This is a genomic window from Methanobacteriaceae archaeon (assembly GCA_030656015.1).
In the GTDB taxonomy this organism is placed as follows: Archaea; Methanobacteriota; Methanobacteria; order Methanobacteriales; family Methanobacteriaceae; genus UBA349.
On the sequence record JAUSNX010000009.1, the window covers coordinates 115,344 to 160,108 of the forward strand.

General features: G+C 33.3%; 42 protein-coding genes and 1 pseudogene (1 of these 43 only partly in view). 17 read left to right on the plus strand and 26 right to left on the minus strand.

The features are described from left to right. Both Q7I96_07170 and Q7I96_07175 read right to left on the minus strand, forming a co-directional pair. Positions 1-489, minus strand: partial view of a HEAT repeat domain-containing protein gene (locus Q7I96_07170; GenBank protein MDO9627387.1) — the 5' portion only. 372 nt of this gene lie to the left of the window's left edge; the window shows 489 of its 861 coding nt (coding positions 1-489); the start codon lies at positions 487-489; the stop codon falls past the left edge of the window. 126 nt (positions 490-615) lie between these two features. Beyond that, on the minus strand, positions 616-978 hold the full coding sequence (locus Q7I96_07175) for a metalloregulator ArsR/SmtB family transcription factor (GenBank protein MDO9627388.1): 363 nt from the start codon (positions 976-978) through the stop codon (positions 616-618). 358 nt (positions 979-1,336) lie between these two features. Here Q7I96_07175 and Q7I96_07180 point away from each other — a divergent pair, with 358 nt between their 5' ends. The 3 genes from Q7I96_07180 to Q7I96_07190 all read left to right on the plus strand — a co-directional run bounded on the left by Q7I96_07180 (position 1,337) and on the right by Q7I96_07190 (position 3,787). After that, a complete protein-coding gene (locus Q7I96_07180) occupies positions 1,337-1,852 on the plus strand; it encodes an arsenate reductase ArsC (protein ID MDO9627389.1) in 516 nt (171 codons plus the stop codon). Positions 1,853-1,905: 53 nt separating this feature from the next. Beyond that, complete coding sequence (locus Q7I96_07185) at positions 1,906-2,565, plus strand: DUF166 family protein (GenBank protein ID MDO9627390.1); 660 nt, start codon at positions 1,906-1,908, stop codon at positions 2,563-2,565. A gap of 118 nt (positions 2,566-2,683) precedes the next feature. Beyond that, complete coding sequence (locus tag Q7I96_07190) at positions 2,684-3,787, plus strand: DUF362 domain-containing protein (protein MDO9627391.1); 1,104 nt, start codon at positions 2,684-2,686, stop codon at positions 3,785-3,787. A 369-nt stretch (positions 3,788-4,156) separates the two neighbouring features. Here the strand turns inward: Q7I96_07190 and Q7I96_07195 are convergent, their stop codons facing one another. The 10 genes from Q7I96_07195 to Q7I96_07240 all read right to left on the minus strand — a co-directional run bounded on the left by Q7I96_07195 (position 4,157) and on the right by Q7I96_07240 (position 17,558). Next, positions 4,157-5,842: an MEDS domain-containing protein gene (locus tag Q7I96_07195; GenBank protein MDO9627392.1), complete on the minus strand. Its 1,686-nt coding sequence runs from the start codon at positions 5,840-5,842 to the stop codon at positions 4,157-4,159. A gap of 22 nt (positions 5,843-5,864) precedes the next feature. Then, complete coding sequence (locus Q7I96_07200; protein MDO9627393.1) at positions 5,865-8,087, minus strand: PAS domain S-box protein; 2,223 nt, start codon at positions 8,085-8,087, stop codon at positions 5,865-5,867. 60 nt (positions 8,088-8,147) lie between these two features. Continuing rightward, positions 8,148-10,841, minus strand: a complete 2,694-nt coding sequence (locus Q7I96_07205) for a PAS domain S-box protein (protein ID MDO9627394.1) — start codon at positions 10,839-10,841, stop codon at positions 8,148-8,150. A 267-nt stretch (positions 10,842-11,108) separates the two neighbouring features. Continuing rightward, positions 11,109-12,650: an MFS transporter gene (locus tag Q7I96_07210; GenBank protein ID MDO9627395.1), complete on the minus strand. Its 1,542-nt coding sequence runs from the start codon at positions 12,648-12,650 to the stop codon at positions 11,109-11,111. A 147-nt stretch (positions 12,651-12,797) separates the two neighbouring features. After that, entirely contained in the window at positions 12,798-14,402 is a 1,605-nt protein-coding gene (locus tag Q7I96_07215) for a metallophosphoesterase (GenBank protein MDO9627396.1), read from the minus strand. Between the two features lie 281 nt (positions 14,403-14,683). Then, on the minus strand, positions 14,684-15,085 hold the full coding sequence (locus tag Q7I96_07220) for a hypothetical protein (GenBank protein MDO9627397.1): 402 nt from the start codon (positions 15,083-15,085) through the stop codon (positions 14,684-14,686). Between the two features lie 86 nt (positions 15,086-15,171). Next, the gene (locus tag Q7I96_07225) at positions 15,172-15,537 is read right to left on the minus strand and encodes a hypothetical protein (GenBank protein ID MDO9627398.1); all 366 of its coding nucleotides are present in this window, start codon (positions 15,535-15,537) and stop codon (positions 15,172-15,174) included. A gap of 29 nt (positions 15,538-15,566) precedes the next feature. After that, entirely contained in the window at positions 15,567-15,845 is a 279-nt protein-coding gene (locus tag Q7I96_07230) for a winged helix-turn-helix domain-containing protein (protein MDO9627399.1), read from the minus strand. A 124-nt stretch (positions 15,846-15,969) separates the two neighbouring features. After that, a complete protein-coding gene (locus Q7I96_07235; protein ID MDO9627400.1) occupies positions 15,970-16,539 on the minus strand; it encodes a flavin reductase family protein in 570 nt (189 codons plus the stop codon). 47 nt (positions 16,540-16,586) lie between these two features. Then, complete coding sequence (locus tag Q7I96_07240) at positions 16,587-17,558, minus strand: NAD(P)-dependent alcohol dehydrogenase (protein MDO9627401.1); 972 nt, start codon at positions 17,556-17,558, stop codon at positions 16,587-16,589. Positions 17,559-17,810: 252 nt separating this feature from the next. Here Q7I96_07240 and Q7I96_07245 point away from each other — a divergent pair, with 252 nt between their 5' ends. Next, positions 17,811-18,074 (plus strand): hypothetical protein, encoded by a 264-nt coding sequence (locus Q7I96_07245; protein MDO9627402.1) that lies wholly within the window; start codon positions 17,811-17,813, stop codon positions 18,072-18,074. Positions 18,075-18,407: 333 nt separating this feature from the next. On the opposite strand, the gene Q7I96_07250 is transcribed toward Q7I96_07245, so the two are convergent. Beyond that, positions 18,408-18,965: a CPBP family intramembrane metalloprotease gene (locus tag Q7I96_07250; GenBank protein MDO9627403.1), complete on the minus strand. Its 558-nt coding sequence runs from the start codon at positions 18,963-18,965 to the stop codon at positions 18,408-18,410. Further along, a complete protein-coding gene (locus tag Q7I96_07255; GenBank protein MDO9627404.1) occupies positions 18,925-19,098 on the minus strand; it encodes a hypothetical protein in 174 nt (57 codons plus the stop codon). The genes Q7I96_07250 and Q7I96_07255 overlap by 41 nt, the downstream gene beginning before the upstream one ends. Before the next feature lie 30 nt (positions 19,099-19,128). On the opposite strand from Q7I96_07255, the gene Q7I96_07260 reads away from it, so the two are divergent. Further along, positions 19,129-19,290: a hypothetical protein gene (locus Q7I96_07260; GenBank protein MDO9627405.1), complete on the plus strand. Its 162-nt coding sequence runs from the start codon at positions 19,129-19,131 to the stop codon at positions 19,288-19,290. A gap of 245 nt (positions 19,291-19,535) precedes the next feature. On the opposite strand, the gene Q7I96_07265 is transcribed toward Q7I96_07260, so the two are convergent. From Q7I96_07265 to Q7I96_07300, 8 genes are all read right to left on the minus strand, one after another. Beyond that, positions 19,536-19,661 (minus strand): hypothetical protein, encoded by a 126-nt coding sequence (locus tag Q7I96_07265; protein ID MDO9627406.1) that lies wholly within the window; start codon positions 19,659-19,661, stop codon positions 19,536-19,538. A 135-nt stretch (positions 19,662-19,796) separates the two neighbouring features. Then, a complete protein-coding gene (locus Q7I96_07270) occupies positions 19,797-20,246 on the minus strand; it encodes a hypothetical protein (GenBank protein MDO9627407.1) in 450 nt (149 codons plus the stop codon). A gap of 32 nt (positions 20,247-20,278) precedes the next feature. Beyond that, positions 20,279-20,602, minus strand: coding sequence for a DUF4064 domain-containing protein (locus tag Q7I96_07275; protein MDO9627408.1), 324 nt, complete (start codon positions 20,600-20,602; stop codon positions 20,279-20,281). 312 nt (positions 20,603-20,914) lie between these two features. Then, complete coding sequence (locus Q7I96_07280) at positions 20,915-22,357, minus strand: bifunctional metallophosphatase/5'-nucleotidase (GenBank protein MDO9627409.1); 1,443 nt, start codon at positions 22,355-22,357, stop codon at positions 20,915-20,917. A 203-nt stretch (positions 22,358-22,560) separates the two neighbouring features. After that, positions 22,561-23,136, minus strand: coding sequence for a hypothetical protein (locus Q7I96_07285; protein ID MDO9627410.1), 576 nt, complete (start codon positions 23,134-23,136; stop codon positions 22,561-22,563). 21 nt (positions 23,137-23,157) lie between these two features. After that, the gene (locus tag Q7I96_07290) at positions 23,158-26,382 is read right to left on the minus strand and encodes a TaqI-like C-terminal specificity domain-containing protein (protein ID MDO9627411.1); all 3,225 of its coding nucleotides are present in this window, start codon (positions 26,380-26,382) and stop codon (positions 23,158-23,160) included. A gap of 237 nt (positions 26,383-26,619) precedes the next feature. Further along, on the minus strand, positions 26,620-27,102 hold the full coding sequence (locus Q7I96_07295; GenBank protein ID MDO9627412.1) for an acetylxylan esterase: 483 nt from the start codon (positions 27,100-27,102) through the stop codon (positions 26,620-26,622). 39 nt (positions 27,103-27,141) lie between these two features. Next, positions 27,142-27,303 (minus strand): hypothetical protein, encoded by a 162-nt coding sequence (locus Q7I96_07300; GenBank protein MDO9627413.1) that lies wholly within the window; start codon positions 27,301-27,303, stop codon positions 27,142-27,144. Between the two features lie 823 nt (positions 27,304-28,126). On the opposite strand from Q7I96_07300, the gene Q7I96_07305 reads away from it, so the two are divergent. The 3 genes from Q7I96_07305 (at position 28,127) to Q7I96_07315 (ending at position 32,350) form a co-directional block, all read left to right on the plus strand. Next, a complete protein-coding gene (locus tag Q7I96_07305; GenBank protein MDO9627414.1) occupies positions 28,127-29,491 on the plus strand; it encodes an RNase J family beta-CASP ribonuclease in 1,365 nt (454 codons plus the stop codon). A 290-nt stretch (positions 29,492-29,781) separates the two neighbouring features. Continuing rightward, complete coding sequence (locus tag Q7I96_07310; protein ID MDO9627415.1) at positions 29,782-31,314, plus strand: SulP family inorganic anion transporter; 1,533 nt, start codon at positions 29,782-29,784, stop codon at positions 31,312-31,314. Positions 31,315-31,390: 76 nt separating this feature from the next. Next, complete coding sequence (locus Q7I96_07315; protein MDO9627416.1) at positions 31,391-32,350, plus strand: calcium/sodium antiporter; 960 nt, start codon at positions 31,391-31,393, stop codon at positions 32,348-32,350. Positions 32,351-32,581: 231 nt separating this feature from the next. On the opposite strand, the pseudogene nrdD reads toward Q7I96_07315, so the two are convergent. After that, positions 32,582-32,866, minus strand: a pseudogene (gene nrdD, locus Q7I96_07320) (anaerobic ribonucleoside-triphosphate reductase). Between the two features lie 421 nt (positions 32,867-33,287). Further along, positions 33,288-33,482: a hypothetical protein gene (locus Q7I96_07325; protein ID MDO9627417.1), complete on the minus strand. Its 195-nt coding sequence runs from the start codon at positions 33,480-33,482 to the stop codon at positions 33,288-33,290. A gap of 263 nt (positions 33,483-33,745) precedes the next feature. On the opposite strand from Q7I96_07325, the gene Q7I96_07330 reads away from it, so the two are divergent. After that, positions 33,746-34,201 carry a hypothetical protein gene (locus Q7I96_07330; GenBank protein ID MDO9627418.1) on the plus strand — a complete coding sequence of 152 codons (456 nt, stop codon included), beginning with the start codon at positions 33,746-33,748 and terminating at the stop codon, positions 34,199-34,201. Between the two features lie 108 nt (positions 34,202-34,309). On the opposite strand, the gene cdhB is transcribed toward Q7I96_07330, so the two are convergent. After that, a complete protein-coding gene (cdhB, locus tag Q7I96_07335) occupies positions 34,310-34,819 on the minus strand; it encodes a CO dehydrogenase/acetyl-CoA synthase complex subunit epsilon (protein MDO9627419.1) in 510 nt (169 codons plus the stop codon). Between the two features lie 101 nt (positions 34,820-34,920). Here cdhB and Q7I96_07340 point away from each other — a divergent pair, with 101 nt between their 5' ends. Next, entirely contained in the window at positions 34,921-37,374 is a 2,454-nt protein-coding gene (locus Q7I96_07340) for an acetyl-CoA decarbonylase/synthase complex subunit alpha (protein ID MDO9627420.1), read from the plus strand. A 155-nt stretch (positions 37,375-37,529) separates the two neighbouring features. Further along, positions 37,530-37,919 carry a 4Fe-4S binding protein gene (locus tag Q7I96_07345; protein ID MDO9627421.1) on the plus strand — a complete coding sequence of 130 codons (390 nt, stop codon included), beginning with the start codon at positions 37,530-37,532 and terminating at the stop codon, positions 37,917-37,919. 64 nt (positions 37,920-37,983) lie between these two features. Here the strand turns inward: Q7I96_07345 and Q7I96_07350 are convergent, their stop codons facing one another. Then, positions 37,984-38,133 carry a hypothetical protein gene (locus Q7I96_07350; GenBank protein ID MDO9627422.1) on the minus strand — a complete coding sequence of 50 codons (150 nt, stop codon included), beginning with the start codon at positions 38,131-38,133 and terminating at the stop codon, positions 37,984-37,986. A 212-nt stretch (positions 38,134-38,345) separates the two neighbouring features. Here Q7I96_07350 and Q7I96_07355 point away from each other — a divergent pair, with 212 nt between their 5' ends. The 6 genes from Q7I96_07355 (at position 38,346) to Q7I96_07380 (ending at position 44,146) form a co-directional block, all read left to right on the plus strand. Next, complete coding sequence (locus Q7I96_07355; GenBank protein MDO9627423.1) at positions 38,346-39,383, plus strand: phosphoribosylaminoimidazolesuccinocarboxamide synthase; 1,038 nt, start codon at positions 38,346-38,348, stop codon at positions 39,381-39,383. Continuing rightward, positions 39,373-39,804 carry a hypothetical protein gene (locus Q7I96_07360; protein ID MDO9627424.1) on the plus strand — a complete coding sequence of 144 codons (432 nt, stop codon included), beginning with the start codon at positions 39,373-39,375 and terminating at the stop codon, positions 39,802-39,804. Before Q7I96_07355 ends, Q7I96_07360 begins: the two co-directional genes overlap by 11 nt. Further along, entirely contained in the window at positions 39,764-41,227 is a 1,464-nt protein-coding gene (gene ppcA / locus Q7I96_07365; protein MDO9627425.1) for a phosphoenolpyruvate carboxylase, read from the plus strand. The genes Q7I96_07360 and ppcA overlap by 41 nt, the downstream gene beginning before the upstream one ends. A 213-nt stretch (positions 41,228-41,440) precedes the next feature. After that, complete coding sequence (locus Q7I96_07370; GenBank protein ID MDO9627426.1) at positions 41,441-42,253, plus strand: DUF368 domain-containing protein; 813 nt, start codon at positions 41,441-41,443, stop codon at positions 42,251-42,253. Positions 42,254-42,437: 184 nt separating this feature from the next. Beyond that, positions 42,438-43,739, plus strand: a complete 1,302-nt coding sequence (locus tag Q7I96_07375) for a hemolysin family protein (GenBank protein ID MDO9627427.1) — start codon at positions 42,438-42,440, stop codon at positions 43,737-43,739. Positions 43,740-43,906: 167 nt separating this feature from the next. Further along, positions 43,907-44,146 carry a 2TM domain-containing protein gene (locus Q7I96_07380; protein ID MDO9627428.1) on the plus strand — a complete coding sequence of 80 codons (240 nt, stop codon included), beginning with the start codon at positions 43,907-43,909 and terminating at the stop codon, positions 44,144-44,146. Positions 44,147-44,765 lie beyond the last annotated feature (619 nt).

Consider the following 44,765-nt stretch of genomic DNA (forward strand, 5'->3'; position numbering starts at 1 on the left):
TAAATCTTTAATAAAAACTGCATTTCCATGGCCTTTAACACCCCTAAAAAGTGTAAAAATCCCTTTTTCGTAAACAAGTTCTATGATAGCATTGGCCCCTAAATTTGCAGCTTCTTCTTTTAATTTATTATTGATATCTTCATTTGCAGCACTTTCTGAATGAATAGAATCATCAGAACTGGCCGTGATTTTTTTGATTCTGGTGTAAGAATTTTTTATATCAAATGGATATAATTTTATATCTTCTGGCCTAGTTTTAGGATAAGCATTATTCATTCTGAGGTATTTAATGGCTGTTTCTCGAACAATGGAGTTATCATCATCCATAGCTCCTTTAACTTGTTCAATGGCCGAGCTATCTCCAATATTTATCAATGATACAATGGCCTTGTATCGGTGCTGCCATTTATCAGCATTTAATAATTCAATAAGACCATTAATGTCGTTATTTTCTTCTAGTTCCTGAAATTTATCTTTGAATATAGCCATGAAATCACTTAAGAAGATATTATATTATGATTAAATAGTTTTCATATGATAATAAGTTTTCTAATTAATTGTGATAATTAAGTGAATCAAAACAAAATAGATATCAAAATTAAGTAATTAACTAATTTAACCAAGAATTAAATTCTGTTTCAAACATCGAACGATATTTACAGCCTTTTCATTTAAGGTATAATATTTATCCTTGGAACTATAGTAAGAATCCACCATACCATGTTTTTTTAGAATTCCAAGATTATAGGAAATTAAATTTTGTTTTTCATTCAATAAAATTACAAATTCACAAACACAGTAATCCCGTTTAGATAACAAAAGAACCATTTTTAATCGAGAAGGATTGCTTAGTATTTTAAGTAAAGAAGCTGTTTCATCAATATTTGGATTTTTAAGAGAATTGGAGTCTTCTTGGAGTTCATTCTCCCAATTCATTTTCATTTCAGGATCAGTAGGACAACAGCGATTAATTTTCATGGAAAAGCCTCTAAATATACTATAATTAATGATTTTAATTATCAAATTTCTATTATTTACTATTTCCCCCAAATAAATGGTTATATTACTATTCCATGTTGATTAAATAGTTCCCATAGTAAATAATATTAGAATTCGAATTGTTTTGAAATGTGACTTTCTATTTAATATATCTCAAAAAAGGAATTTGATAATATCTTTAAGGTAAAGATCAAATTATGGCCAGTGCATTATCTCTATTCTCAATTTCCACTGGCCATTTATTAAATATTGTTAATTCCTTGAAATAAATTTTATTGTAAATTAAAGCTCTAATTGTGTTTATTAAGCAATTTATCTAATTTTAAGAGTGATTATTATGGTAATTGAATCTGAAAAAGAAAGAATTTTATTCATGTGCATCCACAACGCGGCTCGTTCCCAAATGGCCGAAGGATTTTTCCAGCATTTCTACGGAGAAGAATTTGATGTTTTTAGTGCAGGAAGTGACCCGCGAGAAATGGAATCTCTGGCCATAGATGTAATGGCTGAAATTGAAATTGACATTTCTCAACAATTATCAAATAGTTTAAAAGACTATGAAGGCCAGGAATTCGACTATGTGGTCACCATTTGTGGAAATCCATATAATGCCTGCCCCTTCTTTATTGGCGGTAAAAAATATTTCAAACAGCCCTTCGATGATTTATCTTCGATTGAAGGTAATAAAGAAGAAAGAGTGGAATTTTACAGAAATATGCGGGATGAATTAGGAGATTGGGTTCAGGAATTATATAATTATCAAATTAATAAAACTGAAGATGGTAATTGTAAAAAGTCAGGCTGTTGTGATCTAAATCAAATAAATAAAAGCAATGATAATCCTTTTTGCTAGCATTGAACTAATAAAATTAGGTTAAAAAACATCATCATATTGGAGGAGTAATTATGTTAAAAGTGGTAATTGTAACTGACGGACCATATGGCGACCGGGCCTATGAAACTATACAAATGGAATTTGATGCTGAGTTTATAGAACTGGAAAAGCCATCATCTACGTTTATGGATGAGTTAGAAATTCCTGAAAACCTGATGGTGAAAATTAAAGAAGCAAATATCTTAATAACCTATACCACCCACCCAGATGTTACCTTAGATCTGATTCATATGATCAATAAAGACGTTGATTGGATTATTGTTGCTGCCTGGAATGGTGAAGGCTTTAAAAACCAGCTAGAAAGATATGGAAATGTCACCTGCCCATATATAATGTGTGAGCTGGAAGAAAATGGTAATCCTGCCTTTGATGAATTTGTATCTAAAATTGGAAAGCCTAAAATTGAATTAGTATTGGATGGAAGCAAGCTGAAAGGTGTGGATGTTTTAAGAACTTCCCCTTGTGGATCCACCGCCTTTGTGGCCGATTATATAAATGAAAAATATATGGGTCAAGTTCCAGATCCTGAAAACCTTCCCACAGAAGCCGGTCTGAAATTACAGCATTATCCTTGTAGAGCAGCAAAAATGAGATTATTTTCAGATGAAGAATGCAAAAAGCAGTTGGCCTCTGGACATCATAGTGATGCCTTTGAAGAAGCTTTGAAATAGGCATTAAATATGGTTTATTAAAGATTTTTTTATTTTAGACTATTTAAAAAAATAAATAGTAAAAATAACAGATAATAATCCATGTTCTCAGGTGCAATTAAAACTAAGAGATGTTAAAATGATGGATAACACTGTTTTCGTTGAGGGATTATCAGATTCTAATGCTAATTCTATCAGTAAATCCATTAAAAATGTTTTTTTAAAATCAACAAATAACTTAGAATGGCTAACCCCCAGAGATATTGTTCTCTTAAAGCCGGCCCTGAATTCTCCAGATCCTTATCCTTCTACCACCCATCCCCTTTCAATTAAGGTAATCTCAGAAATCCTCACTGAAAATGGGGCAAAAGTTTTTATTGGGGATCAATCCGGGCTGAAAAATGTGCTTCATCACCATTCAGGAGTTATTCATGGTAGCACCCGTGATAATTATCTTAAATCTGGAATGGGTACTATTGATGATGAATTTATAAGTTTTGAATCTGAAGGCTGGGAAGAGGGTTTTATTCATTATCATTCAAATCATACTCCATCATGGCCCCATGGATTTCATGTAACCAAGTGGATTAAAAAAGTTGATCATATCATTAATTTACCTCGATTAAGCTCCCATAGCCAGGCCGGGGCCACCCTCGGTTTTAAAAATATGGTGGGGATTTTAAGGGATGATAGTCGGATGGATTTCCATGCTAATGGCCCTTTCAATAATTTTATCAAAAATGAGGCCCATGGCAGCAGTTTAAAATCTATTGATGATAAATCAGATACTTTTATAGAAAAAATCGTAGAAATAAGCGATTCTATTAAAGAAAAACTTCGACTTACTCTTTTTGTGGCCACCCAGGCTCAGGCCACCTTCGGGCCTAACAGAAATGCTCTTGAAATTGGGAAATTAGAATTTGGGAAAGCACATATTGTCAATTTGGAACCAGGCATGGTATTTGCCAGTACCGATTCCGTATCAGTAGAATCATTTGCACTGGCCTTGTTAAAGGATATCAGAAAATCAATTCCGTTTTTATATAGATTATATCCTCGATTAATATTATTTTCCAATGAAAACGTCAATAATATTGATAAGATACCCATCAGAGATTTAAAATTTATTCAGCATGCTCAAGATATTGGTTTGGGCCAAATTTTAGATACTATTGTTTATAATAATGTTCCAGATAGTTTACAGATTCGTTTAAAAGAATATCTGGATGAAAATCACAAATAAAAAAAACTATTTTTTTAAATAAAATTTTATATTATGATCCATATTTTCCAAATTTAAAAATAATATTTAGTAAGTAAAAAGACCAGCAATATACTTAAAAAAAATAATGGTGCTCCTATTTTGCAGAATTTCTGCATAAATTTCACCCCGATTCTAAAAAATTTAATTATAATATGTAATATTCCAGATCATACTACTTATTTTTATAGTTTAAAATGATTTTAGCCTTTAAATAGAAGCTGAAATTTTCAATACTACAACATAACCTTGTTTATTATAATAATAAGGATTTTAAAAATATTATGAAATTCAACAAGGTAATTTTATTATTATTCCAAAAATGCTTCATTTTAAAAAGAAAAAAAGAATTTATTTTATACCTAAATCTTTAAAAGTAATCTTAAATTCAGTACCCCCAATTCTATTAAGTTCAATTTCACCATCTATTTGGTCTGTTAAACTCGTTACCATTTGCATGCCCAGCGAATTAGTATTATGGAAATTTAAATCTTTTGGAAATCCGATTCCATTATCTTTGACAGAGAATTCATAGTGATCATCCAGGGGATGGAAATCAATATTAATTTCTCCCATTTTACCATCTGGAAAAGCGTGTTTTAAGCTGTTAGTAATTAGTTCATTTACAATCAAACCTAAAGGTATCGCCGTGTTTATATCCAGAAAAATATCATCAACATTAATTTTCAGTTCTATGTGGCCCAGATCACCGGCATAGGTGTGAAATAGCTCTTTTGATAAAGATCCTATATAATCACCAAAATCTATCCTTTTAAGATCAGTAGACTGATATAATCGCTCATGTATAAGGGCCATGGAACGTGCACGGTTCTGACTTTCCTTAAAGATATCCTTGGATACTTTATCCTTTATTTGTCTGGACTGAAGGTTTAAAAGACTGGATATAATCATTAAATTATTTTTAACCCGATGATGAATCTCCTTAAGTAGCATTTCCTTTTCTTTAAGTGAATTGTTAATCTTTTTTTCAGCTATTATACGCGTTGTTATATCATTTAATGTCCCAACCATTCGGGTTGCTGACCCATCTAAGTCTTTTTCAACTGCTTTGCCACGGGTAGATACCCATAGCCATTTCCCAGATTTAGTTTTCATCCGGAGGTCTATTTCAAATCCTTCACATGATTTAACGCTTTTTTGTAACTTTTTTTCAGCTGAATCTTTATCATCCAGGTGAACAAGCAATTGCCAGGATTCATAGTTGGCCGGAAATTCCCCAGGATCATATCCTAACATTTTGTAATAATTAGGGCTAAAAAATGCATCTCCTGATGATACATCCCAGTCCCAGAGTCCATCATTAACAGCTTCAAGGGTTAATGAATAACGTTCTTCACTTTTCCTGAGAGTATTCTCCATTTTTCGACGTAGTTTCAGATTCTCAATCCAGTGTTCTAATGTTTTTTTATTGGCTTTTCCTGCCAGAAATTCTTCTGTGGGGACGTAATAAAAGTTTTCATAGATTTCTGTTCCAATAACAGCTATGGGGTGGGTGGTTAATATGTCCAGGAGGATTTCAGGGTCAAATACCCTGCAGTCATACTGACAAATGGCTAGAGCTTTGTTAGTAGGGAAAAATTTATTCAGTTTGGTTTCATATTCTATGAGGCGTTCTGATCCAGGTAATCCTCGCAGTGCCCAGGACATCTCACCAGTAACACGAAGAGCAACATAACCATCTTCCAGAGCTTTATCTGTCTCTTCAGTGAGCATTTTGATCATACCATCCGGATCAAAAACTCCACCCTTCATATAAGACTCACTTACCGTGAGCATGCTTAATTGTCCACTTTTAAGGTAGGGATCCACCTCAAAACCATCATCACGTAGATAGTTGAGAACCGTCTCTGAGGTGCGTGCGTCAACTATGTAAAATACTTTCTCATTATTCTCCAAGCCAGATCTTAGATAGGGAGTTATTATAGCTTTATGTTCTTCATCAGTCTGGTAAAGAACACATAGATGATCTCCAGGATTTAATTCTTCAATATTATATAATTTATAACCTCTCTCCATCCAAAACACCCATTACATGACTTTATAATCTCTCCTCATACTGTAATTCTTTAAACTTAATTTTAAATTCGGTTCCGTGACTTCGGTCTACCTCGATTGTGCCTTCGAGCTGTTCAACTAAGGTATTTACTAATTGTAATCCTAATTTTCTCGGATTTTTAAGTTCCATATCTTCAGGTAGCCCCACACCATTATCCTTGATTATTACTTCAATTTCTTCACCGTTATGATGTAAAGATATGAATATTTCACCTTCAGAATCAGGAAATGCATGTTTCAGGCTGTTACTTACCAGTTCATTTAAAATAAGACCCAGTGGAATGGCAGTTTCCATATTAAATTTAACATCAACAATATCCGTTACCAATTTTATATTAGAATTTCTGGCATATGTAGAGAAAAGTTGAGAACTTAAGTTCTTTATGTAATCTTCAAATTTGATACTGGAAAGATCTTCTGATTGATATAAATTATCATGTATAAGTGAAATTGATTTAACCCTGTCTTGAACTATAGTGAAAAGGGCAATATCTCTTTTATCAAAGACCTGAGAAGATTCCAAACTTAGAAGACTGGAAATAATCTGCATGTTATTTTTAACACGGTGATGAATTTCCCTTAATAACATCTCTTTTTCGCCTATAACTCTCAGCAAATGGGTTTCAGCTTCTTTACGTTCTGTGATGTCACGGACTACTCCTAACATTCTGATTGGAACATCTTTCTCGTCACGATAAACATTACCGTATACTTCGATCCACCGTATTTGTTTATCTGGCCTGATGATTCTACATTGAAAATATAATTTATTAGTTTCATAAGCATTTTCAAATTTCTGTTGGACATATTTTCGATCCGCGGTTAGAATATGTTCAAAGAAAATTTTGGAACCCCATTCTGGTAAAAGTGAATCATATCCAAATATTTGATCATGTTCAAGTGTCCGGATACTAGTGTCATTTACCAGATCTAAATCCCAAGCACCCATATCAGACGATTCTAAAGCAAGTTTCAGTCTTTTAACATTATCATCAACAATTTGGTCCATTCTTTTACGTTCTTTGATTTCTGCTTTAAGGAGGACATTAACATTAGTAATCTCAATTGTTAGTTTGGCAAGGGCTTTTTCAGCCTGTTTACGTTCAGTAATGTCAAGAAGAGATGCTACGCTCTTTTTGGTGCCAGGTATTATATCAACATTTAAATGGATGTTTTTAACATTGGCCTGCCGGTCGATGAACCTGAAATCATAAATTATTGGCGCAGCCGCAGGATCAGTTCTGCGAAGACTATGGTATTTCTTCATTTTTTTAAGATAGTTTTTCTCCACGAAATCTGCCCAACCCATCTTACCCTCTAATTCTTCTCTTGAATAACCACTGAGCTTTTCAAATTCTGCATTGGCCAGAGATATTGTTGTATCCTCCTCAACAATAATAGTCGCAGTCCCTGTATGCTCAAAAATTGCCCTATAATGTGCTTCTGACTCTTTTAGAGCTTCTTCAGCTTTTTTACGTTCATTGATGTCTCTGCCTACTGCAATTATGGTACTAACATTTCCTTTATCATCCCGAACAGCTTTGTCCGACCAGGCTATCCAGAGCCAGCCATCTCGGGTCATGGCTCGCTGCTCGACGTAACAAGTATAAGGTGGGTTGTATAAGCATTTCATTGATTTAACAGTGGATTCTCGGTCATCTTGGTGAACCGAGGGTATAAATTTTTTGCCAATTAATTCTTCTTCTGTTTTGCCGAACATTTCACAGTAGCTGGGGCTGACAAAAAGGAATCTTCCTTCGGTATCTAACTCGACCACCATATCTTTCTGACCTTCAACCAGAAGACGGTACTTCTCTTCACTTTCCCTTAATTCCATTTCCATCTGGTTTTTATAAATAGCAAGTTCTATGGCATATTTAAGTTCATTAGCATCATAAGGTTTAATTATATATCCATGGGGCCCGGTTAGTTTGGCTCTTTCAATTGTAGGTTCTTCAGAATGAGCAGTTAAATATATGACTGGGATATTTAAGTTTTTAATCTTAGAAGCCGCTTCAATACCATCAGTATCCCCTTTAAGAACGATATCCATCAAAATAAGATCGGGCATAATCTCTAAAGCTTTCTCTACAGCTTCTTTGCCACCGGAAGCGACATATGGAATCTCATAACCGAAGGATTCCAAGGTTTGCTTAATATTCATGGCTTCTATACTCTCATCCTCAACTATAAGAACTTTGACCATTTTTGTCCCCACCTATAATAATTTAGAATCTCTTCCCATTCTAAAATATCTTATACTCTTTTATAATCTCTCTTCATACTGTAATTCTTTAAATTTGATTTTGAATTCAGATCCATGATTTCGATTAAATTCAATTTTTGCTTCAAGTTGTTTAATTAAGCTGTTTACTAATTCAAATCCTAGTTTTGTTGGTTTTTTAATTCCCATACCTTCGGGTAATCCCACACCATTATCTTTAATTATCAATTCAATTTCTTCACCCTTAGAATGCAAAGATATGAATATTTCACCTTCCGAATCAGGAAATGCGTATTTCAGACTGTTGATTACTAGTTCATTTATGATAAGACCAAGCGGTATGGCTGTTTCCATGTTGAGTGAAGTATCAACAATATCAGTTACAAATTTGATGTTAGAATCGGATGCATATATGGTAAAAAGTTGAGAGGCCAAGCTAGTTAAATATTCTTTAAATTTAATACTTGAAAGATCGTTTGATTGGTAAAGAATCCCATGAATAAGACCCATAGATGTAATCCTATCCTGAGCTTTCATAAAAAGTGAATTATCTCTTTTATCAAAAACCTGAGAAGATTCCAGACTCAAGAGGCTGGAAATAATCTGCATATTGTTATAAACCCTATGATGTATTTCCCTTAATAGCATCTCTTTTTCTTTTATAGCTTTTAATAATTGCTTTTCAGCTTCTTTACGTTCTTTAATTTCATCTTTTAGTAAAATATTAGCATTAGTCAGTTCATTTGTTCGTTTTTCAACTGTTATCTCAAGATTATCCATATGTTCCTGAAGTTGTTCTTCCACTTTTTTGAGTTGGGTGATGTCTCTTGCCGCTGCAAAAACCCCTATAACCTGATCTTTTTCATCTTTATATATTGAAGCATTATACAAAACCGGAGTTATATCACCATTTTTATGCTTAATTTCAAGAGGATAATCTTTAACAGAACCTTTTAGGAACACTTCTTCGTATACCTTTTTTGCTTTATCAGAATCAGTAAAATATACTGAAAAATCAGTGCTGATAATCTGGTCCCTAGAATAACCCGTAACTAATTCAACAGATTTATTAAGATCAGTTATCTTCCCATCAGGACCAATAATAAATAAAGGATCAATATTAACCTCAAGCAAACTCCTAGTATAAAGCTGGATAAATTTCAATGCTTCTTCTGCATTTTTACGATCAGTAATGTCTCTTTGAATTGTTGAAATTCCAATCAGGTTTCCATAGGCATCCAAAAGTGGAGATTCAGAGATGGATAGATTTATTTCAGTACCATCCTTCCTTATTCGAGTAGTATCATGGTGGAAAACCCTAATTCCCTCTTTAATCTTCTCAGTAATCTGCTTTCTTTCTTCTTTCAGGTGATTAGGTGCAAGCATGGAACTGTTTTTTCCAACAACTTCTTCAGATGAATAGCCATATATGGCTTCCGCACCCCTGTTCCATGAAGTTATCATTCCTTCTAGAGTTTTACTGATAATGGCATCATCTGATGATCCTATAATATTTGCCAGTCTTTGGATTTGTATTTCTGCATTTTTACGTTCAGTGATATCTCTTGCTGCTGCGAAAACTCCTATAATTTGATCTTTTTCATCTTTATATATTGAAGCATTATACAAAACCGGAGTTATATCACCATTTTTATGCCGAATTTCCAGAGGATAATCTTTTACAAACCCTTCAAGAAACACTTCTTTATAAATAGTCCTTGCTTTATCGGGATTGGTGAAATAATCAGAAAAATCCCGTCCAATAATCTGGTCCCGCGCATAACCCGTTACTAACTCAACAGCTTTATTAAGATCAGTAATCTTTCCATCAGGACCAATAATGAATAAAGGATCAATATTAACCTCAAGCAAACTCCTATTATAAAGACTCACCCTTAATTCTTCTTCAGATTCTAATTTTTCGGCAGATCTCTCTTTGACATTTAATTCTGCATTATATTTTGCATTGACCAGAGATTTTTCTGTTTTTTTTAGTTCGGTGATGTCTTCTGATATACCCAGGAGATATTGGGGGTTTCCTTCTTTATTAAAAATAGGGATTTTTTTAGTGTGTAATACTCTTTGACCAAAATTTTTGGTTTCAATAATTTCTTCGGGAATATCTAATAATTTCTTGTTTTGAAGAACTTCCCTATCTTTTTGTGTGAAAAAATCCGCTTCTTCTTTTGGAAAAAAGTCATAGTCCGTTTTACCCACTAATTCTTCTCTGGAATGCCCCAGCAATTCTTCCCCTGCCTTGTTAACCATTTCAAATTGAAGTTTGTCCGCACTTTTTATAAAAATCATGTTGGGAATATTTTCCATGATATTTCCCAGAAATTCATTATTAATGCATTCATTCAATTCATTTTTCATCTGTTTTTTGTAAATGGCAAGCTCTATGGCATATTTAAGTTCAAGAGGAGTGTAGGGTTTAAAAATAAATTCATGTGGTTCTGTGAGTTTGATTTTTTCAATTTTAATTTCTTTAGAATGAGCAGTTAAAAATATTACAGGTATATCCAACTTTTTAATCTTAGAAACAGTTTCAATACTACCTATATCGCCTTTAACAATATCTATCAAAATAAGATCTGTTTTAATCTCTAAAACTTTCTCCACAGCTTCTTTGTTACTGGAAGCGACATACGGGACTTCATAACCAAAAGATTCTAGTGTACGCTTAAGACCTCTGGATTCTATGCTCTTATCCTCAACTATAAGAACTTTGACCATTTTTGCCTCCAACTATAAAAAAATAAAAACACGTTCTATAATAATAATAATATGTCCTATTTATTATATTAAAATTGTGAATGCCAGCCCAATTTCATTAAAAAAAATTAATAATGATTTTGCATTTCATCCAGATTTCAAAAATCCCATTATATAAATTATTTAGATTAAATGAGAGAACTGGTTAAAAAAATAAAATTTTAAAACTATGGATCCTGATTAGTTATAATCGGTCTAAATATATGCTTTATTAATAAATACGGATTGTCACTGTAGTTTCAATGGTTTTATAAAGAGTGAAATAATGAAGCTTATTAAAAATATGATAGATACAAAAACAAATGCAGTTTTCATTGCACTACGGACAGTTTTGTTAATAATTGTATACAATAAAGAGTTTTTATTCCCTTGTAAGACTTCATAGGTTGTTGTATTCTTTTTTTCTTGATATATGTCCAATTTTTGATTGATTTCACTTTTAGTAAATTGGCCGGGATAAACCTGATCATAAGCTGAATATAATCCATTTATGGTTCCTAGTATGAGTATAATCCCTATAACTGCAGTTCCCATGGCTGACCCAAGATTTGAACTTGTGGACATAATACCGGTGGCATCAGCTTGCTTATCTGAGCTTGCAGAAGATAATATTACATTAGCTGTTAATGGCAGTGCTAAACCCAAGCCCATCCCCAGAAATAATGTTCCCGGGATAATATTATAAACATGAGTATCTAAGTCGAACTGAGAACTGAGATAATAACTGGATAATAAGGCTATTAAAAATCCTATGGAAATGAGATGGTGGGGTGCAATTCGATTTGATATTTTGGAGGAGGCTAAAGAAAAGATCAAAACCCCAATAGTTAGTGGTAAAATAGCAAGGCCCGTTGTAAATGCATCGGCTCCAGTCTCCTGCTGGAAAAAAACAGGTAATATGAAAACCGCTCCTGCAAGGGCCAGATTTAGTACCAATCTGCAAAGTGTACCTAGGGCAAAGTTTCTATTTCTAAACAATCTGATATCCGTAAGAGGCATTTCATCCCTATTTATAACTCTTTTTTCTCGGAAATAGAATAATATTAATAGTAATATTCCTATTCCCATTATAAATGCAGGTACTTCCAAGTTTTCAATAGAATTTATACTCAAAATTCCAATGACAAATATTAGAATTCCTAATGAAGATAACAGCACTCCCCATTTGTCTAAATCTGAAAATTTCATTGATGGCGGGAAGTATTTCAATTTTCGGGACAATAAAAGAATAATTATTATAATGATCAGCTCAAGTCCAAAACCCCATCTCCAGCTGAAGAAAGTAGTTAAAAATCCTCCTACAAGTGGGCCAAAACCCGCACCGGCAGTAGCTAATGATGTCCTTATTCCCAGTGCAAATTCACGATTCTTTCCACTATAGATGCCCACTATGATGGAAGCAGTAGCCGGTGTCATCAGAGCTGCTCCCATTCCTTCTAAGATGGACCACCCAATTAATAACATGGTGGAGTTAACACTCAAAGCAGCAATGGCTGTTCCAAATCCAAAAATAACCGCCCCAATTACGTATGTTTCTCTTCTGCCCACCAAATCCTGCATCTTACCTCCGAGAAGCATTAAAGAAGCCATGGTCAGAGCATAAACACTGATAATTATCTGTATGGTAGGTATAGTGGTGTTCAAATCTACCACCAGATTGCCAATAGCTACATTCATAAATGTAGAATCAAGTGCAATAATAAATGAAGATAATGAAACAATTAAAATAGCAGTCCAACCTGTTTCAGAAGGATTAGATTTATTGTCCAATACAATTTCTCCAGATATTAATTCTTAATGATACAATAAGTAAATTTTTTTAAAATAAAGGATAGAATATTGATTAAATCTATATACTAAACTTACTAAACTGTAATTTTCGTTTATTTAAAATACATTCCCCTAAAATAAAAAAAATTATTTAATGTTAGTGAGTGCTTGTGACTCTAATTTTTTAATATCCCCACTTGGAGAATATTGATACAAATTTGCATAAGTTGGGGCGGAATCTTTGTTTTTAGGGGGTGCAACGACCACAAATGTCATAGTACATTTATTTTTATCAATCCAGGTACCTGAATTTATATAGACTTGTTTTTCTCCTTTTTCATTGAAAGAAGTTATGGCTCGTGCCTCATGAGAATGACCAAATATAACAATTCTTTTATCAGAATCCGGATTTTTGAAGAATTGGACGCCTGATTGATCATCAAGATGACTGGCAAAAGCTCCCTTCAGAACTGCTTCATCTGTAGGAATTTTAACCGGAACTAAATTGTTACTTTGTCTTTCATCCCAGCCTTCAATAATCCCGTTATATAATTTAACGTCAATAGGACCATCTTCTGAGTTTTGGTAGGGTAAAAGATCAGCTATAGCATAACAGTCACTGAATCCATCGATACCCGTATTTATGGCCTTTTTATCAAGTCCTTCTTCTACCGGGAAATCAGAGATAAGGCCTTTCCAAACATTCCAATAAAGGAAATATAGAAATTGGGTTTCTCCCAGATCATTTTTTTGAACTGGTGGAAAATTAATATCTAATTTAGGGCGGCCCTGAACAACTGAACTGGTGGCCATTCTGGTAAAGAAGTATCCTGGAGGTAGTATGGTGTCAGTTTGGGTTAAAGTCTGGTTGGAATAATCCGGGGCACAGTAAAAATTGTATCGATGCCCGTGTTCAATGACCAGTTCTGGGAAATCAGAAGGAGTATATACTCCCAAACCCCTCACGTCGCGAGTTTCAGATATTCCGGGCATTATGCTTTGAATATCCTCAGAATCTATTAATAAATCATGATTTCCAGGCACATAAGTAACTTTTACTTGGCCGTCTTTTATTATATGGTTAAATGCATCAAAAACTGGTTTATTGTTAGAAGCTACGGCTTTGGTAAAGTCTAACTGGGTTTTTCCATTGAATGTATCTAAATGCATGGGGATGAACCATTCATCAATCAAATCACCGGCTACCACCAGTTCTTTTACATTAGGGGATGTTCTAATATGTTCTAAAAAGTTTATCAGAGCATCACGGTTACTGGTAAGTTCAGCATAAGCATCATTGGCCCCTAAATGGAGATCACTGATACATATTATCAATGTCCTTTGATTATCTAAATCAGAAATACCTTCTGAATTCAGATTAAATGAATAATCCACCGCAAAATAAGTAGCAAATTCTTCTCTTATCGGTGCTCCACTTACCGATTTTACTTGTTCTGTAATAGAAAGTTTATATTCATCACCTTCTGAAATGGCCTCTAATTTATTGATATAGATAAGAGATGGTGAATTCTCATCCAAATCTATTACATCACCCATATCTTCTTCTTTCCCATCAGATTTAACTTTATAAAGTTTTATTCCATCTTTAACAGTATCCATATCTAAATCTTCACTGAATATTAATTCTATGCATTCTGTAGAATCAATAACCGATGGATCTTCCACTTTATCACTGAAAGGAATGTTCGTTTTAACATTTAAAAATGATTTAACAGTTTTTTTAGAATCCAAAGAATAAACCCCATTTTTTTATAATAGTTAATGTGGTAGAGCTTAGATAATTAATTTTCTAAAATATTTGCTCCTTAAAAAATCTCTTCTATCCAAAGCTAATAGGAACTTAAATTAAAACATAAGTTTAGCCTTGGAATAAATATCTGAAAACATTTTTTTTAATAATTAAAAATTAAGGTATAATAAATTGTTAGTAATTAAAATTAAGGCTTGATAAAAAAAATCAGAAATATGTTAAAAAAAAGAAATAAGGGAATAAACCCTTATTTAAATATTATTTAGTTGTTAGGACAGTTTTTATAGTTATTATTAAGTTTAGAACCAGTTTTAACGTTTTTTAGACCGTACTGGTACTTTTTCGAGGTAGTTGATTTAGCTGCCACAACTTTAGCTGTGTTTTTCTGTCCATGCTGATACTTGTGCTGACCTAAATTAGCTACAGATTTACCGCTTTTCTGTCCATTCTGGTACTTGTGTTGCTCATCACAGTCACAAGAACCCGTTTTTGTACAGTTTGCTTTGGTACAGTTTTTTAACTTTTCTTGAGCAGTAGTCTGGTTATTCAGTGCAGTCTGATTTTGAACCGTTTGTTGGGTGGTATTGTTAATTTGATCCGCCGCGAAAATCGGTACTAAACTGACCGTCATAACCAGTGCACATATTAAGGCTACTTTCTTCACTTTTTCACCTCCTTTTAGGGGTGAATTAAAGTATCGCAGCATTATATATAGGATTTTTCCAAGTTTTCACCCAGATCTTTACCAGTTTATTCCCGGGTTACATATATCAATATACATAGGGCAAAAAATTCGATGATATTTAAGAAGAATATTGGCGTACCCATACCTGGCCCTCTAAATCCCTGATAGGATAATAAAAATCCGGTAAAGAGCACATTTTGCAAAAGCAGGAGTGATGCAAATAACAAAAGCCCGAAAGTGAATTTAGATTTGAATTCCCGGTAACTTTTTACATACATATATAGTAAAATCAGCAGCAGGCAGATGTTACCAATACCAATTATAATGTCTATGGTGATAATTTGAGAGTTTGCAATACTCATTCCCGATCCAAGTCCTTGCCCGGTTCCTTGTCCAGTTCCTCCATGATATCCCTGTCCTTCCACCAGCATTCAATCACCTCTAAATTAATATAAATCAATTATTTTTTCATTTTACTCAAAATATCCAGAAAAATGGAGTAATTTTCCTCCATTCGATTTGATAAAAAGAACATGGCACCATATTTTTCATCACCCGAATTAACAATATCATGGTCTTCTAGGACTTTAATATGGTGTTTAATAGTTTTATAGTCAAGATTAAGTTCTATAGAAAGCTGGTTTACATTGTAAGGCCTATCATGAATAGCTTTAATAATTCTAGCCCTGTTAGAACCACCCCTACTCCCAGCAATCAAATACCATAAAACTCTCTTCATAACAACCACTAATATATTAATGAATAAGTTATTCTATAATGAATTATGCACTAGTCTAATTTTTATATATGATTTTTTTCTATTTAAATTTCTACTTCCGAAAAGAGTTTCCAAATAATTTTAATTACTTAATTAAATTTCTACCTTCTGAAAAAGCTTTTCCCAGACGCTTCCCAATCCCATAATAATCTCTAGATGACGGATCATACAAAAATGGCCTAATTTGTTCTATATCTGGGTTTCCATCTTTCATTAGATTTTCATCAACTTTTACATCAATTATTTCACCGGTAAAATGAGTATGTAATCCTAATTCAGTTATATTAACTAATTTACACTCTAAAACAAATGGAAATTCTTCAATATAATGGGCATCAACTTTTTCACTTTTTACCGGTGTTAAACCGGTGACCTCAAATTTATCTTCATTTCTTCCAGAAGCAATTCCAAAATAATCAGCTTCTTTAATATGATTTTCCGAGGGAATATTTACGGTAAAAGCTTTTTTATTCATAATATTTCTGTGAGTATAAGTTGCTTCTCTTAGAGAAATTGAAACACACGGTGGACTAGAACAGGATATTCCGCCCCAGGCTGCATTCATAGCATTTGGTTTTCCATCTTTATTATAAGTTCCAATTATGAATACGGGAGTTGGATATACAATTGTTTTTGCACCAATAGATTTTTTCATATTATCACCAACGATCTTGACTTCATTTACTTCATTTTCTATTTCTATTATGTCATTGTTATGACTACATTCCCCTTCTTGTGTCCTTTTTCAACATATTTGTGAGCTTCAGCAATCTGTTCTAAAGGATAGCATCTATCTATGACTGTTTTTATCTTTCCATTTTCTATTAGCTCTTTGAGGAATATTAAATCTTCAGTCTTGGGACTTGCTGCCCCTATTATAACTTTCTTACTGCTTCTTGCAGAATTCAATGGACCTCGAACCATTTGCAGCAGACCAGGATTAGCTAAAATATAGAGTCCATCTTGCTTCAGCGATCTTAAACTATTTGAAAACGAACTCTGGCCAACCACATCAAAAATAACATCATAGATCTGGCCGTTTTTGGTAAAATCCTCTTTAGTGTAGTCAATGACATGATCTGCACCAATGGAACGTACCATGTCCAGATTACTGATACTACACGCCCCCGTAACTTCGGCCCCCAAGTATTTGGCAATCTGTACTGCAAAAGTACCAATACTACCAGAAGCTCCATTAATCAGAACCTTTTGACCACTCTGGATATTTCCTTTTCTAATAAAATGCAGTGCATCAAGGCCCCCAAAAGGAACGGCAGCTGCTTCTTCATAGGTCATATTAGGTGGTTTCGTTGTTAGCACATCATCCTCAGATAGACATATGTACTCCGCATGAGCACCAAAACCAAAACCAGTACGTCCAAAAACTTGGTCACCTTTCCTAAATCGCTTTACATCTTTACCTAAGGATTCAATTTCTCCAGCTAGCTCTTGACCTAGTATTTTGTTTCTTGGCCCTCTGATACCAAACCCTATTCTCGCAGGAAGCCACAACCAGCCAGGCATTTTGAAACTTCGAATTTCACAGTCTCCAGCAGTTACTGATGTCGCATGTATCCTTATCAGTAATTCGTTGTCTTTAGGGGTAGGTTTTTCTACTTCTTCCAGCTGAAGAACATCCGGTGATCCGTATTTTGTGCATACAACTGCTTTCATTTGTCTCTTTCCCTTTTTGATTGAAAAATTATCAATAATTTTAATCTCATCTTCATTACAACTATTTTACTGTCTAATTTAATTAAATGTTTTCAAATAATTTGTTTGATATTAAAATTAATAGAAATTAATTGATAATAAATAATATAAAAAACTAATTAATAATTAAGATGAAAATAAAGAGTATCTTGGAGGTTAGTTTATATCATAGTAATGTCAAGATTTTTTGCTAAATCCATTTGGGAGGTTTAAATGTTAAGTAAAGTGCCACCACCTAAAATAAAAGACGGCCCAAATTATGACTTAATTGGTATTATACTGATTCTAGTGCTAATAGTAGGGATAGCTGGTGGATATGTTTTATTTTCTCAACCACAAACTCCGGTTATTACAACTAATACTAGCAACAATACCACTGCAAACAATACAACCTCAACTGTTGAAAATCAACCAATAGTTAAAAAAAAGGAAACTAATCCAAATAAGTCAAATAATAAGCCCAAATCCACTAAATGATCCATTTATTGGTTCAATAGGATAATTTAAATAATTTATTGGTATTCCATCTTCTCTATTCATTTCTCTTTGATTTATAACTAGTAGCTTTTTATAAATACTTAAAATCTTAATTAAACTACTAATCGTTTTATCGTGGTGGTATTGTTTCAATCAAGAACCTAAACCAAAACCAAAACCAAAACCTCCCTATATTTTTTTTTGTATTGCACCTGAACAAAATCAACTGCTTGAATACTAGCAAAAGATGAGTGTTATTAACCTTCTAAAAAAAGCAAAAACTTAAAAAAAGAGATAGTTCCCCTTGGGGGAGAGGACTTTAAATTTTCTTCTTTATACTCCTTCTGCCGGTAGCTGGGGCAGTTTATTTCTATAATGCCAGAATATGAGAGCAAGAATCACATACATGAGTGCCACAAACCATCCAAACTCACCCAGCATCATCTCTCCAGCATCGGTGGTCTTTGTGAGTACCGGATAGAACTGCTGGATGAAGTAGTTCCAGAATCCATGGAAAAGCACTGCCACCCAGACACTTCCAGATATGATACGGAGCCAGGCTAGGATTAAACCAGCACCCATTACCGAGGGAATAAAAACGGCCAGGGAGAATATGAGCGATCCTGTCCCATGATAAGAACCAAAGAGGATCAGGGGGAAATGCCAGATAGTCCATATGGCAGCGGATAAAAGGGCAAGTGAAGTGAATGTCTGGAATCTGGCCAGTTCTGGTACCAAAAATCCACGCCAACCAAACTCTTCACCAGCAGCAAAAAAACAGTTCAAACCAATTGCCAGCAATAAAGAAGGTATGAAACTAATTGTAAGGATATTTGCAGCCCCATAGGGGTTAAAAGGCGCTACGCCTGAGATCCATGCTAAACCAAACATGAGGAGCCCGGCAACAATCGGGAGCAGGATACCAACAAGCAGCCAGATCGGTTTTCCCATACCAACTCCAAACCCCTTCAAATTCCGCTGGTAGTATAAACGTGTAATAACAGCAGCAAGGGCAGGACACCACATAGAACCAACAGTATAGAGAAGTATAATAGTGGCATTATCCGCAACTAAAGGCGTCTTAGATATAAGGTACCAGAAGATGGAGGATAAAGCAAAGGTCAACACTATAAATGTGATTACTGTCTTTTTTGGATCAGTGGCTGGACTTGATAGTTTATCTTCGTTAATTTTCCCTTTTCCAGTTAAAAGATAGTTCATCCATCCTTTTTTAATGCTTTTCTGTTTTAATTTCATTTCACCTTCTAATTCCACTTTTTTCCAACCCCTTAAAAATTTTTATATAAACTATTTTTTTGTATTTCAATTAAGAAATATATAATATTCCTCCCTAACTGATTTTAGACTTTAATATTTATTACCTGCAAAGAATGAATTAATTTATATCCTTAATAGAACTTATATTCCCCTCTTAACTGAAAAACCGATTGGCTGTTTATTCTACTTTATCCTCTTTTTGGGGCCATCCGGGACATTAACTGCAAAAATACCATTATAATTTATTTTAACAATCATATTTTCTTTTTTGAAGGTAACATCCATGATTATGATTTCCCTTTTTTTCAAAAAGTTATTCTCACCTTTCATCAGCCGGGGAAAAAGTTAAGAGCTAAAAAAAATAGTTTAAATTGAATTTTAATAAAAAATTTATGAGACAACCTCAAAATAAAAAAAATAATAATTTAGCCATTAGTAACTAAATTAAACTTCAATCGTCTTTTTATATATGGCACCAGACACGTCACTGCCAGAGAATACACTATCAAAGAATAAAACATCTACTTTGGCCGGTTTTTCATCACCACTGAGCATTCCATTTCCAGTTACTTTTAGGGTTTGACCAGCAGTAACATCATTAATATTCCATGCTAACGAATTTTTATCAATTACTGCACCACTAGCATCGTACCAGATTAAAACCATTTCTAAATAGCCGTAGTCTTTATCCGGAGTGATAGTAGCCTTAACTTTGTACATACCATATCCTTCAGATACAACTTTCAAATTGGTTACATTCAAAGATGAATCACTAGAAGCAGATGATGAATCAGATGTTCCATTACTGGAGCTACCACTATCAGTACATCCACTAATGGCCACAATTCCCATTATTAAAAGCACAACTGCACCTATAACTAATTTATTTTTCATTTTTAACCTCCAATATCAAATCATTATAAAAATTATTTTCTTAAAAGGGCCAGTAATCCAGCTATACCTAAAAATATGGTTCCCATTACTCCAAAGAGGGAAATACTGACCAGTAACCAGACGGCACTCACAAATAAGATGATTCCACCCATCTTGGAATTCCGGGTAACATATATGGAACCTACAATTCCCACAATAGAGGCCAAAATTGCACTTATTCCTAATAATACCACATCACTTGAGGCCAGGCTGCCAAATAGGACAGCAAAGACCCCACCCAGTAGGCCGAATATTCCCCCGATAATTCCCAGCACCAGTTCCATTGTTCTTGATGTTTCTTTTACATTATCTGTCAAACTATCACTCCGTAAATATTAAACATGTACATAAAGACATAGTTTATAGATTATTATATTTACTATTTAACTGTTAGTATAAAATTAAAATAAAAAGGTTTAAGTATAAACAATTAATTACTAAAATGAGAATAAATATGTTTAGCATTAGTTAGTTAGAAATAAATTAAAAAATAAAAAAATTGAATGACTTCTATTTGAATTTCGTTATTTGATTAAAATTAAGAAATTAATTGAATTATGGGATTAAACTGAATTTAATAAAGAAAAAAAATATTTTAAATAATATATATCCGTATGAATATCTCCTTTTTAAATTGTTATTACTGTACCTTGAAGCTCAGATTTTAAGGGTTGATTTCGAGATAGGTAATTTAACAACGCTTCTACTGCATGAACATCCAGTTGATCTCTTTTTTTACCATAATTCGAAGGAACACCCTGACTGGTAACATAAGCTGCCCTATATGTTTGATCCATATTCAGTTTTTTTCCAGCTATATATAATTCTTGTATACGTTGGCCATGGGGATTTTCCACTTTGAAATACAAATTTAAACCCATGCACCTCTTTAAATAACCTCCCATCTGATTATAAGGATCTCTTGCAAATAAATGTTCCAAATTCTCTTCCATCATCATCCAAATTTCTTTACCCGTTAATTCCACAGTTGAAACCGGAGGATTGGTCGGAATAATATTATGAAGATCATTTAAAGTAATTTTTCCGGGGGGAACAGGTGCACCATATCTCCAACCATTAGAAAATGCTATTTGAGCACCTGTCTCAGATAAAAGACTTTTTAAAAGAAAATTATCCATGGTAGATTCCAGTACAGTATTACGATTAAGTCCCGTATCAGTATAACCTACTATTTGACTTAATTCATCTTTATATGGGTTTAAAATGCGATCTACCATGTTTTCAACCACTGGATCAGGCTTAATATCTTCTGATACGGTGATAAGTTTGTGTTGGAAATTAACAACTTTTCCCCCACTTATATTAAGATTTAACATTCCAACAAATGAACCATGACATCCTGATTGAATTAAGATGGTATTATTAACAAGTACTGGTTTATAAAGTCGGTTATGTGTATGTGCACTTAACAATACGTCTATACCATCAACTTCCTGGGCTAACTTCATTTCCTGAGGAAAACCCAAATGGGAGACAACTACAATTAAATCAACTTTTTCTTCATTTCGCAGTTTATTAATATGATATGGTAATTCTTCGTTACCTAATGTAAAATAAATTCCTTTACTAAAGGATGCAGGCATAACTTTGTCGACTATAGTAGCAGCTATGCCTATTATACCGATCTTAAGCTCCCCAATCTCTTTAATAATCCATGGTTCAAAAAAAAGCTCATTATTTGACTCATGATAGCAGTTAATAGCTAACATGGGATAATTCAATTTCTTTGTTAGTTTTTTAAAATGTTTAGGGCCATATGCAAATTCCCAGTGTGCAGTCATGGCATCAAAGTTCAAATAGTTTAAAATAGGGATTAGTGCTTCGCCTTTGGTTTTTACTGCAGCATAAGTACCATGAATAGTATCTCCACAATCAAAAACTAAAGTTTTGGGGTTTTCCCCTCGAATTTGATTGAATATGGTAGCAATTCTAGCATAACCACCTGCTAACTCATATTTAGCATGATCACCTTCCCAGAATAATTCTTGATGAATATCCAAATAAGCGTGGCTGTCATTCATTTGCAAAATAGTTAAATCATTCTCCAACATTTTCATTCCCAATTAATTATTTCACAATAATATGTAATTTAATTTTCCCTAAAATACATATAAAAAATTTATTTCTTATTTTATAAATTTTCAAATATATTAACTAAATTTATCAATTCTAAACAAAATAATGCTTATTCTAAACAATGCAAATAATTAACGGATAATGAATATTTGTTTTTAATTAATCTGCTTATTTTTTATTAAATATTCTTTTCTAATCTTTTAAAGCCGAAATAAATAAGAACTGAACAGATAATTAATCCTACAACGGCCGGGATGATAATTGACATTCCAGACTGCCCACCAAAGGCCACACTCCATATTATTTTTAACACTGCCATGAGGACAATAACTGATATTCCAAATAATAAATTTCGTTTCCAGAAAGCTGCTCCCAGAGCGATGAATGAAATAGGCACCAGAAGACTTAATACGATTTTACCTAATCCCCAATCTCCAGTCAAGTAATCTTTTTCCACCTGCAGAAACTGCAAGGACTGTGGGCTTACTACATCGGGTGTGGGAAAGTAGAACATACTGGTAAACAAGAAGAAGATGGTGGCCGATATACCGGCCCAGCTTCTTTTATAGGCAAAATAACAAAAAGGAATCAAAAATAGTGGCCTTATATACCAGCTTAAAATATTCTGATGACGTTCAAAGGCCCAGGTAAAAAAATTAGAGTTAAAAACCATTAAAAATAGAAATATCATGGTAAAAAATGCAAAAATCAGGGCAATTTCTTTATCATGTTCTTTTAGCTTTAGATTAATCATTTTATGGCCCGCTTTTTAGTATTATTTTAAACTATCCTCAATAATCCTAATCTCATCATCACTAAGGCCATACAATTCATAAACCATCTGATCAATCTCATTATCAGTTTCCTCAATCTCCTGAAGCAAAGGCCTAATTTTAGAAACACTTTTCTCAAATTCCTCTTTTAGAGAAGTGAAATTTTCCCTATTTTTCACATCAACCTTCTTTTTCTTGAGTTCGGCCAGGAATTCATCCAGGGACAGTTCATAGTATTTTTCCAGCTTTTTAGAGAATTTTTCAACCTTGAATATATGAGTTAACCACTCTTTGAATGAATTGATTTCATTTTGAAGAGTTTTATTCATTTCTAGCATTTGGTCTGCTTTTTCAATGAATGGTTCCTGTTCTTCTGGTGTTGCTGGGTAAATTGGGAGTTGTTCTACATAGAGTTTTTTGAATCTTAATCTTTTAGCAAACAATTTTGGACTAATCTGAAGGAATATAAAATATAAAATATTAGAATTTAACAAACTTGTTAAATACTTCAAATCGTATTCCTCTATTTTGGTCATGAAAAAAACACTAGTCTCAAAAAATAGATTTTTATCATCAAAGGTAAACCTGGGTTTTACAGACATATCTGCCCAAATTATTTTTTCTTTTTCAAATTCATTATAATAATCACAAGCCCTTAATTCCCAATAATAATTCCCTTGATCTTGTCTCTTTGTCAATTGCTCTTCATATTGACTCAGATATTCCTTAATCATAGGATAATCATTTATTGGAACTCCCATTCGCGTAAGAATCAGATATAATTTATTATAATCGACTCTCCATCTCTGAACATCTATTCCACGAACAAAAGGTTCAATAATATCTTTATTTTTTTTATCATCAGAAATAAGTTTATTTTTTGTATTTTCATTGACAACAAATGCTTTCATAAATCCTGTTGTTAAACCCCGATAAATTTTTAATCCAGGAATATCTTTTATTTTAATAGATATTTTTTCAATTTTTTCTCTTAAATTCAGAATTTCAGGGTTTTCAAAACTCCAAAATCCATCATCCAATTTATTTTGAGGAATTTCAAAATCATAGTTAAATCGTATTTTACTGTTATCAGAAGGAATATCTTTCTTTATAATGATAGTACAAGCCAGAACAGTGGCATTTTCGAAAGCACTTTCAGAATGATAAATATATTGCTTAAATTCATTTTTTAAAATAAATTTTCTTAAGTTTTTCCCATAATTAGTCATTATAAATCTATCAGAACAAATAAAAGAAAACATTCCATCATTTTTCAATATTTTAAGGCCTTTTTCAAAGAAATAAACAAAAAGATCAGCTACTCCGTCGTAAACTTCATAATTATCCTTTAAATATGGTTTTATCTCCTTAATCCGTTCCTGTCTAACATAAGGAGGATTCCCAATTACCACATCAAATCCACCCTCATCAAAGATCTCCTTGAATTCATCCTCCCATTTAAAGGGTCGGTCGGTGAATTTAGGATCATCTATCAACGAGTTTCCCCATTTTATATTATTATCAATATCCGGCAACTGCTTATCTTTTCTAGCAACCTTTAAAAATAGGGCCAGTTTAGTTATATCAACTGATTCCTCATTCAAATCTACTCCGTAGATATTATTGACTAGTATTTCCTCTCGAGCAGCAGCTTCATCAAAGTAGGAGTCTAGTATAGCATGGGTGGCAGATCTTTTAACTTTTGCCTTGCCTTTACCACCTTTGGTTTCAATGGTAGTGGTGTATTTTTCCTTTTTAAAATCGTAAATAGCATTGTGTATTTCTAAAAGAATATCAGAAGCTTTATTTAAAAAAGCACCTGACCCACAAGCAGGATCGACAATTTTAATATTCATAACTTTAGATTCGAGATCCTCAATCTCATCACCATCTGAATATTCTAAAATAAGATCTGGTATGTTTTCTGCACCATTTTTTCTTAAATAGGGTATAATCGTGTTTTTACAAATATAATCAGTAATATAATCTGGAGTATAAAAAATTCCATCCTTCTTTCTACGGCCCTTAGCATCTGCTTTAAGCTCTTCAATGTCCCCAATAGAGTTTTCAAATATATGGCCTAAAATATTGACATCTAATTCTGAAGAAAAGTCAAAAGATGATATGATAAGCAAGTTACGGTATATTGGATTTACTTTCTTACCATGAGGCCCTAATTGATCCACAATATCCTTTTCATATTCTTCAAAGTTCCAGTTCTGATAGGCATCATTGAAGAAGTTTTGATCTTCCACTATGTCCCTGATTTTAAGTTTTTTCTCATTTTCAGTTTCAATATCTTCCAAATCTTTTTTAAACAGTCCCCCATTATATTGGGAAATCTTCTTATATTCGTTTCCTTCATTTATATCCAAAAAGAGTTCGTTCAATCTTTGCCAGATACTACCATGACGAATATTTCCCTTCTGAATTGGAGTTAAAATGGTATCAGTGGAAACTTGATCCGGTAAAAGATCCATATCTTCTGCAAAACAAATGAACATGTATCTATTTAATATCATTTGAGAGTAATGAATTGCATCAAGTCTGGATAACTCATTTATCTCTTCAAATTCTTTTATAAGCATTAGACGAGTTTCATTGTAAAGTTTGTAAAACTCTTTTTCCAGTTCTCGTTCCACAACTACGGTATTTTCCATTAACTTATCAACTAAATTTACCTTGATGTGGCTGTAACAAGAAAAAGATAGCATGAAATAACTGAACACATCCTTTTCTAACAATTCGTCTGAAGTAAATGATATGTACTTGCCCTTAGTGTGCCAATTATACAGTCTGAATTCATTATAATTAGACACTAGAATCCAGTCAATATCACCTGTATGTTGAGCATAGTCAAAGGCCTGGTCCACTGGTGTTCTTTTATCATTGGCCCGGTTTTGTGGTTTGTCCAGGTCAGAATCAGATCCTTTTAATTCCACTACCATGAACTTTTTATCGCCATTTTTTAGGACAAATTCACTTTTCCCTCGGCCAACTTCCTCTTTTTCATCAAAGAGAATGTTCTCTTGCAGATTGTAGCCTAAAATTTCTTTTAAGATGGTTTCGTAAAAATAAAGATAGTTACTGGTTTCTGACTTGAAGTCGCTATTTTCCAGCTTGGATAAATGTTCTTTAATTAAATCGTGCTTGGTAACATTTAATTGCAGGTCTTTATCACGGGCCAGCTTTTTCATGAGGTTTTGATTGAAGAGATCGTTATCCATTAGACCACACTTAGAATAATTGAATAATAAAATATATTAGATTGTTATTTTCTTTAATATTTTAAATTATCGATTTGTTACTGGATTTCAATAAAAAAAATATTTAGAATAAAAATAATTAAGATCAGAAACCATCCATTAATCCCCGAATCATTCTTTCTTATTTAATTCCTGCTTTAACCACCGGATACGGTCATCATGAGACGCATCATCACCCATATAATGGTCGGCATCATATCACTGCATCTTCTTGGGATCACTGGCGGCATTATAATAATTTAAAAATTGTTTTTTGGTAAAAAAATCATCCTGGTGACCTAACTGGAAAAATAGTGAAGCAGGAGCGGCCTGTCCAATGTAATGAATGGGATCGATAGGCACCATCATTTCCTGATAGTTTTTCAATTCTTCCCCGGCAAGATCAGGCATATTAAGGAGTGCCACGTCGGTGAAACTTCCCACACCTGCCATTAAGATGTAAGTCTTTATCCTGGTATCCAGACCGGCCACTATACCTCCAAAAAGAGCACCAGAACTGTGTCCCACAAATCCCAGTCTCTCAGGATCAATATTTGGAATAGATGACAGTAGATCTATCCCCCGCTGCAGGTCTATCACTATTTCAGTATACCATTCCCTCAGACCACCGTGAAACAGTTGCATCAATTTAGCTACGTAGTTATCATATGCCCAGGGAGCCTCAATCAGTAAAGAAGCCACACCATGTTCAGCCAGCTTGATAGCTTCTTCTAAGAAGGTTTACCTATTTCCAGGTGAGGGATGCACATAAATAACTCCGGCAAAGGGACCTTCCCCAGATGGTTGCACCAGATATGTGCTGATTTTTTCCTGTGAGAAACCATCATAAGTTAAATCCTTAATAGAGATATTATTCCGGTATCCTACCCCTATTTCTTCCACATGAATTGGGTATTTCTATATTCAATGTGCGATCTTAATTTATTCATACCACCGTGATTCATGAACATCCTTTTGTATTTATTAAATTTATAATTATTTAATTTTTTTATAAGCGAATGAATAATAAAATGAAATTAAATAATTTAAAAGCCCCATCCATTCTTCCAGGTCATATCCAGATTTTTATCTTTATTATAATAATCGTGAACTATTGGTAATGCTATTAGTTAGTTATATTATTTCTGGAAGAACCCTCAATAAATACTGCTATTAGTATTGTTTTTAAGATTATTGGAATAAATTTCATTGTCATGGGCATAAGTTAATCATATTAAAGGCCCTACATCAGTAAAGTTTATATGTTAAGTTATCAAATAATGTTATAATCAATTATTTTAGTTACTAATCAATTTTTTTTGTATTTTAATGGATTTTTATTAAATGGTTTTTTCCATTTTTTTAGAAAATTCAGGAGTTGTTCATATAAGAATTTCCGACAACTCGCTGGAAAAATTTCGGATAAGCTTTTTAACTTTTTTTACTTGATATTTGAGGTTTAACTCCTTTATCACTAATATTTCATTAATGACTCCTTATAATCAAGGACCATTACGGTATTATGATAAAAAAGAAGATTAAACCTACATATTAAATATAATAATCATGCCTATCACCAAATAAAACGAGTCCTTAAGGGATAAATTGAATAAAAATAGAATAAAGAATAAAATAATTAAAAATAACAATAATACTAGTTCATTATTTATTTTCAGAAAGAATCTGAAATAATTTACAAGAATTAGACTCAATTAGGAGATTAAATATGGAAATTGAAATAATAGCCATTGGCGGATATGAAGAAGTAGGTAAAAACATGTCCGCAGTTAGAATTGGTGAAGAAATCATCATATTCGATATGGGAATCCACCTGGACCGCCTACACCTTCACGAAGATACAGATATAGACAAAATGCACAGTTTAGATCTAATTGAAAGAGGAGTCATACCAGATGACACCCTGATGAAAGACGTTAATGGTAAAGTAAAGGCCATAGTATTCACCCACGGGCACCTGGACCATATTGGAGCTGTGGCCAAACTGGCCCACCGATATGATGCCCCTATAATAGCAACCCCTTTCACCATGGCCCTCATAGAGAGAGTTGCAAAATGGGAAAGGAAATTCAAGTTTAATAATCCCCTGCAAATTCTAAATTCTGGTGAGAAATGTCAAATATCACCAGATATAACACTGGAGTTCGTACGGACTACTCATAGTATACCTCAGGCAGTAACGCCGGCTTTGCACACCTCAGAAGGCATAATAGTTTATTCCAACGATTTCAAGTTTGATAATCATCAGAAAATCTCCCCACCACCAGACTATCAAAGGTTCCTGGAACTGGGTGAAAAGGGAGTCCTGGGCCTTATAGTAGACTCAACCCGTGCCGCCGAGCGTGAGGAGGTTAAAACCCACTCCGAAAAGATAGCCAGGATAGTACTCCAGGACATACTGGAACAACCATTAAAAGACGACCAGGGAATTTTAATCACCACCTTCGCCTCCCATATTGAAAGAGTGCAGGCCATATGTGATATTGTAGGTCAGAGTGACCGTAAAATGCTCCTTCTGGGTCGTTCCATGGAAAGATATTGTGGCCTGGCAGAAAAAATGGGAATACTTGACCTCCCTAAAAATGCCAGTATTTATGGTAGTCCCAAGTCCATTAACCGGGCATTGAGTCTGGCTGACGAAAAAAGGTCTGATTATGTTCTTTTAACCACCGGCCACCAGGGAGAGCCAGATGCACTTCTACCTAGAATAGCCAATGATAAAACCAGTTTTCTGGTAAAACCAGGAGACTATGTAATCATCTCCGCCCCAGTTATACCTAATCCTCTGAATAAGGCCAACCGTAATCTTTTAGAGATGCGGTTAAAATCAAAGGGTGCTCGAATATACACTAATGCCCACGTTTCTGGACATGCTGGTCGTGAAGACCACCGTGATTTTTTAAGGATGCTCAATCCAGCTCATTTAATTCCAGCCCATGGAAATCTGGAAATGTTATCTGCTTATGCTGAATTGGCCGAAGAAGAGGGTTACCGCATCGGTAAAAATATTCATTTGTTACGTAATGGACAAGCCCAGGTTTTTAATAAAAACCCGGGAAACACAAAACCATGATCCTGTTTCATGATTTAATAGGATAAAATGGTTTAAAATAGAATAATGTTATTTTAAGGTTTTATTTCATTATTAAAACCTCTATTATCACTTATTTTTATTTAATAAATTACTATTTTTATTATTAAATTTAGGAATTAACTTAAAAATCCTATCTTCACCTATTTTAATTTATAAAGCTTTTAAATAACTTATATTTAAATTTAAACATTAAAAATTATAAAAAGCACACAAAAGAAGATTTAATGTATATTCGCTTTAAAACTATATTTCAAGGATTGATTAATAAAATGTATTTCATAAGTAAAATAAAAAATAAAATAAAAAATTTAAATACAAAAACTGAAGTCTTATCTGGAACAACCGTGGCCCTGGCACTTATACCAGAAGCCATTGCTTTCTCTATTATTGCCAATGTGAACCCTCTGGTGGGCCTTTATTCTGCAATCATTATTGGAATAATAACCGCCATGATTGGTGGCCGACCTGGAATGATTTCTGGTGCTACTGGAGCGGTGGCTGTGGTAATAGTGGCCCTGGTGATACAGCACGGTCCCGAATATTTATTTGCCGCTGTAGTGTTAATGGGAATTATACAGATAGCCATTGGATTGTTAAAGTTGGGAAAATTCATTCGCCTGGTGCCTCAAGCCGTGATGTTCGGTTTCTTAAATGGGTTAGCCATAATCATCTTTACTTCCCAGTTTACCCAGTTCCAAACTCCAGATGGTAGCTGGCTCACTGGATCCTTACTGTGGATTATGTTAGCCTTTGTTGGATTATCCATGGCCATTATCCATTTTCTACCCAAGATTAGTAAGGCCATTCCTTCATCATTGGCCGCTATTTTGGCAGTTTCAGCCATTACCATCGGTCTGCAAATTCCGACCAAAACCGTAGGAGACCTTGCTTCCATTGCCGGAGGATTTCCAGCATTCCACATCCCCATGGTTCCCTTAAATTTAGAAACTATTATTATAATTTTACCTTATGCCATTATAATGGCCATGGTAGGATTAATTGAAAGTTTACTGACCCTGAATGTTATTGATGAAATGACTGAAACCCGGGGAAGAGGAAATAAAGAAAGTGTGGCCCAGGGAGTGGCCAATACCGTGTGTGGTTTCTTTGGAGGAATGGGTGGATGTGCCATGATTGGACAGAGTATCATTAATATTAATTCTGGTGCTAGAAACCGTATTTCAGGAATTACAGCTGCAGTGGCATTAATGGTAATTGTAATGGCCGGTGCGTCACTGGTAGAACAAATACCCATGGCCGCTTTAGTGGGAGTGATGTTCATGGTGGCCATTGGAACCTTTGAATGGGCCTCCTTTAGAATAATAAAAAAGGTGCCCAGAACCGACGTAATTGTAATGATAATTGTAGCAGGTGTCACGGTTTTATTCCACAATCTGGCCGCAGCAGTTATTGTAGGTGTTATTATCTCAGCTCTGGCCTTTGCCTGGGAAAGTGCCCGCCGTATCCATGCCCACACTACCATTGACCCGGAAAATATTAAACACTACGAAATAGAAGGGCCCCTATTTTTCGGTTCAATAACTGCATTTAAAGACCTATTTGATTATAAAAACGACCCTGAAGAAGTTATTATTGACTTTAACAAGTCCAGTGTCCGGGATCATTCTGCCATTGAGGCCTTAAATTCAATGACTGAAAAGTACGCTAAATGCGGGAAAAAGGTTCATTTGAGACATTTAAGTGAAGACTGTCGAATGTTGCTGGACAATGCCTCTGAAATAATTGAGGTCAATCACTGGGAAGATCCCCATTATAAGATTGCTGATGATATATTAGAATAATATTTAAAAAACAACAAGGTTATATATTTAAATAATAATAATACTTAGAAGAAGGAAACATATTGCCGGTGATAAATTGATAGAAATCATAGCACTTATAGCAGTCTTAATAATTTCATTGCTTCTAGTTATAAAATCAGCAGACATATTCGTGGACAATTTAGTAGAAATCGGCCTGGCACTAGGAATATCCGAAATAATACTGGGAGTTACCGCATCAGCTGTGGGAACATCACTTCCCGAGTTCGGTTCGGCCATGATAGCCATTTTAACAGGAAATCCCGAGATGGGGATAAGTGTGGCCATAGGTGCTAGTATATGGAATATAGCTGGAATTTTAGGAATATCCACCATAGTTACCGGTTTAATTGTGGCTAAAAAAGATGATATTAAAAGGGACGGAGTAATGGCCCTTTTAACAGCATTAGTATTGACCATATTCATGTTCTTATTTGGAGAACTTACCTTTACCCTGGGAATTATCCTGACCATTATGTATCTGGCTTATTTTTGGATATTGATCCGGGCCCAGAAAAAAGATCGCGCCGTAAATGGTATATCTGTACCCCAGGAACATAAAAAACCTATAACTAAAAAGAAGATTTTTTACGTCATAATTGGTCTTGCTGGTCTGGCCGTGGGCTGCAGGATAATTGTATATTCCACTGTGGAGTTAGCAGAAATTCTAAATATTCCTGCAGCTTTAGCCGGTATATTACTGGCTTTTGGTACCACTGCCCCTGAGTTCTTCACAGTTTTAACTTCGGCACGTAAAGGATTAAGTCGATTAGCAGTGGGAACTGTCCTGGGCAGTAATATATTTAACATACTCATAGGTTTAGGAATACCCGCCCTGTTTATTACCATACCTGTGGAATCCATTACCCGTAATTTAGATGGTCCAGCACTGGTTTTAATAAGCATATTGTTATTATTACTGCTAAAAAAAGACATGAAACTAACTAGAATAAGTGGAATAATTCTTTTAGCTTCTTATATAGTATATATTGGTGTAAGAATAGTTTATATGGGCTAATATATATTATATTTTATATTTTTTCTTATTTTAAAGAATTTCAATTATTAGTAAAACTTGAATTATTAAATATCAAATTATAGTCAATATTTAAAAAATATTAAAAATTCTTACGGTTAAAATAGTTCTAATGGTTTATTAGATTTAAAACACTAACAAAATAAAAAAAATATGTCGTTGGATGTCACATGTTAAGAAAATATTTTAAAAATAAAAAATTATAATTAATTATTAAATATTTAAATTTAAAAAATTAAAAACGCTTTCTATCCTTAATTCCTGCATTTTTCCTAAATTCAATCCCCCTGATGCTGATTTGGATCTTTCAACCTGTTGAACGTGTCCCGTGATCCAGTCATACCATTCAACTTCTTTGGTTTCACCACATGCTGAACAGTTATCATATACTCCTTTCATGAGTATTTTACATTTTACACAGAAGCTTAATGCCGAGCTATATGCCCAAACCCCAATATCTGACTTTTGAGCAATCTTATTGGTAAGACTCATAAGTGATTTTTCTTTTTCATATTCACACACATCCTAATATTTTTAAAAAATTAAAGATTTTAGTACTTCGTGTTATTTAGAAAATAGGTTTTTTCAGAACCCCAAAAGTCGACTTAAATGAATGAATAAATGCTTAAAATTTAATAAATTAAAAAAGAGTTATAAAAAAGAATTAATTAATCCACTCGCTAGTGATTTGTCATAAATAACACGATTACAAGATATTTAATTATTAGTAAAGAATCCGTATATATATATATATATTTTTCTGTAACAAACCTTTGTAATTGCGATGGTAATTGTGGCCTGTAAGAATTTTGATAGAATTTAAAAACTTTAAAACCACTTTAACTAGTTATTAATATTCCCAGCTACATCTTATCCTAATCATAGAAGATCTTTAAGTATGTAAAATAAAATAAATTAGTTAAATTAGAACCAGTATTAGACCAGAAAGATAGATTAATAGGAATATTATGCCGAAAACGAATATACCTAAAAAAATGTATTTATCATAGCTTTTTGAATCAAAAAGATCTTCTTCTTCATTTATTTTTTGATTTGGAGGAGTGTTATTTATTTTATTTTTTCTTGAATTTTTTATTTTATTTTTTCTTCCCATTTAAATCATACTCCATAAACTTGACTTTAAAATTTGATATTAATATATCATAGCATATTTAACCATCATAAATTTATGCTCAAAAAGAATAAATAGTATTAAGAGTGAAGGGCAGAACTTTTACGATGATTAAAAAAATTATATAATGTTCAGTCTATAATATTAATGTTTAATTATAATTATATAATGTTATTCCGTATAATTTATAATAAGAGTTTAATAATTAGAATATAATCTTACATCTTTAATTTGGGCGAAGGGGTATGAATAAAGAAGTTACCTTAATAAAATATTGTAATTGGTGTGGTGATCCTTTTGAGGTAAAATCACCCAATCAGAAGTATTGTCCATCCCGTGAGAAGGGTTGCAGTAAAGAAGCTAAGCGTGAAAGCTGGCGTAAAGCTTCCAATAATTATAGGAATAACTATAAAAACGTTTTAAATATTTCACAAGTGTATAAACTTGGATCTGGATGGCTGAGCAGTACACCAAAAAATGATTTTAATGAGGAATATCAGGCTATTCAGAAAGAAAAGAAACGGTTAAATATTAACGGCATAGTGGTAGGTGTACCTTTCTGGGTACAGATCACTTCTGAATTTTCTATGAGAAACGTTCTACAGCGAGCGCACTTTTCCATTGGGGAAATTTGGCCGCTTTTAATAGCTTTATTGGTATTCCTAGTGTTTGTTCTAATTTTAGGACACTATTATAAATAATAATATTTTATTAATTTTAATAATAATTAATCTTAAAAAATTAAAAAAAACTATATTATTTTGAATTAATTAATAAAAAAATTTAAAAATATACTTCATAATGAAGTATTATTCTAAATTGTCAATTAATTTTGTTAGCCAGACCAACCATTCTTCATAGGACATGTTGGGATACGACATATCAGCATTGGGATGCATAAACCGACACAAAGTTAAGGTTTTAATATGCGGTGCAAAGTTTTTTAGAGTAGATAAACCTTGTGAACCTATATAATAGGGGACCCCTATGAAACAAACCAGATCATAGTTTCCCTTACCCTCAAATCCTTTCCATTCAGGATTTTTTAGATTATTTATTAATTCTACTAGTCCCATGACTCTGGTCTTGTAATTCATTTTGGATAAGGTTAAACTAGAACCTCCAGTAGCCACCACAGTAATGTTTCTTTTTTTAGCAATTTCTAAACTTTTTTCAGCTATTTCTTCCGGAATATTATTCAATAACGATCCCATGACAAAAAGGGGATTTTTAGATTGTTTAATTGTTAAAGCTGCCATTTCTGACGGCCAAACACTTGCCGGATTTGCACATACCAATGCTGAATTCCATGCGGACATTATACCACCATTAATTTTTATGTAGGATGTCTTATGTAGGATGTGTATTAAGCACATATATAATGATTAATAATGACAAACTACATATATAATGATTAATAATGATAATATATAAAGGTGATGATATGGTTCAAAGCCAACAACATGAAGCCAATGGACTATCAATTAAAAATTTTAATATGGATTTTAATGAAATAGATTCATATTTAGATCAAAAGGCTAATTATAATCATTTAGATAAAAAAATTAGCTTAAACTATCCATTACTTAGAGAATGGGATTTTAAATTACTTTCTATTTTTAAGCCATTTTATGCGCCCCTTTGTGATATGTGCTGTCTGTGTACTTATGGAAAGTGTGATCTATCAGGTAATAAGAAAGGAGCTTGTGGAATAAACTTGGAAAAACAGCAGTCTAGAATGGTACTAATGGCCAGTACCATTGGTGCTTCAACCCATTCAGCTCATGCTAGACATTTAGTGGATTACTTGCTGGAAAAAAATCCAGAATTAGAATTAAAATATGATAATTCTATTGAGGTAATAACACCCATTATAACCACATTAACCGGAATAACCCCTAAAAATGCCATGGACTTAGATAGAATCATGGCCTGTGTGGAAAAAGAACTCACCAATCTAATGGCATCCACCCATACTGGCCAGGAAGGAGACTATTTAGAATTTGAATCAAAAGCACTTCATGCCGGAATGATTGATACACTATCCTTAGAAGTAGCAGAGTTAGCACAAATAAATCAATATGACTTAAATAAAGGTGAAGCGGACGTTTCCATGATAGAAATTGGAATGGGGGTAGCTGACCGTGATAAACCAGTTATTTTATGTATAGGGCATAATATAGCTCCCAGTAGCGAAATTATTGACTATGCCGAAGAAATGGACCTAATTGATGACCTGGAAATTTGTGGACTTTGTTGTAGTGCCCTGGAAATGGGAAGGAAATCCGCAAAATCAAAAATCATCGGCCCCATATCCCGGCAACTTATGTATATAAAATCAGGAATTCCTGATTTGGTGGTCCTGGACGAGCAATGTATCCGGGCAGATATTTTTGAACTCTGTGCTGAAAATAACATCCCAATAATCACCACCAGCGACAAATGTTCATTAGGACTTCCAGATAAAACCAAAGAAACCCATTACAAAATTGTTAATGAAATACTGGATGGAAAAATACCTGGTGCTCTAATAAGAGATAGTAAAAAAGTCGGAAAGACTGCTGTTGCACTGGCAACGAAGATCAAAGAAAAAAATTTTCTCCAAATTCGATTAAATAATTTAACCCCAGATGAACTGGCTATCAATAAAGCTGGAAATGAATGTAATAGTTGTAAAACTTGTGATACATCATGTCTTGAAGTTAAAGAAAATAGTAGTTCCAAAAGTTTCATCTCCAACGCTGAAAACGATATGCTACCCTACATTGAAATTTGTAACCTTTGTGGACAATGTAACCGGTCATGTTCTGCCATGTTACCTATCAAAGAAGCATTTGAAGAAGCTAAAGATGGGGATATTTCTCTCATGTCTAGTTTCTATGGTAAATGTGTGGGATGTGGTAAATGCATGGAGGCTTGTGATAAGAACATACCTCTGATTGATATTATAAGAATAGCTTCCCAGGAAAAAATAGATGCCGAGAAGTTTTCCATGCGGACTGGAAGGGGCCCAATCCAGGATGTTGAAATACGAAAAGTAGGAGCACCTATAGTATTTGGTGATATACCTGGAGTTATAGCACTTGCTGGATGCTCTAACTATGCTAATGGTGAAATAGAAGTCTATAAAATAGCAGAAGAATTTTTGAAAAGAGGTTACATAGTTTTAGCAGCAGGATGTGCCGCTATGGATATTTCACTTCAAAAAGACGAAGATGGTAAAACATTATATGAAAAATACAGTGGTAATTTTGATAGAGGAGGACTAGTTAATTTAGGGCCATGTGTGGCAAATGCCCATGCCATTGGTAGTGCCATAAAAATTGCTAACATTTTCGCAAAAGTACCCCTGGAAAACAATTTTACAGAAATAGCAGATTACATAATGAACAGAATAGGTGTTTGTGTAATTGCCTGGGGTGCCATGTCTCAAAAAGCTTTTGCCATAGCAACAGGTGCCAACCGCTGGGGAATACCCGCAGTTCTCGGCCCCCATGCATCAAAATATAAGAGATTATATTTAGGAAATGACCAGGAATTAAGAAAAATTAAAGATAAAAGAAACGGGACAGAAGTAATGTGTGAACCGGCCCCCTTGCATCTAGCATATTCAGCTGAAAGTCTCAATGAATCTATGGTTATGGCAGCAAAATTGTGTATTAGACCTAATGACCCCCCCAGGGGAAGAATGATTAAATTGAACAATTACGTAGATATCTACAAAAAATTCTATGGTTGCCTGCCTCCAGACATTCATCATTATGTTAGAAATGAGAAAGAAATTCCATATCAAGAAAAAGAAGAGATTATGGAAATACTTTCAGAAAATAACTGGGAGCCCAGAAAACCCCCAAAAGAACCTTCAATTTTATGAGTCTGAGAATTTAATTACTTGAACCACCTCTTAATTCTCAGACTTCATAATTCTTTAAAGAACAATTAAAGAATTATTAATTAATAAAAAACTAAACTGACTTCATAATTCTTAAAGAACAATAATTTAAAATGAATAACTAATTAGGTGATAAAATGAGCCCATTTATAACAATAAAAAATCCATTAAAATGTTATAAATGTAATTTATGCCTGAAAAAATGTAAAGAAATACATGGAAGCAGCAGAATCAAAAAAATTGATGGAATACCCGTCTTTTGTAAGCAATGCAAGGATGCACCCTGTGAAAAAGCATGCAAAGTAAATGCCATCACTCTTAAAAATAACGTACCGGTGATTGATGAAGAACTCTGTGTTGGATGTAATATGTGTGTAGAAGTTTGTCCAGATAAATTGATTTTTCTCAAGGATATTACTGCTCATAAATGCACACTTTGTATGGATTCCCAAAAAATTACGCCAGCCTGCATAGAGGCGTGTCCCGATAATATACTGGTGGTTAAATGTGGAGAAGACAACAAGTAGTAATTTATTTACTAATTAGTATTTAATTAAATAGTTTACGAAGAAAATTATTTTTTTAATAATACTAGTTTCTTTCACACCATTCTTTTAAAGCCTCCATACTTGCTTTTTTAATGGCCCCTTTTTCATAATTATGTTTTTTATATGCTTTTTCTTTGAATTCATCCATTAAATCAATGGGAATTCTCACATTCAATGTTTTCTGATTTGGCATAACAGTCCTCACCTAAAGAAATTTAAGCTCCCATACTATTTAACTTTTAATGTTGCTATATAGCAATATAGTTACATAACAAACATTATATAGGTGAAATTATAACAATTAATCATTAACAATACAATTCCATTATTAATTACTAACAGTAAAAAAAATTATCCCATTTAAGGTTTTATTTGGAATTAATTAAGCATATAGGAGAATTAAAGATGGGTAGCGTTAAAGATTTAAAAATTATAAAGAATCCAACTTTTGAAACCCCCGGTGAGGGTTTATTCACTTTCTCGGATAGATACTCAATTTTTGATTGGGGAGGAATGCCAGATCATATAGATAACAAAGGTGAATCCATTGCACTTTTAGGTGCATATTTCTTTGAAAAATTGGACGAATTAGGAGTTCCAAATCATTATATGGGTCTAATGGAAGATGGAAATGCAAAAAATCTTTCAGAATTAAAAAATCCGTCAAAAGTAATGAAAGTCCAGCTTTTACGGGTAATCAATCCAAAAATTGAGGATGGCGAATATGATTACTCCATATATTCCCATAATATAAAAGGAAATTTTTTAATACCCCTGGAAATCATTTATAGAAACACTTTACCGAAAGGCAGCAGTGTTTTCAAACGTTTGAATGATTGTGAAATAATTCCAGAAGATTTAGGATTAAAAAGTCCCCCAGTTCCCAATCAGAAGTTAAAAAAACCAATTATAGATTTTTCAACTAAATTAGAAGTCACTGACCGATATTTAAGGCCTCTTGAAGCTCAAGAAATAGCATGTGTGAATGATGAGGAGCTTGATGAATTAAAAGAAAGTACGATTATGATTAATAAGATGATATCTCGTGAATTTTCAAAAATCGGCCTGAAAAATGAAGATGGGAAAATAGAATTTGGTTATGGTCCAAAACGTCAATTAATGGTAGTTGATGTGTTGGGAACTTTAGATGAATGCCGTTTTACATTTAATGACCTACCAGTTAGTAAAGAAATCACAAGGATTTACTATCGGGATACCGCCTGGCAGTGTGCTACTGAAGAAGCGAAAAAAAAAGATAGAGTAAATTGGAAGGATAATTGCAGCCTAAAGCCGGAAAATCTCCCTCCAAAATTGAAATATTTAATTTCACAGGTTTATTGTTCCTGTACCAATGAAATAACTGGGAATGAATGGTTCAAAGATGTAATGTCCTTGAAGGAGATTTTAAAAGATATTAAAGGAGAACTACCTTTTGACAAATAGATTTGCAGTATGTCTTAACTGCATGGATGGTAGAGTACAGTTGCCTGTAATTCAATGGATCAAAGAAAATTATGAAGTTGACTTTGTTGATATGATAACCGAACCGGGAATGGACGGAGTATTGGCAGATTTAAATTCAGATATCAGTGATATTATAAATAAATTGGAAATTTCTGTAGATAAACATGAATCTGAATATATTTTTATTGCTGGGCACTACGACTGTTTAGGAAATCCAGTAGATAATATAACACATAAAAAACAACTTATGTTGGCGGTAGAAAGAATTAAAAAATTAAAAGGTTCTAATAAAATAGTAGGAATATGGATTTCTGAGAAATTTTCAGTGCAAAAGATAACTGAATTAAGGGGGATTAATTATGAAAATACCACGATGCATGAGTACTCAACATCCGGATAATGTGAATCCACCCTTTTTTTCAACAGATCCTGAACTGAGTGGTGAAGACGAGATAACAGAAGCCTACTATGTCTTTTCTCATTTAGGCTGCAACGAACAAATGTGGGATTGTGAAGGTAAAGAAGTAGATAATTATGTGGTTAAAAAACTACTTACCAAATATGGATCATTTTTTAATGAAAGAATTTTAGGTAAAGATGATTTTATAACCTTGAGAGTTCCCAACCCTACAGTTGAAAAGGCAGAAGCCAAGATTTTGCTGGAAACCCTGGAAAGTATACCTCGTTCATTTGACGCCGCTAAACTATTTTACGGGAAAGATAATGTGCCAGTATTTGAGGTAATTTTACCCATGACCGCTTCTTCAGACTGCCTTGACAGAATTTACCGATATTACCACGATTTTGTTGTGGGTAAACAAACCAAACCATTCAAAAAAGGAGATATAACTATAGCCGAATGGATTGGTGAATTTAAACCTGAAAAAATTAATGTAATTCCGCTCTTTGAAGATATGGAAAACATGCTTAATGCCCATAATATGACTCGGGATTATTTAAAGGATAAGTCTGTAGACTATCAAAGAGTTTTCTTAGCAAGATCTGACCCGGCCATGAATTATGGATTTATAAGTGCACTTCTTTTAAATAAGACCGCCCTACAAAGACTGGGAAAATTAGAAACAGAAATTGGTGTGAAAATATACCCTATAATTGGTATAGGTTCAGCGCCCTTCCGGGGTAATTTAAGACCTCAAACTGTAGAGAGGATTTCAAAGGAATATCCCAACGCCCATACATTTACCATTCAATCTTCATTTAAATATGATAATCCTCCGGAAGAGGTCATATCAGCTATTAAATTATTAAATGAAAGAAAAACAACTATTCCTGCAGAAATTGACGAGGAAAGATGTTTGGCTATATTGGAAAAGTACGGTAATGAATATCAAAGACAAATACTAAAACTTGCTCCAGCAATAAATCAAATAGCCAAGTATATTCCCAGTAGGAGAAAAAGAAAATTACATATTGGCCTTTTTGGTTATGCACGTAATATTGATGGAATTTCATTACCTAGAGTCATAACATTTACTTGTGCCCTTTATTCTTTAGGATTACCTCCAGAAATATTGGGACTGAATGCACTGGATGATGATGATTTATTATTTATAGAAAAAGTTTATTTAAATTTTAAAGATGATTTAAAGGATGCTCTTAAATTTTTTAATCCCAAAACTGAATTCTTACCTGAATCTCTTAGAAAAAATGATTTAATTGAAAATTTACTTGAAACTATTCAAATAAATGAAAATCATGAAGAGTTAACTGATGTTATCTTGTCTTCTTTAAAAGCAAATAAAACAGAAAATATTGGTGAAACCATATTGGAAGCAGCACATTTAAGAGGATTTCTAGGATAAATTTTTTATTTTTTTAAATATTAATTAATTCATATTTTCTTTTTTCATACAATAAATATATTAAACAAATTTATCTAATCAGAATAAATCATAATTTACAAAAAATAAAAATAAATATTAATTTATTCATATTAGCTATTTTGGAGATTATAAATGACCGAGTACCACAGAAAACTAAAAAATTTCCTATCTATTTTCTTAAGAGGTCTCTTCATGGGAACCGCCGATATCATGCCCGGGGTTTCTGGAGGAACCATAGCCCTTATTACTGGAATATACGAGCGTTTAGTACACTCCATCAGTAAAATAAACTTTAAGTTTCTAAAACCACTTTTAAAAGGCCAATTTAAAGAATCGTGGAGTATATTAAAAAAAGAAGTTGATTTCCAGCTATTTATTCCTTTACTTATGGGAATAGGATTGGCTGTATTGACCCTGTCCCAGTTAATGAGTTTTTTATTAGCTAATTATGCAGCTTTCACCTATGCCTTCTTCTCTGGTTTAATTCTGGCCTCGGCCTACATTGTTTATTCAGAAATAGAAGGTTTCTCAGTGAAGAACCTCAGTTTCGGAATTATTGGATTTGTTTTCGCCTTTATATTCGTAGGCTTGAATCCTATTTCAGCCAATCACACCCTACCTATTATCTTTTTTTCTGGTATGCTGGCCATCTGTGCTATGATATTACCTGGAATATCCGGGGCCTTCCTTTTACTGCTTTTAAACCAGTACGAGTACATGATCAACGCCCTGAACAGTTTATCTATTACAGAAATCGTAACCTTCATGACCGGAGCCCTGATTGGGATACTTTCATTTTCAAGATTACTGGATTATTTACTTAGACATCATGAACACGTTACCATGTCCTTTCTGGTGGGGTTAATGTTGGGTACCCTTAGATTGCCTTATCAAAAGATTGATTTAAGTGAAACCAGTTCCATCGTTATTTCCTTAGTACTGGGATTAATTGCCTTTGGAATAGTCATGTTAATGGAGAAAAAATTCAGATACATTGATTATTAACATTGAACATCCCCTTAGTTTTAATGGGAGGAATAGTTCTTTAAATCAGATAAATTAATAAATTAAGACCAACAAAAGGATTATAAAATTAAGAACTATTTTTCATTAATTCATTAATCAAATCAATAATTTAATAAATTTAAATTAATAAATATTTTAAATAACCTAAAGTAAGAGGATAATCATGAGTAATCTATTTTTAGAAATTTTTGCTATTGGAATGCTTATTTTATTAAATGGTATGTTGGCCATGTCTGAAATAGCAGTTATATCTTCTCGAAAAATTAAACTGCAAAAAATGAGTCAGGACGGAAATAAAGGTGCTGATATCACCCTAGAATTATTAGAGTCTCCCAACCAATTTTTATCAGCAGTTCAAATTGGGATTACTCTGATAGGAATTTTAGCAGGTGCCTTTGGTGGTGCCACGATTTCCATTTATTTAAACAATTATTTGAGTGGTTTCAGCTTTTTAGCACCTTACAGTGACACATTAAGTATAATCATTGTGGTTTTGATAATTACTTATTTCTCACTGGTAGTCGGAGAACTGGTTCCTAAGAGGATAGGACTTAATAATCCTGAAAAGATTTCAGTTAAGATAGCCCGACCATTACTGATATTATCCCGAATCACCAGCCCCGTGGTTTCTCTTTTAAGTTTTTCCACCGATTCACTATTGCGTTTAATTGGATCCAAAAAAGAAAGCAGTGATAAAGTAACTGAAGACGAAATCAAACTCCTTATTAAGGAAGGTCTAAAAGCCGGAACTGTGGAAAAGGAAGAAGAAGATATTATTAAAAGAGTTTTTAGACTGGACCAGCAAAAAGTTGGCAGTTTGATGACACCCAAAACAGAGATCATATGGTTAGACCTGGATGATCCCTTAGAAGAAGCTGAAAAACAGATAATTGGTAGTGAACGATCTATTTTTCCAGTGGGTAAAGATGAATTAAACAATTTTTTAGGTGTTGTTCAGACTAAAGACATTCTAGGATCAATTTTAAATGGAGAAGAAATCAATATTGAGTCCAATTTAAAGGAACCTTTAGTTATACCAGAAACTCTGCCTATTTTAGATGTATTAAACCTTCTCAAAGAAAACAAAAACTACGTGCATATGGCCATGGTAGTGGACGAATATGGGAGTATAGAAGGTTTAATAACACTCAACGACATATTAGAAGCGTTGGTTGGAGATATACCCTCTTTAGATGAACCAAACGAACCTAAAGCCGTTCTTAGAAAGGATGGATCGTGGTTGGTAGATGGTTATTTATCAGCAGAAGAATTTAAGGAAGTGTTGAATATTGAAAAGCTTCCTGATGAGAATAAAGGTAATTTCAATACTATTGGTGGTTTTATAATGAGCTACACTGGTAAGGTACCAGATACTGGAGAAATATTCCAGTGGGAAAACATTGAATTTGAAATCGTAGATATGGATGGCCACCATATTGACAAAATATTGGTTAGAATTATTTAAATCACTATTTTTTTATTATTTTTTTTTGAATTAAAATTGATATTAATTCTTATTTTCAATAATTTATTGAGCAATAATATTAAGGATATTTGATAATAAATTGTATTGGTGAGAAAATAATGTCCAAAAACATATCTCTAGAAGAATACCAAGAATCATAACATAAAGTGGCCAAAGCAGACCGGGCCAGAAGTTTCTACATACATTTGGCCATTTATTTATCTATAAATGCTGTTTCAGCTATTATTAATCTTATATTCACTCCTAATTTTCTGTGGGTCATTTTTCCTATAACCTTCTGGGGCATGGGCGTAGTCTGGAATTATATATCCTCGTTTATTTTAGTTGACAAAAAGCTGCTGAAATTATCTTTAAGGGCTGAAAAAGAAGTCATGAAGAAAAATTAAATATTTTCTATTTTTATTTCATATTATTGAAATTTTTTTTGAAGTCAATATTGTTAATCCCTAACAATTAAAAAAAATATCAAATAATGCTAAAATCCCATTATTTTATAAATAAAAAGACTAAAACATATCGTAATAAATAAAAAAGGCATATGGTGCATTATTTTAACACATGCCTCTAAATCTCCACTGAGGCAAGTATAGGCCATGACACATGTATAATATTTGGCCTGAAACAATAACCTATTCTCAAAAAAAGCTCTTACTTGGAGGATTTTATTTAAATAGGGTATGGTGGAGTCCTTTCCATTACATTGCAATAAAAAAAGCTCTAATTGAGTCTTATTTGATTTAATAGGCACAAATACGGCCCTTTTCTTGATTTTGAACCACAATCTTTATATGGTAAGTCAAAGATGATATGATGATATCAGTGTGACCTTTATTTAGTCAATATGATTATTGTTGAACTTTTTTCAATAATCTGGACTTTTTAAAGTGGCATTGATATGGAGGCGGTAAAATTTCGCGAAAATTAAATCTAGTTTTCGTATTATCATTATGTTTAGCTTTTTTAAGCTTTAGTGGAATTCACGCCACTGACGTGAATCAAACATCA

Excerpts from the sequence above, each read along its gene's own strand:
- Q7I96_07175 (MDO9627388.1), bottom strand. The coding sequence starts at position 978 with ATGAAAATTAATCGCTGTTGTCCTACTGATCCTGAAATGAAAATGAAT.
- Q7I96_07180 (MDO9627389.1), top strand. The coding sequence starts at position 1,337 with ATGGTAATTGAATCTGAAAAAGAAAGAATTTTATTCATGTGCATCCAC.
- Q7I96_07185 (MDO9627390.1), top strand. The coding sequence starts at position 1,906 with ATGTTAAAAGTGGTAATTGTAACTGACGGACCATATGGCGACCGGGCC.
- Q7I96_07190 (MDO9627391.1), top strand. The coding sequence starts at position 2,684 with ATGATGGATAACACTGTTTTCGTTGAGGGATTATCAGATTCTAATGCT.
- Q7I96_07195 (MDO9627392.1), bottom strand. The coding sequence starts at position 5,842 with ATGGAGAGAGGTTATAAATTATATAATATTGAAGAATTAAATCCTGGA.
- Q7I96_07200 (MDO9627393.1), bottom strand. The coding sequence starts at position 8,087 with ATGGTCAAAGTTCTTATAGTTGAGGATGAGAGTATAGAAGCCATGAAT.
- Q7I96_07205 (MDO9627394.1), bottom strand. The coding sequence starts at position 10,841 with ATGGTCAAAGTTCTTATAGTTGAGGATAAGAGCATAGAATCCAGAGGT.
- Q7I96_07225 (MDO9627398.1), bottom strand. The coding sequence starts at position 15,537 with ATGCTGGTGGAAGGACAGGGATATCATGGAGGAACTGGACAAGGAACC.
- Q7I96_07230 (MDO9627399.1), bottom strand. The coding sequence starts at position 15,845 with ATGAAGAGAGTTTTATGGTATTTGATTGCTGGGAGTAGGGGTGGTTCT.
- Q7I96_07235 (MDO9627400.1), bottom strand. The coding sequence starts at position 16,539 with ATGAAAAAATCTATTGGTGCAAAAACAATTGTATATCCAACTCCCGTA.
- Q7I96_07240 (MDO9627401.1), bottom strand. The coding sequence starts at position 17,558 with ATGAAAGCAGTTGTATGCACAAAATACGGATCACCGGATGTTCTTCAG.
- Q7I96_07245 (MDO9627402.1), top strand. The coding sequence starts at position 17,811 with ATGTTAAGTAAAGTGCCACCACCTAAAATAAAAGACGGCCCAAATTAT.
- Q7I96_07250 (MDO9627403.1), bottom strand. The coding sequence starts at position 18,965 with ATGTTTGGTTTAGCATGGATCTCAGGCGTAGCGCCTTTTAACCCCTAT.
- Q7I96_07270 (MDO9627407.1), bottom strand. The coding sequence starts at position 20,246 with ATGAAAAATAAATTAGTTATAGGTGCAGTTGTGCTTTTAATAATGGGA.
- Q7I96_07280 (MDO9627409.1), bottom strand. The coding sequence starts at position 22,357 with ATGTTGGAGAATGATTTAACTATTTTGCAAATGAATGACAGCCACGCT.
- Q7I96_07285 (MDO9627410.1), bottom strand. The coding sequence starts at position 23,136 with ATGATTAATCTAAAGCTAAAAGAACATGATAAAGAAATTGCCCTGATT.
- Q7I96_07290 (MDO9627411.1), bottom strand. The coding sequence starts at position 26,382 with ATGGATAACGATCTCTTCAATCAAAACCTCATGAAAAAGCTGGCCCGT.
- Q7I96_07305 (MDO9627414.1), top strand. The coding sequence starts at position 28,127 with ATGGAAATTGAAATAATAGCCATTGGCGGATATGAAGAAGTAGGTAAA.
- Q7I96_07310 (MDO9627415.1), top strand. The coding sequence starts at position 29,782 with ATGTATTTCATAAGTAAAATAAAAAATAAAATAAAAAATTTAAATACA.
- Q7I96_07325 (MDO9627417.1), bottom strand. The coding sequence starts at position 33,482 with ATGGGAAGAAAAAATAAAATAAAAAATTCAAGAAAAAATAAAATAAAT.
- Q7I96_07330 (MDO9627418.1), top strand. The coding sequence starts at position 33,746 with ATGAATAAAGAAGTTACCTTAATAAAATATTGTAATTGGTGTGGTGAT.
- cdhB (MDO9627419.1), bottom strand. The coding sequence starts at position 34,819 with ATGTCCGCATGGAATTCAGCATTGGTATGTGCAAATCCGGCAAGTGTT.
- Q7I96_07340 (MDO9627420.1), top strand. The coding sequence starts at position 34,921 with ATGATAATATATAAAGGTGATGATATGGTTCAAAGCCAACAACATGAA.
- Q7I96_07345 (MDO9627421.1), top strand. The coding sequence starts at position 37,530 with ATGAGCCCATTTATAACAATAAAAAATCCATTAAAATGTTATAAATGT.
- Q7I96_07350 (MDO9627422.1), bottom strand. The coding sequence starts at position 38,133 with ATGCCAAATCAGAAAACATTGAATGTGAGAATTCCCATTGATTTAATG.
- Q7I96_07355 (MDO9627423.1), top strand. The coding sequence starts at position 38,346 with ATGGGTAGCGTTAAAGATTTAAAAATTATAAAGAATCCAACTTTTGAA.
- ppcA (MDO9627425.1), top strand. The coding sequence starts at position 39,764 with ATGAAAATACCACGATGCATGAGTACTCAACATCCGGATAATGTGAAT.
- Q7I96_07370 (MDO9627426.1), top strand. The coding sequence starts at position 41,441 with ATGGGAACCGCCGATATCATGCCCGGGGTTTCTGGAGGAACCATAGCC.
- Q7I96_07375 (MDO9627427.1), top strand. The coding sequence starts at position 42,438 with ATGAGTAATCTATTTTTAGAAATTTTTGCTATTGGAATGCTTATTTTA.